48 protein-coding genes and 1 pseudogene are annotated in these 51429 nt (G+C 71.0%); 27 read left to right on the forward strand and 22 right to left on the reverse strand.

Features of this window, described 5'->3' with window-relative positions; genetic code table 11:
- Positions 1 to 91: 91 nt before the first annotated feature.
- From AB0959_RS47545 to AB0959_RS47560, 4 genes and pseudogenes are all read right to left on the reverse strand, one after another.
- Positions 92 to 328 carry a hypothetical protein gene (locus AB0959_RS47545; RefSeq protein ID WP_366833182.1) on the reverse strand — a complete coding sequence of 79 codons (237 nt, stop codon included), beginning with the start codon at positions 326 to 328 and terminating at the stop codon, positions 92 to 94.
- Between the two features lie 388 nt (positions 329 to 716).
- On the reverse strand, positions 717 to 2756 hold the full coding sequence (locus AB0959_RS47550; protein ID WP_366833183.1) for a S8 family serine peptidase: 2040 nt from the start codon (positions 2754 to 2756) through the stop codon (positions 717 to 719).
- Positions 2757 to 3059: 303 nt separating this feature from the next.
- Entirely contained in the window at positions 3060 to 3863 is an 804-nt protein-coding gene (locus AB0959_RS47555) for a class I SAM-dependent methyltransferase (RefSeq protein ID WP_366833184.1), read from the reverse strand.
- Between the two features lie 52 nt (positions 3864 to 3915).
- Positions 3916 to 4202: pseudogene (locus AB0959_RS47560) on the reverse strand (cupin domain-containing protein); the annotation flags it as partial.
- Between the two features lie 150 nt (positions 4203 to 4352).
- On the opposite strand from AB0959_RS47560, the gene AB0959_RS47565 reads away from it, so the two are divergent.
- From AB0959_RS47565 to AB0959_RS47580, 4 genes are all read left to right on the forward strand, one after another.
- The gene (locus AB0959_RS47565) at positions 4353 to 6611 is read left to right on the forward strand and encodes a helix-turn-helix transcriptional regulator (RefSeq protein WP_366833185.1); all 2259 of its coding nucleotides are present in this window, start codon (positions 4353 to 4355) and stop codon (positions 6609 to 6611) included.
- Positions 6612 to 6617: 6 nt separating this feature from the next.
- A complete protein-coding gene (locus tag AB0959_RS47570) occupies positions 6618 to 7175 on the forward strand; it encodes an XRE family transcriptional regulator (RefSeq protein WP_366833186.1) in 558 nt (185 codons plus the stop codon).
- 96 nt (positions 7176 to 7271) lie between these two features.
- On the forward strand, positions 7272 to 7607 hold the full coding sequence (locus AB0959_RS47575) for a metalloregulator ArsR/SmtB family transcription factor (protein ID WP_366833187.1): 336 nt from the start codon (positions 7272 to 7274) through the stop codon (positions 7605 to 7607).
- Positions 7604 to 8371: a cation transporter gene (locus AB0959_RS47580; RefSeq protein ID WP_366833227.1), complete on the forward strand. Its 768-nt coding sequence runs from the start codon at positions 7604 to 7606 to the stop codon at positions 8369 to 8371. Before AB0959_RS47575 ends, AB0959_RS47580 begins: the two co-directional genes overlap by 4 nt.
- Positions 8372 to 8423: 52 nt before the next feature.
- On the opposite strand, the gene AB0959_RS47585 is transcribed toward AB0959_RS47580, so the two are convergent.
- Positions 8424 to 8828 (reverse strand): hypothetical protein, encoded by a 405-nt coding sequence (locus AB0959_RS47585; RefSeq protein ID WP_366833188.1) that lies wholly within the window; start codon positions 8826 to 8828, stop codon positions 8424 to 8426.
- Positions 8829 to 8999: 171 nt separating this feature from the next.
- On the opposite strand from AB0959_RS47585, the gene sigJ reads away from it, so the two are divergent.
- Entirely contained in the window at positions 9000 to 9953 is a 954-nt protein-coding gene (gene sigJ, locus AB0959_RS47590) for an RNA polymerase sigma factor SigJ (protein WP_366833189.1), read from the forward strand.
- Positions 9954 to 10048: 95 nt separating this feature from the next.
- Here the strand turns inward: sigJ and AB0959_RS47595 are convergent, their stop codons facing one another.
- Both AB0959_RS47595 and AB0959_RS47600 read right to left on the reverse strand, forming a co-directional pair.
- On the reverse strand, positions 10049 to 11542 hold the full coding sequence (locus tag AB0959_RS47595; RefSeq protein ID WP_366833190.1) for a hypothetical protein: 1494 nt from the start codon (positions 11540 to 11542) through the stop codon (positions 10049 to 10051).
- Complete coding sequence (locus AB0959_RS47600; protein ID WP_366833191.1) at positions 11542 to 11742, reverse strand: hypothetical protein; 201 nt, start codon at positions 11740 to 11742, stop codon at positions 11542 to 11544. Before AB0959_RS47600 ends, AB0959_RS47595 begins: the two co-directional genes overlap by 1 nt.
- A gap of 173 nt (positions 11743 to 11915) precedes the next feature.
- On the opposite strand from AB0959_RS47600, the gene AB0959_RS47605 reads away from it, so the two are divergent.
- Both AB0959_RS47605 and AB0959_RS47610 read left to right on the forward strand, forming a co-directional pair.
- The gene (locus AB0959_RS47605; protein ID WP_366833192.1) at positions 11916 to 12587 is read left to right on the forward strand and encodes a response regulator transcription factor; all 672 of its coding nucleotides are present in this window, start codon (positions 11916 to 11918) and stop codon (positions 12585 to 12587) included.
- On the forward strand, positions 12584 to 14008 hold the full coding sequence (locus AB0959_RS47610; protein WP_366833193.1) for a HAMP domain-containing sensor histidine kinase: 1425 nt from the start codon (positions 12584 to 12586) through the stop codon (positions 14006 to 14008). The genes AB0959_RS47605 and AB0959_RS47610 overlap by 4 nt, the downstream gene beginning before the upstream one ends.
- Before the next feature lie 65 nt (positions 14009 to 14073).
- Here AB0959_RS47610 and AB0959_RS47615 read toward each other — a convergent pair whose 3' ends face one another.
- Together AB0959_RS47615 and AB0959_RS47620 are read right to left on the reverse strand one after the other, a co-directional pair.
- Complete coding sequence (locus AB0959_RS47615) at positions 14074 to 15234, reverse strand: MFS transporter (protein WP_366833228.1); 1161 nt, start codon at positions 15232 to 15234, stop codon at positions 14074 to 14076.
- A 145-nt stretch (positions 15235 to 15379) separates the two neighbouring features.
- Entirely contained in the window at positions 15380 to 16258 is an 879-nt protein-coding gene (locus AB0959_RS47620; RefSeq protein ID WP_366833194.1) for a helix-turn-helix transcriptional regulator, read from the reverse strand.
- Between the two features lie 157 nt (positions 16259 to 16415).
- Here AB0959_RS47620 and AB0959_RS47625 point away from each other — a divergent pair, with 157 nt between their 5' ends.
- Positions 16416 to 17807: an MFS transporter gene (locus AB0959_RS47625; RefSeq protein ID WP_366833195.1), complete on the forward strand. Its 1392-nt coding sequence runs from the start codon at positions 16416 to 16418 to the stop codon at positions 17805 to 17807.
- 73 nt (positions 17808 to 17880) lie between these two features.
- On the opposite strand, the gene AB0959_RS47630 is transcribed toward AB0959_RS47625, so the two are convergent.
- Positions 17881 to 18957, reverse strand: a complete 1077-nt coding sequence (locus AB0959_RS47630) for a sulfotransferase (protein WP_366833197.1) — start codon at positions 18955 to 18957, stop codon at positions 17881 to 17883.
- A gap of 135 nt (positions 18958 to 19092) precedes the next feature.
- Here AB0959_RS47630 and AB0959_RS47635 point away from each other — a divergent pair, with 135 nt between their 5' ends.
- Together AB0959_RS47635 and AB0959_RS47640 are read left to right on the forward strand one after the other, a co-directional pair.
- Positions 19093 to 19959, forward strand: coding sequence for a helix-turn-helix transcriptional regulator (locus AB0959_RS47635; protein ID WP_366833198.1), 867 nt, complete (start codon positions 19093 to 19095; stop codon positions 19957 to 19959).
- Positions 19960 to 20021: 62 nt separating this feature from the next.
- Complete coding sequence (locus AB0959_RS47640) at positions 20022 to 21044, forward strand: zinc-binding dehydrogenase (RefSeq protein ID WP_366833229.1); 1023 nt, start codon at positions 20022 to 20024, stop codon at positions 21042 to 21044.
- A 156-nt stretch (positions 21045 to 21200) separates the two neighbouring features.
- Here AB0959_RS47640 and AB0959_RS47645 read toward each other — a convergent pair whose 3' ends face one another.
- Positions 21201 to 22304 (reverse strand): NAD(P)-dependent alcohol dehydrogenase, encoded by a 1104-nt coding sequence (locus tag AB0959_RS47645; RefSeq protein WP_366833200.1) that lies wholly within the window; start codon positions 22302 to 22304, stop codon positions 21201 to 21203.
- Between the two features lie 111 nt (positions 22305 to 22415).
- Here AB0959_RS47645 and AB0959_RS47650 point away from each other — a divergent pair, with 111 nt between their 5' ends.
- The 17 genes from AB0959_RS47650 to AB0959_RS47730 all read left to right on the forward strand — a co-directional run bounded on the left by AB0959_RS47650 (position 22416) and on the right by AB0959_RS47730 (position 37604).
- Positions 22416 to 23219, forward strand: coding sequence for an SDR family oxidoreductase (locus AB0959_RS47650; protein ID WP_366833201.1), 804 nt, complete (start codon positions 22416 to 22418; stop codon positions 23217 to 23219).
- Positions 23220 to 23314: 95 nt separating this feature from the next.
- Positions 23315 to 24484 carry an acyl-CoA dehydrogenase family protein gene (locus tag AB0959_RS47655; RefSeq protein ID WP_366833202.1) on the forward strand — a complete coding sequence of 390 codons (1170 nt, stop codon included), beginning with the start codon at positions 23315 to 23317 and terminating at the stop codon, positions 24482 to 24484.
- Positions 24485 to 24594: 110 nt separating this feature from the next.
- Entirely contained in the window at positions 24595 to 25383 is a 789-nt protein-coding gene (locus tag AB0959_RS47660; protein ID WP_366833203.1) for an enoyl-CoA hydratase/isomerase family protein, read from the forward strand.
- The gene (locus AB0959_RS47665) at positions 25368 to 25880 is read left to right on the forward strand and encodes an OB-fold domain-containing protein (protein WP_366833204.1); all 513 of its coding nucleotides are present in this window, start codon (positions 25368 to 25370) and stop codon (positions 25878 to 25880) included. Before AB0959_RS47660 ends, AB0959_RS47665 begins: the two co-directional genes overlap by 16 nt.
- Positions 25881 to 25981: 101 nt before the next feature.
- A complete protein-coding gene (locus tag AB0959_RS47670; protein WP_366833230.1) occupies positions 25982 to 27145 on the forward strand; it encodes a thiolase family protein in 1164 nt (387 codons plus the stop codon).
- 28 nt (positions 27146 to 27173) lie between these two features.
- Positions 27174 to 28430, forward strand: coding sequence for an acyl-CoA dehydrogenase family protein (locus tag AB0959_RS47675; RefSeq protein WP_366833205.1), 1257 nt, complete (start codon positions 27174 to 27176; stop codon positions 28428 to 28430).
- Positions 28427 to 29392 carry a phosphotransferase family protein gene (locus AB0959_RS47680; RefSeq protein ID WP_366833206.1) on the forward strand — a complete coding sequence of 322 codons (966 nt, stop codon included), beginning with the start codon at positions 28427 to 28429 and terminating at the stop codon, positions 29390 to 29392. Before AB0959_RS47675 ends, AB0959_RS47680 begins: the two co-directional genes overlap by 4 nt.
- A gap of 13 nt (positions 29393 to 29405) precedes the next feature.
- Entirely contained in the window at positions 29406 to 30620 is a 1215-nt protein-coding gene (locus AB0959_RS47685; protein WP_366833207.1) for an acyl-CoA dehydrogenase family protein, read from the forward strand.
- Between the two features lie 14 nt (positions 30621 to 30634).
- Complete coding sequence (locus AB0959_RS47690; protein WP_366833231.1) at positions 30635 to 31411, forward strand: SDR family oxidoreductase; 777 nt, start codon at positions 30635 to 30637, stop codon at positions 31409 to 31411.
- A complete protein-coding gene (locus AB0959_RS47695; protein WP_366833208.1) occupies positions 31408 to 32181 on the forward strand; it encodes an SDR family oxidoreductase in 774 nt (257 codons plus the stop codon). Before AB0959_RS47690 ends, AB0959_RS47695 begins: the two co-directional genes overlap by 4 nt.
- Positions 32178 to 32999 carry an enoyl-CoA hydratase/isomerase family protein gene (locus AB0959_RS47700; RefSeq protein ID WP_366833209.1) on the forward strand — a complete coding sequence of 274 codons (822 nt, stop codon included), beginning with the start codon at positions 32178 to 32180 and terminating at the stop codon, positions 32997 to 32999. The genes AB0959_RS47695 and AB0959_RS47700 overlap by 4 nt, the downstream gene beginning before the upstream one ends.
- A gap of 81 nt (positions 33000 to 33080) precedes the next feature.
- Positions 33081 to 33707 (forward strand): TetR/AcrR family transcriptional regulator, encoded by a 627-nt coding sequence (locus AB0959_RS47705; protein WP_366833210.1) that lies wholly within the window; start codon positions 33081 to 33083, stop codon positions 33705 to 33707.
- A 101-nt stretch (positions 33708 to 33808) separates the two neighbouring features.
- Positions 33809 to 34165, forward strand: a complete 357-nt coding sequence (locus AB0959_RS47710) for a nuclear transport factor 2 family protein (RefSeq protein WP_366833211.1) — start codon at positions 33809 to 33811, stop codon at positions 34163 to 34165.
- A gap of 17 nt (positions 34166 to 34182) precedes the next feature.
- On the forward strand, positions 34183 to 34572 hold the full coding sequence (locus AB0959_RS47715) for a hypothetical protein (RefSeq protein WP_366833212.1): 390 nt from the start codon (positions 34183 to 34185) through the stop codon (positions 34570 to 34572).
- A gap of 26 nt (positions 34573 to 34598) precedes the next feature.
- On the forward strand, positions 34599 to 34919 hold the full coding sequence (locus AB0959_RS47720) for an EthD family reductase (RefSeq protein ID WP_366833213.1): 321 nt from the start codon (positions 34599 to 34601) through the stop codon (positions 34917 to 34919).
- Positions 34920 to 34998: 79 nt separating this feature from the next.
- Entirely contained in the window at positions 34999 to 36531 is a 1533-nt protein-coding gene (locus tag AB0959_RS47725; protein ID WP_366833214.1) for a class I adenylate-forming enzyme family protein, read from the forward strand.
- Positions 36528 to 37604 carry an MBL fold metallo-hydrolase gene (locus AB0959_RS47730; RefSeq protein WP_366833215.1) on the forward strand — a complete coding sequence of 359 codons (1077 nt, stop codon included), beginning with the start codon at positions 36528 to 36530 and terminating at the stop codon, positions 37602 to 37604. Before AB0959_RS47725 ends, AB0959_RS47730 begins: the two co-directional genes overlap by 4 nt.
- Positions 37605 to 37634: 30 nt before the next feature.
- Here AB0959_RS47730 and AB0959_RS47735 read toward each other — a convergent pair whose 3' ends face one another.
- From AB0959_RS47735 to AB0959_RS47785, 11 genes are all read right to left on the reverse strand, one after another.
- Positions 37635 to 38387, reverse strand: a complete 753-nt coding sequence (locus tag AB0959_RS47735; protein ID WP_366833216.1) for a glucose 1-dehydrogenase — start codon at positions 38385 to 38387, stop codon at positions 37635 to 37637.
- A complete protein-coding gene (locus AB0959_RS47740) occupies positions 38384 to 39445 on the reverse strand; it encodes a phosphotransferase family protein (RefSeq protein ID WP_366833217.1) in 1062 nt (353 codons plus the stop codon). Before AB0959_RS47740 ends, AB0959_RS47735 begins: the two co-directional genes overlap by 4 nt.
- On the reverse strand, positions 39442 to 40644 hold the full coding sequence (locus AB0959_RS47745) for an acyl-CoA dehydrogenase family protein (RefSeq protein WP_366833218.1): 1203 nt from the start codon (positions 40642 to 40644) through the stop codon (positions 39442 to 39444). The genes AB0959_RS47740 and AB0959_RS47745 overlap by 4 nt, the downstream gene beginning before the upstream one ends.
- Positions 40645 to 40670: 26 nt before the next feature.
- Positions 40671 to 41480 (reverse strand): SDR family oxidoreductase, encoded by an 810-nt coding sequence (locus AB0959_RS47750; protein ID WP_366833219.1) that lies wholly within the window; start codon positions 41478 to 41480, stop codon positions 40671 to 40673.
- A 20-nt stretch (positions 41481 to 41500) separates the two neighbouring features.
- A complete protein-coding gene (locus tag AB0959_RS47755; RefSeq protein ID WP_366833220.1) occupies positions 41501 to 43240 on the reverse strand; it encodes an ABC transporter permease subunit in 1740 nt (579 codons plus the stop codon).
- A gap of 4 nt (positions 43241 to 43244) precedes the next feature.
- Positions 43245 to 44420, reverse strand: coding sequence for an ABC transporter ATP-binding protein (locus tag AB0959_RS47760; RefSeq protein ID WP_366833221.1), 1176 nt, complete (start codon positions 44418 to 44420; stop codon positions 43245 to 43247).
- Positions 44421 to 44561: 141 nt separating this feature from the next.
- The gene (locus tag AB0959_RS47765; protein ID WP_366833222.1) at positions 44562 to 45626 is read right to left on the reverse strand and encodes an extracellular solute-binding protein; all 1065 of its coding nucleotides are present in this window, start codon (positions 45624 to 45626) and stop codon (positions 44562 to 44564) included.
- 380 nt (positions 45627 to 46006) lie between these two features.
- The gene (locus tag AB0959_RS47770; protein ID WP_366833223.1) at positions 46007 to 47086 is read right to left on the reverse strand and encodes an NADP-dependent oxidoreductase; all 1080 of its coding nucleotides are present in this window, start codon (positions 47084 to 47086) and stop codon (positions 46007 to 46009) included.
- The gene (locus AB0959_RS47775; RefSeq protein WP_366833224.1) at positions 47083 to 48459 is read right to left on the reverse strand and encodes an FAD-binding protein; all 1377 of its coding nucleotides are present in this window, start codon (positions 48457 to 48459) and stop codon (positions 47083 to 47085) included. Before AB0959_RS47775 ends, AB0959_RS47770 begins: the two co-directional genes overlap by 4 nt.
- Positions 48460 to 48690: 231 nt before the next feature.
- Positions 48691 to 49152: an arginase family protein gene (locus tag AB0959_RS47780; RefSeq protein ID WP_366833225.1), complete on the reverse strand. Its 462-nt coding sequence runs from the start codon at positions 49150 to 49152 to the stop codon at positions 48691 to 48693.
- A gap of 481 nt (positions 49153 to 49633) precedes the next feature.
- On the reverse strand, positions 49634 to 51358 hold the full coding sequence (locus AB0959_RS47785) for a cellulase family glycosylhydrolase (protein ID WP_366833226.1): 1725 nt from the start codon (positions 51356 to 51358) through the stop codon (positions 49634 to 49636).
- Positions 51359 to 51429: the final 71 nt, after the last annotated feature.

Here is a 51429-nt window from a genome sequence, read left to right on the forward strand (position 1 = left end):
ACGACGAGCACTCACACCTTGCCTAACGACCGCCCACACCAGCCGTCACAAAATCATCCCTAACTACCAACTACTCAGATCAGATGCTCTCTTAGTCGCTGGTGCACTTGGGGTACTTCGAGCCCCGATTGCAGTCGTGGTAGTCGTACTTGCTGACCCGGAACTTCTTCTCCTTACCTGCCTTGGCCGGATCCACGACCAGGTAGAACGTCTTCCCGTCCTTGATCTTTTCAGTGACCTGCCCATCGGGACCCTGGTCGAAGTCCCGCGCACAGCCGGCGAGTGCGAGGGCGGTGACTGCCACCAGGACGGGGGCAAGGCGATGCATGTCGTGCTCCGATCAGCTTGGAAGGAAACCAAAGCCTAGGCACAGCGGCCTGACTGCCTGTCAGTCGGGGTGATCACATTTGCGAATCACCCTCTGCGGGGGAAGGCCTGTGAAGAGCTGTGAGTGTCTCGGCACATCGGCTTCAAGGGCAGCAGGTCGAAGCCACGTCGCGTGTGCGTGGCGGTTCGCCGAACTGCTCTCGGGCAGCTGCGTGAGGTGTAGTGGACGAGGACCTGGCGGCGCCGAGGACCCGGCTCATGGAATCACGCAACCGGATCGCGGCGGCCGCCGGCATCGCCCTCGACGGCACGTGGCGTCCACGGCGCGCATCGGAGTGACCGCACTTGGTCTCCGGCGGAGAGCGAACCGGCTTGTCGACGACAGGACGTCAGGAGACGCGCCAGGCGAAGGCGTACGGCTGCGGGAAGCGGGTGATGCGGTGGGCGCGCACGATGACCGCGACGTCTCCGGCGGGGATGTCGTCCCACTGGACCTGCTCGACGTTGTTGGTGCGGTCGAACCCGGCGGACGTGCCCATGTTTCCGTGGCGCTCACGGCCGTCGGCAGCCTGGACGACGAGGTCGAGGTCGTTCTGCAGGGCCGCGCCGGCCGGGTCCGTCCAGACCAGCGTGACCTTGAACATCGGCACCGGACCGCCGTTCCGCTCCGGGACCCGTATGCGCACAACCTCCTGTTCACCCTGGTCCAGCGGGCCGCCCTCCTGGAACCCCGCACGGTCGTGGTCTCCCGGAAGGACCACCGAGCGGGAGAGGTCGACGCGGCCGAAGCCGGAGTTGTTGTTGGGCGACGGGCCGGCCTCCGACGGGGTGTACTGACCCGGGAGCTCCACCGCGCCGTTGATCAGCATGGCTTTGATGAGCGCCGCGCTCGGCCGGGGGGTGCCGTTCTTCACCAGGGTCTCGCGCAGGACCGCCACGCAACCGGCGACCAGCGGCGTGGCCATGCTGGTGCCGCTGAGGAAGTGGAACCTCGGGTCCGCGGAGGAGCCGAAGGGGTCATCGGGGAGGCTCGCCGCGGAACGTGACAGCGCGGAGAGGATCGAGGTGCCGGGGCCGACGACGTCCGGCTTGATCCGGCCTTCCCGGGTAGGTCCGCGGTTGCTGAAGGCAGCCATTCCGTCCGGGTCGTCCGCCTGCCGGTCGTCACGGATCGGGTTGACCGGATAGTCCCGGCCCCAGAGTTGGCCGTAGGTGGAGGGGATGTCCGGGCGGTGGTTTTCGCTGGCCCCGATGGTGATGCAGTTCTTGGCCGCCCCTTCCGACCCGACGTCCCCCAGGTTGATGCGGCCGTCACGGTCCCGGTCGTTGCCGTCGTTGCCCGCCGCGAAGCAGATCACGAGGTCCTGGTGGTTCCAGACCATGTCGTCGATCTCGAACGCGCTCCTGTCGTACGGCAGCCCCGGCTCGATCGAGCCCCAGGAGTTGGTGTGCACGCGCGCTCCGTCGCTGTCGTAGGGAGCCGTGAAGAGGTCGCGCAGGTCCACGGGGATTCCGCCAAGGTGGCCGCGACGGTCCAGGAGCGACTGCAGCACCAGGGTGGCCCGGGGCGCGGTGCCCTGGACGGCTCCTCCCATCGCGGGCGACGTGTCGTTGCCGAGCACGGAGCCCGCGACGTGGGTGCCGTGCCCTTCGGGGTCGTCCGCCCGGGTGGGCCGGCCGAGGGCGTACAGACGGGCGACCCGGCCCGTGAACGCACTGTGGACATTCGTGGTGGAGCCCAGGTCGAGGCCGGTGTCGGCCACCGCCACGACCTGTCCCTCGCCTTGCTGCGGGGTGCCATTCATGGCGATGTCGGCGTGCAGGATCGGTCGGGCGACGCTGTTGTACAGACCCCGCTCAGGCACCTTTTCGACCTGCCGCACCTCGTCCACGGCCGTGAGCGCGGCCAGGGACTCCTCCGGCACCTCCACGCGCAGTTTGTCGCGGGCGGGACGCAGGTCGTCGGGGTCGAGCCCGACCGCCGCCGCGATCCGCTGCCGCACTTCCTGAGAGCCCGGGTCGACGTCTTCGTGGAGGGCGACGTCGACGACGCGCGTCCCCGGAACCACGGCGTCGGCGGGTGCCCGAAGCACCGAGATGTCCGGCCGCAGCCCTTCCCCGCGCAGCGATGGGGCGATCTTGAAACCCTCGAGATACACGTCGGCCCAGGTCACGAAGGGCAGCGCGCGGACCGCGTCCAGGTCGGACGGCTGGTATCCGCACAGATACGTGTTCTGCGGCACGTATTCGTGGATCACGGCGCCCAGTTGCGCCAGTTGTGTCTTCTCCTCGGGGGAGAGCACGTGGTCGGTCTGGACGAGAACGTAGTTCGACTGGGAGGCGTCCTCGGCGATCAGGGATGCGTGGGCCAACTCGTCTCTCTGGGCCAGCGGGTCGAGCGTCACTCCGTTGATGGTGATGCGAGCCATGCTTGAGCTCCGTATTCCGTAATCTCCGCGATGTGGGAGTTTTCAGGCGGTAGTTGAAGTCCATGACCACGGGACGGTGGTCCGACGCCATGGCTTGTCCCTGCCGACGCCCGGGGGGAACCGCGGCTCGGTGCATCGGGCAGCTCGCTCGCGGCGGCACGCCCACGCTGGGGATTTTCGGCACCGAGGAGTGGGTCCACTGGCCGGTCTCCGGAAGGCGGCTCACCGCGTTGTCGTGCGCGACGGGTGACGTCCGAGGTTTGTGTGCCCCGCCGACCCCGGTCCACGGGCACCTCACAGGTCCTATGAACAGTGTCCGTCCGGCCCGGGGCCGCTGCAACGCGGGAAACGTCCCGTCAGCTTCCCGAGTCGTTCCTCCCTCGGCTCCGGCGCATCGCTCTTCCCGACGGTCCTCAACTCGTCCAGCTCCTCCAGCTCGTCCAGTGGAAGACACGGGTGGAGCGGCCCAGCAGGACCCGCCCCCGGCCGACGCAGCACCAGCACGGCAAGGCCCGCCGCGTCGAACCGCTCGGCCGACTCGAACGCCTCGCACAACACACCGAGTTCGTCCTCGTCCAGGGCGATGTGGCGCCGCTCGGCCGGCGTGTTCTCCGCGAGGGGGGTGATGATGACGAGAGCCCCGCCCGTACGCAGCCGCGAGGCCAGGCGGCGCAGGGTGCTGCAGCGGTGACGGATGAAGGCGACAGCGAGTCGCTTGGTGATGAGGTCGTAGCCGTCCTCGTCCAGATGACCCAGATCGTCATGCTCGACGTCCAGGCACAGCCACCGCACCCCGTCCGTGTCGGCGTTCTCCGAGCGTGCCCGCGTGAGGGCACCCTCGGCGAAGTCGGCACCGTCTACGGCGTAGCCCAACGACGCCAGGAACACGGCCAGGTCACCGGTCCCACAGCAGGCGTCGAGAGCCCGTCCGCCCCCTGGGTGCGCCGGAACCTGCTCGGCGAGCAGTTCCTTCTCCTCGTCTCCCAGTGGTCGGAAACCGCGCCGTCGGTGAAGTGCGCGGACCAGTCGGCCCGGGTGTATCCCACAGAGTGCTCCTCGTACACGGCGTACCGCTCGGGTGCTGCCAGGCCAGACGGCTGTGGTCAACGTCGCTCTGTCTGAGTGAGGGGGGTCCCTCCGGTACTGCGTGGCGCGGCCGTCAGCCGGTCACGGTGACGGTCGCGAGGGCGGCGGCGCACTGCTCGTCGGTGACCGGCTCCAGCCAGGTGGTGACGTCACCGGTTCCGTCACCGACGACCATGGCGATGTGGGCCATGAGGTTGGTGTCGGTGGCGCCGTGCCAGTGCTCCTCACCGGCCGGGCCTTGACGGTCTCACCGGCGCTGACGCGGACGACGCTGCCGTCGCGGGTGCCGACCAGACCGACGCCGTCGGTGAGGTGAAGGACCTGACCCAGGGCGTGGGAGTGCCAGTTGGTGCGGGCACCCCCGGCTGGAGAACCCGCCGTGTTCGTCGCCGGGTCGGAGTTGCTCCGGGGCGAGCGATCCAACGCGCGAATTTACGAGTGAATTGATGAGTGAACTCTCGAGCGATTCAGGGCGCGATGGGGATAGGGTGCACATCGGAGGTGAGCTCTGTGCCCACGGAGAACGAGCTGCTCGGCGCTGTCGATGCGCTGCTGCACCGGGTCGACCAGAACGACCTGCCGCCGCCCGCTGAGCGCAGGCGACTGCGCGAGGCCGCCGATCTGACGCAGGCCGACATCGCGACGGCGCTCGGTACCCGCCGGGAAGCGGTGGGGAACTGGGAGTCGGGCAGGACCGAACCGCGGGCGCCGCAGCGCGCCGCCTACGCCCGGCTGCTCGAAGGCCTGGCCGCGCGCTTCCCCGCCCCCAACGGCGAGGCGGCGGCTTCCGGGCCCGCCAAGCTGGAGGCGTTCACCACGGAGCCCGCCGCGCCGGAGGCCGTCGCTGCCGAGCCCGCCGTGCCGGACGCGTTCCCCACCGAGCCCACCCCGGCTCCATCGGTTCCCGCCGCCGCGGAAGCGCCCGCACGGCCGCGGTCGACCGCCAAGTCGCCGTGGACCGCCAGTTCACCATCGACGTCGCGTCGCCCGGGCGCGAACAAGGCGGCGAAGACGCCCACCGCCTCGACGGCCACAGCCGCCCCGCGCTTCGAGAACGGCCCGCTGGCGGTCGTCGACGTCCACGACGGTGAGGTGTCGGCGTACTGCGTCGGAGGCCTGGTCCTCGACGTGCCCGCCAAGTCCCTCCCCGCGCTGGTGGAGTGGACGCTGTCCGACGCGAAGCTCGGACAGGCCCGCCTGCACCGCAACGGCAAGGACGGCGACCCGGTCCTGGTCCTGACTCCCGCCGCGCTGGAGCGCTACGGCCTGCCGGCCGAGCTGTCGGAGGAGGAGCGGCGCGCGGGCCGGCTCAAGGACAGTCACAAGGTGATCAAGCAGCTCGCCCGTGCCGAATGGCAGCTCACGAAGCGCGGGTTCGGGCCGTGGGCGCGGATCTACCGGCCGGCCGACGGGGCCCAGCGCAACTGCGTGCAACTGTGCATCCCGGCCTGGCACGCGCTGGACGCGCGGGAGTGGGACAGGAAGGACGCCCCGCGACTGCCGGCCATGCACCCGGCGGACCTGGCCCGGTATCTGGGTACGTACGCGGAGCGGGTGATGACGCCGCGCGGCACCACGGCGGTCACCGGCCTGGAGCTGATGACGGCGCTGCGGCCGCCGACCCGGGCGGAGAAGGACGAGGCGACCGGCGAGTTCCGGCGGGCGTTCAACGCGGACGCGCTCACCGCGGTGTACGACGTCGTGGACTGCGAGGTCCCCGACGAGCACCCGAACCTCAAGGGCCGGTTCGCGCGGCACCACCTGCGCACCCCGGCAGAGATCCTGATGGAGGAGCCCTACGACTGGTGCCGGCGGCTGACCGACGAGGAGTGCATGAAGCCGTATCTGGTCGCGATCGACGTCAACATGGCGTTCGCGGCGGCCGCCAACGGACTGACCGTCGGGCTGAACGGCCCCACCCACCTGACCGGCAACCCGCGGTTCGATCCGGCGCTTCCCGGCTCGTGGCTGGTAGATCTGAGCCACGTCGACCTCTCCCGTGTGCGGATCAACGGCCGTACGGTCGACGGTGACCGGCTGCCCAGCCCGTTCACGCCGAAGGGCGACCGGCCCGAGGGCCCGGCCTGGTACGCCACCCCGACCGTGGCGTACGCGGTGGAGCTCGGCTTCGACGTCGCGCCCATCGAGGCGTACGTGCGCACCAAGACCGGTCGCTATCTGGACCCCTGGTACAAGCGGCTGCGGGACGCCTACGTGACGACGATGGCCGATCTCGGCGTCACCACGGCCATGGGCGGGAGCGAGTTCCTTGAGGCGATGGCTCGCTCCAAGGACGTCGACCCGACGATGGCGCTGCTGGTGAACGCGATCAAGTCGACCGCGAAGGGCGGCATCGGCAAGCTGCGCCAGCGCAACCGGGGGCAGATGCCGTACTACGAGCCGTGGCCCGCCCTCGCGAGGGAGACGTGGCGCCCCGACATCCGGGCCGCCGTGCTGTCCAGCGTGAGGGTCGGCATGCACCGCAAGCTGATGAAGACCGCCGCCGCGGTCGGCCTCTACCCCGTCGCGATCGGCACCGACGCCATCGTCTACCCCTCCACCGGCCCGAGCCCGCTCGACGTCCTGCCGTACATGGACGACGGCAAGCCCGTGCCGGGCACGTTCCGGCTGGGCATCTCGCCGGGGATGGTCAAGCACCAGGGCACCCGGACCGTGCTGTGGGCGGAGCAGCAGTTCGAGGAGCACGGTGGCGTGTTCAACCTCGCCAACCTCATCAAGACCGACCAGGCGGCTGGGGAAGGGGAATAGCCGACGATGGTGGACTCGATCGGGGACAGCCTGGACCGTGCGTTGCAGGGAGCGTTCACCCGCCCTGCGCCCAAGTCCGCGCAGGCGCAGATGAAGTATCTGGTCAAGCAGCTCAAGGGGACCAGGAACGTCGCCCAGGCGCTGGGAGTGTCCCAGCGCACCGTGGAGCGGTACGTGGTCGGCAAGCTCAAGCGGCCCCGCCGGGAACTGCGGGAACGCATCGAGCGTGAGGTGAAACGGCGCTGGCAGCCGCAGGTGAGGGCGAAGGCGAAGAAGAAGGCCGTCAGTACCGACGGCATCGTCGTCTCCACCCGGGCCCGCTTCGGGTTCACCGCCGCACCGGGCACCACCGACGACGCCCGCATCCGCGACATCACCCAGGCCCTGCCGCCGCGCTGGGCGGACCGCCTCTTCGAGGCCCGCGACGCCGGCGCCACCGAACAGCAACTCCAGCGCATCGCGGCCGAGGGCCTGGCCGAGATGTACTTCCGCGCCGACAACACCCGCGCCCAAGGCCTGGGTGTGGAGTTCACCGACGTGGAGGAGATCGAGATCGAGCTCTAGCCGCGCCGTCCAGTGTGGTGCGTCGTCAACTTCGGCCCGAGGGCGCCGATCGATTCAGGTTTTCCTGAATTCATGGATCGCTGTACTGTCGTGTTCGTGTTGACCGTCACCCCCGACATCGACGTGCTGTCCCGCTTCGGCCGTGCGCTCGCCGACCCGATTCGCTGCCGGATCCTGCTCGCCCTGCGGCAGGCACCGGCCTATCCGGCCGACCTCGCCGACGCTCTCGACGTCTCCCGCACCCGGCTGTCGAACCACCTGGCGTGCCTGCGGGACTGCGGCCTGGTCATCACCGCACCCGACGGCCGGCGCACCCGCTACGAACTCGCGGACGAACGTCTCGGCCACGCCCTGGACCACCTCCTCGCCGCGGTGGTCGCCGTCGAGGAGGACAAGACCTGCCCCGACGCCGCCACGAAAGGCTGCTGCTGACGGTGTCCGAATCCCTGTCCCTGGGACCGTCACCGTCCCGCCGCGAGGCACTCGCCCGCCGCATACGGCTGCTGGTGACCGCGACCATCACCTACAACGTGATCGAGGCCGTCGTCGCCCTCACCGCGGGCTCCGTGGCGTCGTCGACCGCGCTGATCGGCTTCGGCCTGGACTCGGTCATCGAGGTCTCCTCCGCCGCCGCGGTCGCCTGGCAGTTCTCCGCCCGTGAGCACGCCGTGCGGGAGGCCAGGGAGAGGACCGCCCTGCGCGTCATCGCGTTCTCCTTCTTCGCCCTTGCCACCTACGTCACGGTCGACGCGATCCGCGCCCTGACCGGTACCGGTGAGGCCGACCGCTCGATCACCGGCATCGTGCTGGCCACCCTGTCCCTGGCCGTGATGCCCTTCCTCTCGGCCGCGCAACGCCGCGCCGGCCGTGAACTCGGCTCCGCCAGCGCGGTGGCGGACTCCAAGCAGACCCTGCTGTGTACCTACCTCTCCGCCGTTCTCCTGATCGGCCTGCTCCTCAACGCCACCCTCGGCTGGTCCTGGGCCGACCCGATCGCCGCTCTCGTCATCGCCACCCTCGCGATCAAGGAGGGCCGTGACGCCTGGCAGGGGAAGGGCTGTTGCGCACCGTCGGCCACCATCGAAGTGACAGCGGCCGACGTGACAGCGGCCGACGTGACAGCGGCCGACGTGGCAGCGGTCGACGCGGAGGAGCACGGGTGCGGCTGCCGGCCGGGATGCGCTTGCTGTGCGTGAACAGGACCGTGCGCAGAGCCCTCTCCGGCTGTGCTCACCGCCCGCGCGGCGGCTACGACCGGGTGTCCGAGCGCCCCGACAGGCGGGCGGACAGCACCTGACCCAGCGCCAGCACGCTCAGGCCGAACATCAGGATGCCCAGGGGGACGTGGAGCGACGGCATGTGCGCGATGCCCAGCACCACCTGCACCGAAGCGAGTACGAGGAAACCGGACGCGTACAGGATGGGGCGCGGCGCCCCGCCGCCAGGCCGCCACGCCAGGATCGCGGCGAGCACGTACACCATCGACGCGCCGTACATCACGCGTGCTCCCACGCTGTGGAGTACCTCGCCGTGGGACGAGGACAGCAACAGTCCCGCGGTGACCGCCTGGAAGAAGATGGCCAGGGTCTGCAGGGCTATCGCGACCCGCAGGAACGTGAAGCTGCGGTGTGCTGCCGTCGTCTGTGTGGCCATGGCACGGTCCCCTCTTCTGCCCCGCGGCGGTGGATCGGTAGTGTCCCGGTGGTCCGACGACGTGGGCCCGCGAAACGTGAGGCGAAGCGCCACCCTCACATTCCTGTGCGTTGCTTCGTCGAAGCAGCGAGAGCGGAAACGGACGAGAAGAACCAGGGAGTGGGCGCGGCGATGAGCACCCCAGCAGAACCAGGGCACGACCGGCCCGAGCCGGGCCTGAGCGCGATCGTCGGCGAGCGGCGACATCTGATCAATCTCGCCTACCGGCTGCTCGGTTCGCTGGCCGAGGCCGAGGACGCCGTGCAGGAGACCTATACGCGCTGGTACGCGATGTCGCGAGAACGGCAGGAGGCCATCGAGTCGCCCGGTGCCTGGCTGACGACGGTGGCCACCCGCATCTGCCTGGACATGCTCGGCTCGGCACGGGTCCGGCGCGAGCGCTACGTCGGCGAATGGATCCCCGAGCCGCTGCCCGACCGTACGGAGTGGATTGGCGGGCCGGCGGGCGGCGGCGGGGCCGGGATGGCCGACCCCGCCGACCGGGTCACCCTGGACGAGTCGGTGAACATGGCCTTCCTCGTCGTCCTGGAGTCGATGACGCCGGCCGAACGCGTGGCGTTCATCCTGCACGACGTCTTCCGGTACCCCTTCGCCGAGGTCGCCGACATCGTCGGCCGGACACCGGCGGCCTGCCGGCAACTGGCGTCCTCGGCCCGTCGGCGCATCCGCGCCGCGCGCGCTCCGGTGGTTCCGACGGCCGGGCAGGCCGGCCTGGTGCGGCACTTCAAGGAGGCGTGGGAGGCCCGGGACATCAAGGCCCTCGTCGATCTTCTCGACCCCGACGCCACGATGATCGCCGACGGCGGCGGAATGGTCGGCACCGTCCTCCGTCCGGTCGGGGGCAGCGTTCGCATCGCCCAGTACCTGATCCACATCGCCGACAAAGCGCCTGGGCTGACGCTCCTGGAGCGGACGGTCAACGGCCAGCCCGGCCTCGTCGCCCAGCGCGCCGGCGTCACGGTGACCGTGGCGGCGTTCAGCCTCACCGGCGGCCGCATCACCCGCATCTGGGCGGTCCGCAACCCGGAGAAACTCCGTCCGTGGACCGAGAGGGAACGGGGCTGACCGCGCACCGTGCATATCGATCTCACCGTGCCCAGGTGGCAACCCCTACCAGGAGGCGGCCTTCGCGCGCCACGCCGACGAACAGACCCCGCCTGTCACTTGGGTGGGAGATAGACGCGGTAGCCGCGGTGGACGCGCAGTCCGGGCAGGGGACGGGAGGTCCATTGGCGGGCGTACGCGGGGGGCTTGTGGTGGGGCCGCACCAGAACCGCGACCGGCTCGTGCCGGGTGGTGGTGAGGATCTTCGCGACGGTCGTGTTCTGGTTGTGTCCGGTGAACTGCCCGGAGGCGCAGCGTGCCTGGTACCCGACGGGAGTGGCGAGGCGGCCGGTGACCAGGCAGGGCGGCCGCACCCCGTACGTCCGCAGGTCGGCGGCGATGCGGGCGTAGTCGCCGGCGTCATCGGAGGCCGCACGGACCGCGCGGGTCAGCACCAGGTGCTGGCTGAACAGCTGCACCAGGACGAGCGCGGCGACCAGCGCGATGCCGACGGGCCGCCAGGAGGGCCGTACGGAGCGGGCGGTCGCGGTCAGGGCGTCCGCGACGGGGAGGGACAGCAGCGCATAGGCAGGGAGCAGGAAACGAGGGGCCGCGTAGTCGATGAGCAGCAGATACGGGACTGCTGCGGACAGGCCGCACAGGGCGGGCAGCAGAGCCGTGGCGAGCCGCCTGGCCGAAGCGGACGCCAGGACGCCGCCGATCGTCAGGATCGGAGTGGCGAACCACCAGATCGCGCTCGTGCGATGCCGCCAGGGCACCGTGCAGGGGCGGCAGAGCTCCGGGCCGCCGGCCAGTGTGCGCAGCTGATCGCTGATCGCGACATGCCAGCTGATGCCTCCCTCGATCGCGCCGGCGCGATGCAGTCGCGCGATCACGCCGCCGTACGACACATAGGCCTCGATGATCCACTGCGCGCCGCCGAGTGCGAGACCGGCGACCAGGACCGCGAGGAGTTCCGGCCGCCGGCAGCGGCGCACGAAGAGCCCGGCGATCGCCATCGGCAGGGACAGCCACACCGCGTCCGAGGGACGGAAGAGCGCGGCGGCCGCGAGGGCGAGCCCCAGGCCGATGAGCGCCCGCCGGTCGCCGCGGTCCCCGGCGACCCGCAGGAAACAGCCGACCGCGGCGAGTCCGCTGAGGGCGACCCAGAGGTTCGGCATCGCCTGAGGGCCGTACAGCTGAGTCACCCACAGGCCGGCGAAGAGCAGCCCGGCCAGCGCGAGCACCACCGTCGGCCGCAGCCGCCGCCACACCCGCAGGGCGAGGAAGAGCCCGGCGCCGGACAGGACGGCGAGATACCACCGCAGGGCGAGCGTGGACGAGGTCAGGAGGGTGATCGGGGCGACAAGGACCGGCACACCGCGGGCGCGTGGCGCGCTGAAGTAGGCGGACGGGATGTGCGGGGCGACCTGGCTGACGTACACCGTCTCGTCCCAGCTCGGATTCAGTCCGGGGACCACGAACAGCAATTGGGCCAGGGTGAAGCAGACCGCCACCGCGAGCAGTGGCAGCAGACCTTCGGCCGCGACCTTCGTCCCGGCGGGGCGGGAGCGCGGCCGGGACGGAACGGCGGAAGTGATCGCCGACACTACGCGCCCCCGCGGGGAAGGCCGAGGCTGAGCCCCGCCCGGGCCCACGGCATCTCCGGCAGGGCGCGGCGGCGCCGATACAGCCAACGGACCAGCGCCTGGAGCGCCGGCACGTCCGGGGCGGCGCGCGCCGTCAGGTCTGCGACCGTCGGTGCGGAGTCGAGGGGCTCGCCGGCGAGCAGGGACATGGGGACGTGCATGGTCGTGGTCTCCGTTCACGGCTACGGCCGCCTCCGATGGCGGGCCGGGGCAGTTCCTGCCGTCCGGTGACACACGCTAGGGATGTCGCATTAACAGACCATTAAGCCTTTTTGGCGCGATGCGGGGCCGGACGTCACGCGCCCACCCGCGCCGGGCCGGTTACCCTTCCGACGTGCACTTCCTGGTCGTCGAGGACGAGGTCCGGCTGGCCGGCCTGATCGTCCAGTACCTGAGCGAGTCGGGACACACCGCCGAGGCCCGCCACGACGGGCCCAGCGGGCTTCTCGCGGCCCGCGACCCGCGGGTGGACGCCGTCGTGATGGATGTGATGCTGCCCGGCATGAACGGTGTGACGGTGTGCCGCACCCTGCGCCGGGAGGCCAACGACGTCCCCGTCGTGCTGCTGACCGCCCGCAGCGCGATCGACGAACGCGTCGCGGGACTGGACGCCGGCGCCGACGACTATCTGGTCAAACCCTTCGCCCTGAAGGAGCTGAGCGCCCGCCTGCGCGCCGTCTCCCGCCGCAGGCCCGCCCTCTCCGGCCGTCTCGAGGTCGGTGATCTCGTCCTCGACGCCAGGCAGCGGCGTGCCTGGCGAGCGGGTTTCGAACTGGACCTGTCCCGGCGCGAGTTCGCCGTGCTGGAGATTCTCATGGAGAACGCCGGCTGGGTGGTCAGCCGGAACCGGCTGCTGCAGGAGGCATGGGACGGCGAGCCCGACCTGCACAGCAACTCCGTCGACGTGCACATCTCCAAACTGCGTTCGAAGATCGACAAGCCCTTCGGCCGGGAGAGCATCACCACCCTGCGCGGCACGGGCTACCGCCTGGAAACCCGGACATGACGACGGCCGAGGGTGCGTCCGCGACACCGCGGGTAGGTGCGGCGGAGGCCGGCCGCCGCCCGCGAGGCCCGCGCCGGTGGCACCGGTTGCCCATCGTGCTGCGCCTGGTGCTCGCGGTCGCCGTCACCATGTCCCTCATCCTCGGTGGAGCGGCCGGCCTGGTGTACTGGCGGGTCCAGCACGCCCTGGACGAGCAGCTCGACGCGGACCTGGCCACGTACTACCACGAACTCCGCGTCGACCTGCTCGCAGGCCACAGGCTCGGCGGCCCGGACGGCAGCGCCTACCAGGTCCTCGACACCCGCGGCCGGATCATTCGGGCCAGCGACCTCGTCCGTACCAGGCAGCTGCTCACCGCCTCCGACATCACGTCCGTCACCCACGGCGCCACCGTCCGCCGCGACATCGGAGGGCTGCTGCCCCTCGACCCGCACACCTTGCGGCTGAAGGCCCAGCAGGTACGGCTGCCCGATCACCGCACCGTGATCGCCGTCGCGGCCCTGCGCCGCGGCCACCGCGACGAGGCCCTGCGCGAGCTGCTCGCCCAACTCGCCATCGCCGCCGGCCTCACCCTGCTCGCCGCCTCCTATGTCGGCTACCGCACCGCCCGCGCCGCACTGGATCCGGTGGAACGCTACCGCCGCCGTGCCGCGAGCCTGGCCGGCGGCACCTCGGGTCTGCGGCTGCCCGTGCCCGAGGACCGCGACGACGAACTCACCCGGCTCGGGCACACCCTGAACCAGATGCTCCAACGCCTCGAAGCCGCCGCCGAACGCGAACGCCGGTTCGTCGCGGACGCCAGCCACGAGCTGCGCACCCCCCTCTCCCTGCTGCGCGCCGAACTCGACGTCGCCCTGCACCGCCCGCGCACGGCCGCCGAACTCACCCGGACCCTGCGGTCCGTCGACACCGAGGTCCAACGGCTGATCGACCTGTCCAACGCCCTGCTGGACCTGGAGGAAACCGGCAGCACCCAGCAGGTCGTCCGAGCCCCGGCGGACCTGGCCGATCTCCTCGACGGCGCCGTCTCCCCGCACCGGCGCACCGCCGAGCGCGACGGCCGTTCCCTCACCGTCGACGCCGCCCCCGCGATCGTGCGGGTGGACGTCCGGTGGCTACGGCCGGCCATCGGCAACTTGATCGACAACGCCTTGCGCCATGGACACGGGGACGTCCACCTCGCCGCAGAGGTACGCGAGGGCGTCCTCCGGGTGACCGTCATCGATGACGGGCCCGGTTTCCCGCCCGCGTTCCTGCCCCGCGCGTTCGACCGCTTCGCCCGCGCCGACACCAGCCGCACCACTTCCGGATCCGGGCTGGGTCTGGCCTTCGTCCGAGCGGTCGCCACCGCCCACGGCGGCACCGCGCATGCCGAGAACACCGGTCACGGGGCCGCCGTCATCCTTGACCTGCCCTGCTGACCAGGGCGCCGACAGGGCACCCTCACCCGTGCCGGAGCCGAGGAGCACGACTCAAGACGGTCCGGTCATGTCTTCGCCTCGCCCGCGGGTGCCGCTGCCGCGACACCGCGGTGGGTAACCGTGACCGCCGCCCCCGCCGCCAGGACAACGGCCAGGGCCGCGTAGCCGAAGGTGAGGGTGGTGAGCGTGGCGACGGCGGCGACCAGCAGCGGGCCCCCTGCGTCGCCGAGTTCGCGCCCGAGTTCCGCCGCCCCCATGGTCTGGCCGAGCCGCTCCTGGGAAGTGGAGGCGGCCAGGGCGGCGAAGCCGAGCGGAGTGATCAGCCCGGTTCCCACACCGATGAGGGCGGCCCCGGACAGCACACCGAGCAGGCCTGGCAGCATGGCGCAGCCCAGGCCGGCGGCGGCGACCAGCAGCCCTGTGGTCAACCCCCAACGGGCGGTGAGGCGTCCGGCATCCAGGGCCCGCCCGGCCCTGGGCTGGACCAGGGCGGCGCAGGCGGCGAGAACCGAGACCGCGGCACCAGTGGCCACCGTGCCAAGACCCGCGGCCCGCCCGGAGACGGGCAGAAAACCCACCCCCACCGACAGCGCCGCGGTCGCCGCGGCCAGCGCCGCGGTCGGGACGAGGAACGCCGGGTCGGCCAGTCGCCGGGCCAGGTCGAGCACCGTCTGACGAGCCCTGGACAGCGGCGGTACGACGGGTACGGCGAGCGCGGCCCAGACGGCGACCGCCGCACCGAGCACCGCGAGCACACCGAACAGCAGCCGCAGACCCCCGGCCCACACCACCACACCGCCGAGCAGCGGGCCGAGGGTGTAGCCGATCGACTTGTAGAAGCCGTAACTGCCAAAGGCCCGCCCGTGCCGTGCGGCCGGATTGAGCCGGGCGACCAGAGCGGAAGCCGAGGGGGAGAAGGCCGAGGCAGCGGCCCCCTGGCCAAGACGCGCCGCCCACAGCCAGCCCGGGCTGTCCACCACCGTGTACAGCGCCGAGGCGGCGCAGAACGCCACGAGCCCCCCGAGGAGCACCGGCTTGGCACCGACGCGGTCCGCCAGCGTGCCGAACACGGGCTTGAGGAGCACCTCGGCTCCGTCGTACAGGGCGAGCAGCCCGCCGAGTACCAGCAGCGAGGTAACGGCGTCTTCCGAGAAACCGCCGAGATTGGCCGCGATGCCGTGCGCGCCGAACGCAGTGGTGAACCCCGCCGCGTACAGCGGCCACATCGTCCGCCGGGACGCGCCGGCGCCTGACCGTAGGCTCACGTTCTCTTCCCCTCACCCTGGCGCAGCACGGAGAAGATCAGCTGTTGTCCTCGCGGAGACAGCGACGCGCATGAGGTGCCGGAACCCGGACTCGACCGGATCCCAGTCAAGCACGTTCCTGCCCGGCTCCCCGAACAGGGTGGCCGTCCTGAAGGCGAAGGAACGCGTGGGCGTGAGGCGCCGTGGGGGCGAGGGTGTAGGTGACGATGGTCAGTCCGGGGTCGGCCGGGATCTCGAGGGCGTCGTAGTCGAGGTCGAGGTCGCCGACGGAGGGGTGGTGGAAGCGCTGTTGTCCGCTGCGGTAGTACTCGACGTCGTGCGCGTCCCACCGCGTCGCGAACTCGGCGCTGTGGGCGGCGAGTTCGTCGATGAGGTCGGCGAGGTCGGTGTGACCGGGCGTGCGGGCGGCCTCGGTGCGCAGGCTGCCGACGGCGTCGTGGGCGATGCCGTTCCAGTCGCGGTAGAAGCGGCGTGCACGCGGGTCGAGGAAGACGAAGCGCGCCAGGTTGGGCGGCTGTTCGGCGGTGTCGAGTGCCGCTTCGTACAAGGCGCGGGCGAGCTGGTTGGTGGCGAGCACGTCGAGGTGGGCGTTGCGGACGAAGGCGGCGGCGCCGGTCATGGCGTCGAGGATCTGCTGGAGGCTGTCGCGTACGTGCGAGGCGCCGCCGTCACGGTCGGTGACACGGCAGGGGGCGTTGGCGGCGCGGACGAGGGCGTTCAGGTGGGCGCGTTCGACGTCGTCGAGCCGGAGGGCGGTGGCGAGGCTGTCGAGGATCTCCTCGGAGACGCCACCGACATGGCCGCGCTCCAAGCGGGTGTAGTACTCGACGCTGATCGCGGCGAGCTGCGCGACTTCTGAGCGCCGCAGCCCGCTGACCTGGCGTCGCCCGCCGAAGTCGGGCAGGCCGGCTTCCCGCGGGGTGAGACGGGCACGACGGCTGGTCAGGAAGTTGCGGATGTCCTCGCGGACACTGTCGGTCGGCACCGCTTCAGCGTAGGACACACCCTGGTGCGGAGGGTCCCTGCCAGTACCCCTCCCATCAAGGACTCCCAGGTCAGAGGGGATGCGTGGTTGCGTGGACGCGTGACCGGGCCCAGTGAGCCCGCTACTCGCACCCTCCACGGAAGGATCACTTGCTGTCATGCCCCTCACCGTTTCCTCGCACCGGTCGTCGGAGACGGGCGCGCCCGGGACGAGCCGGCACCCCACGGCGACGCTGGCGGCCGCCGTCCTCGGCTTTTTCATGATCACCCTGGACGCGACGATCGTGAACGTCGCCCTGCCGTCGATCCGTGACGCGCTGGGCGGCGGGATCACCGGCCTGGAGTGGGTGGTCGACGCCTACACGTTGATGTTCGCCGCGCTCCTGCTGTCCGCCGGCTCTCTCTCGGACCGTATCGGTGCTCGCCGCGCGTTCGCGGGCGGCCTGATCCTGTTCGTCGCCGCCTCGGTGGTGTGCGGGCTTGCCCCGTCGCTGCCGGTGCTCATCGCCGCGCGCCTGGTGCAGGGCATCGGCGCGGCCGTGACCATGCCGACCTCGATGGCGCTGGTGCGCCAGGCGTTCCCCGACCCGGCCCGCCGGGCCCGCGCGGTGGGGGTGTGGGCGATGGGCGGCGCCGTGGCGGCTGCCGCGGGCCCGGTACTCGGCGGTGTTCTGACCCTGGTCTCCTGGCGGATGATCTTCTGGATCAACCTGCCGGTCGGCGTCATCACCCTGCTGCTCCTGGCTCGTACGCCGCACTCGCCGACCCGTCCGTCCCCGTTCGACTGGATCGGGCAGAGCACCGCCATTCTCGCGATGGGCGGCCTCACCTTCGGGACGATCGAGGCCGGCGACGCCGGGTTCACCTCTCCTCAGGTAGTGGTCTCGCTCGGAATCGGGGTCGTCGCGCTGGCCGCGTTCGTGACGGCTCAGACGAAAGTGAGCCACCCGATGGTTCCGCTCGCCCTCTTCCGCTCCACGGTCGTGGTCGTCGCCACCGGCATCGGGTTCGCGTTCATGGTCGGCTTCTACGGGTTGCCGTTCCTGTTCTCCCTGTACTTCCAGCAACAGCACGGCCTGTCCGCGCTGGGCGCCGGGATCGCGTTCCTGCCGATGATGCTGGTCAGCGCCTGCCTGACCCCGTTCTCGGCCCGGATCGCCGAGCGAACGGGGCCCGTGGTGCCGGTCATCGCGGGGCTGGTCCTGATCGCGGCCGGGTCGATCGCCCTGGCCGCGGTACCCGCCTCGGTGCCGGTGTGGGCGAGCGCGCTGCTGCTGGTCCCCGTCGGCCTGGCCGGGCCGCTGGTGATGCCCCCGACCACCGCCCTGCTTCTCGAGCACGTGCCGGCCGAGCAGACCGGGACCGCCGGCGGGGTGTTCAACACCAGCCGCCAGGTCGGCGGCGCCCTGGCCGTGGCTGTCTTCGGCGCGTTGATCTCCACCCCCGCCGGCTTCCAGCAGGGCCTGCGCATCAGTCTGGCCCTGGCCGCCGGCATCGCGCTGCTGGCCGCCCTGGCAGCCCCGCGCATGGCCGCCCGTCCCAGTGAGTGATTCTTTCGTGCGGCCATGAGGGCCGCCTGCCGCGGTTGAGGGCCCCTCAGAGACACCACTTCATCCTGCGCCTTCAGTCAGCCGGTGAGCCCGTGAGCCTGCGGTCCGAGAAGTCGTCACCGGCCCGATCGCCCTCCAAGACACGGGTGCCCGGGGCGCAGCTCTCCCTCAACTCGTCGAGTTCGGCGGCCGACAGCCTCCGGGCGGAACCGCGTCGACTGTGGTCGAGTAGCGCGGATGCGGTGAGCAACCACTGCTGGAGGGGAGCGACGCCGATGAACTCGGCCAGGCGGGTCAGCTCCTCGGCGGGATGGTCGAGGAGGTCCTCGTAGGCGAGTGTGGTGCGCTGGTCCGCAGGCAGTTGGCTGAGGAACTCCGTGCCTTCGGCGACGAGTTCTGACCACAGGGCGCCGAACGTCCGCAGGGGGAGGTCCCGGTCGCGCACGAGGGCAGCGTCGAAGCACTCGTCGAGCAGGGGTGACAGGTCCGCGGGCAGCGAACGCACATGCTCGTCGGTCAGATCGGCGAGACTGTCGACACCGGCTCGTGACTTGATCTCGCGCAGCAGGGCGATCGTGCGGTACCCCGGATGACGGCTCATGGACAGGGCGCAGTCCGGCCCCTCTCTGAACATGTGCACGAACCGCGCGTGCGGGAACGCGGCCCGTAGCCCTGGGGCCCAGCCTGTCGAGTAACCGGAGCGCTCCACGACGGCGGTCCGTCCGAACCGCGTGCAGAGCAGGTCGAACAGCGCTCGGTGGTGTTCGGCGGCGGTGCGCTCGGGCCACAGGATCACTGCTGCGCCGAGCTCGTCGAGGAGCCCGTCCGGGTCGTCGGTGAGGTGAGGCAACACCATCAGGGAGAGCGCCGGGATACCGGTGGTCTGCGCCGAATACCTCCCGGGGCGGCGCGTGTAGAGGAACTCCGGCAGCGGCAGCCCGCTACGGATCATCCGCTCGAAGTGCGGAGCCGGCCGGAAGAGTAACTGCCAGAACTCTTCACCGGACACCTTCCCTTCGGGAAAGGCGACGTCGCCCACGGAGGCCATGAACTCGTTGAGACTCAGCACGTCCGGGTGGGCGTTGAGGATGCGTGACAGCGCGGTCGAGCCGCTACGCCCCGTACCAATGACGAAGGTCAAGGAACGCATAGTCACCCTCCGCGGCATCGCGACATTCAGGACCAGGCCTCAGGTTCCAGCTACCTCAGCACTATCCATGACAGCAACGCCTCCAAACCGGCTGGCCCTCGTAGTCGTGTGAGGGCGCTGCTTAAGGTTGGCCCCATGGCCAGTGCTCATTCACCCCTGTCTCATGGTGACCGCCGCACCGAGTTGCGGGAGTTTCTGCGCAGTCGCCGAGCCCGGGTCTCGCCGGAGGACGTCGGCATGCCGGGCGGTGGCCGACGGCGCACGCCGGGCCTGCGGCGCGAGGAGGTCGCGGTGCTGGCCGGTGTTGGAGTGTCCTGGTACACGTGGCTGGAGCAGGGTCGCGACATCAAGGTGTCCGAGCAGGTCCTAGACGCGATCGCCCGGGCGCTGCTGTTGCGTTCCGCCGAGCGCGCCCATCTGTACCGCCTGGCCGGGCTCAATCCACCGCAGGCTCCTGCCGTGCCTTCGGCGGCACCCTCGCCCGAGGTGCAGAGGCTGTTGGCTGCCTGGTCGCCCCGGCCCGGCTACATTCGCGACCGCCACTGGAACTTCACCGCCGTCAACGACGCGGCGCGCGTGGTGTTCGGCTACCACGAAAGCGACCACAACTGCCTGGTCTCGTTCTTCACCAACGTCCGCTACCGGGTGATGCACCGGCACTGGGCCGAGACCGCGCCCGATGTGGCCGCTGCCTTCCGGGCCGACGCGGCGCGTTACCCGGACGATCCGGAGTTCGACCGCATCGCCACTGACCTGGCCGCGGTCAGCCCCGAGTTCGCCGAGCTGTGGGCGAGTCACGATGCGGCCGAGCACACGAGCGCGGTGAAGGCGGTCGATCATCCCGAGGCCGGACTGATGATCTTCGATGCCACGCTGCTGCCGCTGCCCGAACTCCCCGGGCACCACCTGATCCTGCACAACCCGCGCCCCGGCACCGACACCCAGGAGCGGTTGGAAACGCTGATGCGGCAGCACAGCCTGGTGGTGCCACACCCAGGATGAAGGGGCACTGCCCACTGTGCCGCCACACCCGCAGGATCGGTGACATGAGCAACAGCACGCAGATGAGCAACAGCAGTACGCAGATGAAGGCAGTGACCATCCCCGAGTTCGGCGAAGCCGAGGTGCTCCGCATCGCCACCATGCCGATCCCCGAGCCCGGGCCGGGCCAGGTCGCCATAGACGTGGTGTACGCGGGCGCCAACTTCGCGGAGGTCCTCTACCGGCGCGGTGTGGTCGACGTTCCGTTGCCCTTCGTACCCGGTATCGAGGTGGCGGGGCGGATCCGAGCCGTCGGCGAAGGCGTCGAGGACCTGACCGTCGGGCAGCGAGTGGCCGCGCTCACGATCGTTGACAGTGGTGGCTACGCCGAGGTGGTGGTCACCTCCGCGGACCTGGTCGTGCCGTTGGACGGCTTCGATATCGGGATGGACGTTGCCGCGGCGCTGCCGTCCAACAGCACCACCGCGTTTCTCGTGCTCGACCGGGTGGCCAGGATCGAGCCCGGAGAGAGCGTTCTGGTCCATGCGGCGGCCGGCGGCGTGGGAAGCCAGCTCGGCCAGGCCGCTCACCTGCTGGGCGCGGGCCGCGTGGTGGGCACCGTCGGCAGTGAAGCCAAGATCGAGACCGCCAAGCGCTTCGGCTACGACGAGGTGATCCTGCGGGATCGGATCGCCGACGCAGGCGAGTCGACGGGCGGGTTCGACGTCGTGGTCGACATGGTCGGCGGCTCGGCCCGCCGCGACGGCCTGGACCGGCTGGCCCCGATGGGACGTCTGGTGGTGATGGGCAACGCCTCGGGTGCCGAGGACGTCGGTGTCCCGGCCAACGAACTGTGGTTCAGCAACAAGACCGTCTCCGGCTTCAACCTGGCCGCCTTCTCCGCCGCCTTCCCCCAGGACGCGCGCCGGGCGCTGCGTCGCGCGGTGGCGGCCGTGGCGAAGGGGGAACTGCGGGTGCAGGTCGAGACCCTGCCGCTGGAGCAGGCCGCCGAGGCCCACCGCCACATCGAGTCGGGCACGACGACGGGCAAGCTCGTGCTCGACGTCGCAACGTTGCGAGCCTCCTCGGTTGTCGTGGAGGGCTGATCGCGCTGTCGAGTGTGGGTGCGTGGGCGTGGGCCCGGACGGCTCGGATGAAGCTCTCCACCCACGCGGTGAACGCCCCCTTCGGACGTTCACATCGTCGTCGTTGACAACCTCCGAGGATGCCGCCTGGTGGACGATACCTGAGTTCAGTTCGCATCAGGTGAAGTCCGGGACCAGGACCGCGCGTCCACGCACCTTGCCGGACCGGAGCGTGTCGATGGCCTCCCGGGCGCGGGACAGCGGGAATTGCTCGGTCGCGACCCTGACGGCGCCCGAGCGTGCCAGCGCCACGACCTGTTCCAGGTCCGGTCGTGTGCCCCAGAACGGCAGCGAGATCCGCAGTCCCGGAGGGAGGGCTCCCGGCTTGCGGACCGTCAGTTCGCCCCCGGCGCTGCCGACGAGGGAGAGGGTTCCGCCCGGTCGCAGGACGCTCACGCCCAGGCGGAGCGTGGCGGAGGTGCCGACGAAGTCGAGTACCGCGTCCACCCCCGTGCCGCCGGTGCGCTTCCGCAGGACTTCCGCGGTGTCCTTCCGCGCGATCGTGCCGAAGTGCGCGCCGCACTCACCGGCGAGGGCGATCGCCTCGTCCCGTACGTCCACCGCGAGCACCTCGGCGGAAGTGGTGGCGCGGAGGATCTGGACCGCCAGATGTCCCAGGCCGCCGATCCCGATGACGGCCACATGCGCGCCGCTGCCGACACCTCTCTCGGCGCCTCCTTCGGTGCCTTCCTCGGTGTCGCCGAGCGTCGGCCGGATCCCGGCGACGGCGTGATACGAGGTGAGCCCGGCGTCGGACAGCGGGGCCGCCTGGGTGGGGGCGAGGTCGCCGACCGGGAGCAGAAGGCGCCCGGACGGTACGAGCAGGAAGTCGGCCAGGCCGCCGTCGCGCCCGAGCCCCACTCCGGTGCCCACGCGCGCCGCGTCCAGTTCGGCACGCCGGTCGCAGTAGTTCTCCGCCCCTGCCGCACAACGCCCGCACCGCCCGCAGCCCCAGGGGCCGTAGACCACCACGTGCTCTCCGGCCCGTGGCCCGGTGGCCCGCGGGCCGCGCTCCGTCACCCGGCCGGCGACCTCGTGCCCGAGGGTGAACGGAGTCCGGTAGGGGAGGGCGCCGGGCTCCGCGGCCATGACATGCAGGTCGGAACCGCACAGCCCGGCGGCCTCGACCCGCACGAGGACCTCCTCGCCCCGCGGCACGGGCCGCTCCACTTCGGCGACCACCGGTGGGCCGCCCCAGCGCGTCAGTCTGACCGCTCGCATCCCGCCCCCCCGGGCGCCGCCTGTTGACATGGTGGCCACCATAGCAAAAATGAAGTCAGTTCAGTATCTGTCCGTGTCCGATTGAGGTGGTGGCTCGCATGGGTGGCTCGCATGGGTGACAGGGGCACGGAGTACGGCCGTTTCGCCGGGCGGGTCGCGCTCGTCACCGGCGCCGGCTCCGGAATCGGCGCGGCGGTCGCCCGCGGGCTGGCCGCGCAGGGCGCCGAGGTCGTCGTCGCGGCGGACATCGACGGCCCGGCGGCCGAAGCGGTGGCGAAAGAGCTGGCCGGAGGTCGTGCGGCGACTCTGGACGTGGCGGATGCCGGGCAGGTCGATCGGGCATTCGAGGAGGCGGTGCGGGTGTGCGGCCGGCTGGATGTGGTGGTGCACGCGGCGGGGGTCGACGACCCCACAGTGAAACAGTGGCTGGCCGACGCCGTGCTCGACGGCCGGCCACCCGATGTGACCACCCGCCTCGGTGTCGAGGCATGGCGACGCGTCCTGCGGATCAACCTGGACGGAACCTTCCACGTCCTGCGCGCCGCCCTGCGGGCGATGACGCCGAAACGGTCGGGAGCCGTCGTCACCGTCGGCTCCTCCGCGGCCTTCGACGCGCTCACCGGATATCCGCACTACGCCGCCTCGAAGGCCGGCGCCCAGGCGCTGAGCCAGTCCGTCGCGAAGGAGGCCATCGCGTTCGGGGTGCGCGTGAACACGGTGGCCCCCGGCCCGACGGAGACCGCCATGGCCGCCAAGACGCCCGAGGCGCTGCGCAAGGGCCTCGCCGACCCTCGCGTGCGCCCGTACGCCACCCCCGAGGAGATCGCCGACATCGCGCTGTTCCTGGCGAGTGACGAGGCGGCGAACCTCGTCGGCGCGGTGCTGCTCGCCAACGGCGGCCGGTTCACGGCGTAGCGAGCGGCTGTCACGGCCCCGTGCGGAGACGAGTGCCGCACGGCGGGCGGGGCGACCCTGCCCGCAGGGCGGACCGGGCGGCGGGGGATCACACCATGACTGCGATGCGGGAGGCCCATATGTTCCGGATGTTCCGGCTCGATGTCGATCCGACGCTGCTGCGGGAGACGGACGAACAGCGGCAGTTGCGCGAGGTGCTGCGGGAGTTCCTGGCTGAGTGCTGCGGGCCCGAGGAAGTCCGCGAGCAGACTGCCGGCCCGCGCGGCTACGACCGGCTGCTGTGGGACCGGCTGGCCGGTGAGATCGGGGTGCACGGTCTCGCGCTGCCAGAGGAGTACGGGGGGGCCGGCTACTCCTTCCACGAGCTCGCCGTGGCACTGGAGGAGACCGGGCGCGCCCTGTGTCCCGCGCCGCTGCTCCCGACCGTCGTGCTCGCCGCACACACCCTGCTGGCCAGCGGCGACCAGGAGGCGTGTACGCGATGGCTGCCGGGTATCGCCGCGGGCGCCCTCACCGCGACCGTCGCCGGCTTCGCGCACCCCGCCGAGGTCACCGCCGAACGCGGTCCGGACGGCTGGCTGCTGCGCGGCGACGCGGACTTCGTGCTCGACGGCGAGGGTGCCGATCTGGTCCTGGTGGCCGCCCGGGCGCCGGACGGTCCCCGGCTGTTCGCCTGCGAGCCGGACCTCGGTGGCTGCGACCGTGTCCCGCGCCGCGTGCTGGACCTCACCCGCCGTCAGGCGCTGGTCCGCTTCCGCGGGGCGCGCGCCGAACCGGTCGGGGGCGCGGGACAGGCTCCCGGGATCGTCGACGCCGTGCTGGACGCCGGACGGACGGCACTGGCCGCCGAGCAGGTCGGTGGCTGCGCCCACGTCCTGGAGGCCGTCACCGGATACGTGTCACACCGAACTCAGTTCGGGCGTTCGATCGGGTCCTTCCAGGCGGTCAAGCACCGCCTCGCTGACCTGCTCGTCGAGATCGAGGCGGCCAGGTCGGCGTCCCGGTACGCGACCGCCTGTCTCGCGGACCCGGCGGTCGGGGATCCGCGAGTCGCGGCGAGTGCCGCCGCGGTGGCGTGCTGCACCGCCTACCGGCGGGCAGTGGCGGAATATGTGCAGCTCCATGGCGGGATCGGCTTCACCTGGGAGCATCCCGCCCATCTCTGGCTGCGCAGGGCGCGGGCGGACGAGGTGGTGTTCGGGACGGCGGACGACCACCGTGTCCGGCTGGCCGGGATCCTGGGCCTCGCCGGGCGTCCCGGCTGAGTTCGCGGCGCGGATCCGGCGCCGGCGGCTGGGCGCGGCGTGAGTGGTTGACAGGGCAGCCCGCACCCCCGAATATTAAGTGAATTCAGTTCAGTCTGAAGGAGAGACGGATGGCTGTCGAAGACGAGATCCAGTTCGAGCGAGACGGCCATGTGGCCCGCGTCTGGCTCAACCGACCGCACAAGAAGAACTGCGTGACCGTGCCGATCCTGAACCGGCTGGACGAGATCATCACCGAGGTCGACGCCGATCCCGAACTGCGCGTACTGGTCCTGCGCGGCCGCGGCAACACTTTCTGCTCCGGCTTCGACCTGGACAGCCTCAAGGCCGACTTCATCGGCAGCTCCACCGCCATCGACGTCGCCGTGCTGTCGGCGAAGGTGTGCGACCGGCTGTACTCGATGAAGACTCCGTCGATCGCGGTGCTCGAAGGGCACGTGACGGCGGGCGGCTTCGAGCTGATGATCTCCTGCGACTTCGCGATCGCCGCGGACGACGCCCTGATCGGTGACTTCCACATCCGCCGCGCACTGTTCGGCGGCGCGGGCCCGATCTACCGGGTGCCCCGGATGATCGGTGTCCGCAAGACCAAGGAGCTCATGCTCACCGGCAAGCTCCTGACCGGCGTCGAGGCCGCCGAGTTCGGCCTCATCAACAGCTCGGCACCGGCGGACAAGCTGGACGCGACGGTGGACGAGTTCGCCGGTCAGCTCACCGACAAGAGCCCGTTCACGATGTGGATCACCAAGATGACCATCGACCGGAGCCTGGACGCGGACATCCAGTCCCTGATGGTCATGGAGCACCTCGCGGTCGGCGTCATGCTCAACTCCGAGGACGCGGCCGAGGGCGTCTCCGCGTTCCTGGAGAAGCGCGAACCGCAGTGGAAGGGGCGCTGACGGCCGTGCCCGGCGCCGACCCGGCCCGGGGCACCCTGCTTCCGGCCGCCGAAGGGTCCGCGCCCCTCGTCGCGCGCCCTGCGGACACCGCGTCGACCGAAGCCCTGCCGTCAGCCGGACCGCTGACCGGAGCCGTGTCCGGTCGTGAGCTGCGCGGGTCCCGGTGCGCGCGGTGCGCCGTGACCGTCTATCCGGCGGATACCGCCTGCCCGCGGTGCGGAGGGCCGGCCGTACCGGTCGTCCTGTCCGGTGCGGGCACGCTGTGGACGTGGACCGTGCAGCGGTACGCGCCCAAGTCACCGCCGTACGAGGCGCCCGGCGAGGGGTTCCAGCCGTTCGCGGTCGGTTACGTCGAACTGCCCGAAGGCGTACGGATCCTGGCCGTCCTGCACGGCATGAGCCCCGAGGACCTGAGGATCGGCATTCCCGTCACGATCACGGCAGGCGACGGTGTGCCGCGCGCCCGCCCCGCAGGCCCGGCCGGGGTGACGACGTGAGCGCCGCGCGCGACGTCAGCGACGCGAGCCCCGGGTACGGCGCGGCGGCCGGAGACGAGAACGGGCCCGACAGTGGAAGCGGAGGGGCAGGGAGCCGCCCCGTGCGGTACGGCGGCGCCGCTGACGTCCTGATCTGCGGCGTCGGCATCACCCCCTTCGGCAGGTCGGAGGCCACCGGGATGCGGCTCGCGGCGGAAGCCGTGAACGCCGCACTGGCCGATGCCGGACTGCCGTGGTCCCGGGTGCGGGCCGCGTTCGGCGGCAGTGACGCGGCAGGGAACGCCGACACCCTGGTCACCCGGCTCGGCCTGACCGGAGTGCCGTTCGTCAACGTGCGCAACGGCTGCGCCACGGGCGGCAGCGCCCTGGTGTCCGCGGTCAACGCGATCCGCGCCGGAGCGGCGGACGTCGCACTCGCCGTCGGCTTCGACAAGCATCCGCGCGGAGCGTTCGACCCGCGCCCCGCCGACTGGGGACTGGACGAGGCGTACGGCCGCGAGGGCCTCATGGTGACCACGCAGTTCTTCGCCATGAAGATCCAGCGGTACATGCAGGATCACGGCGTCACCTCGCGCACCCTCGCCCTGGTCGCCGAGAAGGCGTACGCGAACGGGGCCCGCAACCCGTACGCCTGGCGCCGCGAGCCGCTGGACGCGGACGAGATCCTGGCCTCGGGCATGGTCAACGACCCTTTGACCCGCTACATGTTCTGCTCACCCGGGCAGGGCGCGGTCGCCCTGGTGCTGTGCGACCGCGCGGTGGCCCGCGAGCTGGGCGAGGCAGCCATCCCGGTCGCCCTGCGCGCGGCGGTGGTACGCACCCGGCGGTTCGGCTCCTTCGAGGTGTTCAGCCCCTGGGCGCCCGGCGGCACGCCGACCAGCGTCAGTACGGACGCCGCGAAGGCCGCCTTCGAGGAGGCAGGCATCGGTCCGGACGACATCGACGTGTGCCAGCTCCAGGACACCGAGAGCGGTGCCGAGGTGATGCACATGGCCGAGTGCGGGTTCTGCGAGCACGGCGAGCAGGAGCGGTTGATCGTGTCGGGCGCGACCGCGATCGGCGGCGCGCTGCCCGTGAACACGGACGGCGGCTGCATCGCCAACGGAGAGCCCATCGGAGCCTCCGGGCTGCGCCAGGTGCACGAGATCGTCCAGCAGTTGCGCGGCACCGCCGGCGAGCGCCAGGTGCCGGGCGAACCGCGCACCGGCTTCACCCATGTCTACGGAGCACCGGGCGTCAGCGCGTGCACCGTGCTGACGCGCTGACGCGCTGAACGGAAGGGAGGGGAAGGCGGTGACCCGTACGAATGCGGCACCGGTACCGGCCCCCGAGGATTTCCGCACCGAGGCCCGCCGCTGGCTGTCGGACGTCGCGGACCACCGGGGCACACGGGGACAGGAGTGGGGCAGCGGAGACGACTCCGTCGCCGTGTTCGAGAACTGGACCGAGGACGAGGAACGCGCGCACACCGAACGCATCCGTGCCTGGGAGCGCACCCGTTACGACCAGGGCTGGGGCGCCCTCGGCTGGCCCGAGGAGTACGGCGGCCGCGAACTGCCCGCTTACTACGAGCAGTTGTACCGCGCCGAGGAGGCCGCCTTCGACGTGCCCCGGCGCACCGAGATCTTCCCCGTCACCCAGCAGCTCGTGGCACCGGCGATCCGCATCTGGGGCACCGAGGAGCAGAGGCGGCGCTGGCTGCGCCCCATGCTCCGTACCGACGAACTCGCCTGCCAGCTCTTCTCGGAGACCGAGGCCGGGTCCGACCTCGCCGCCGTCCGTACCCGAGCGGTCCGCGACGCGGACGGCGACGGCTGGGTGCTGCGCGGCCACAAGGTCTGGACGTCCGGTGCCCGGGTCGCGACCTGGGGAGTGGCCGTCTGCCGCACCGACCCGGACGCGCCCAAACACGCCGGCATCACGGTGTTCCTGGTGCGGATGGACGCCCCCGGTGTCACGGTGCGACCCATCCGGCAGATGACCGGCGGCTCCAGCTTCAACGAGGTCTACCTGGACGACGTCCGGGTCCCCGACACCGACCGGCTCGGCCCTGTCGGCGAGGGGTGGCGGGTGACGCTCACCGTCCTCGCCGCCGAGCGGCTGGACTCCGGCACGCTCGGCCTGGACAACGCGGACCGAGCCCTCGACCTCGCCCGCAACCTGCCCCGGCCGCTCACCGGCGGCGAACAGCAGCAGGCGGGCGACCTGTTCGTCCGTACCCTCGTCCAGCGACTGATCGGCCTGCGCGTCACCGCGGCCCTGGTCGCCGGCCAGGAGCCGGGCGCCGAGGCATCCGTCGGCAAGCTCTACGCCACCGCGACCATGCGCGCCACCACCGACCTCGTGCACCAACTGCTCGGGCCGCGCCTCGCCGCCGACACGGGGGAGTGGGGCACCTTCGCCTGGACCGAGCATCTGCTCGGCGCCCCCGGCTACAGCATCGCGGGCGGCAGCGACGAGATCCAGCGCAACATCCTCGCCGAGCGGGTGCTGGGCCTGCCCAAGGACCCCAAGCCCACGCCCAAGCAGACGGAGGAGGGGGCGCGTTGAGCACGCTCACCGAGGTGACCCGACTGGCCGGGCGCGTACGCGAACGCCTCGCCGAACTCCATCCCGGCGCACCCCTGGGGGAGCTGGAGACACTGCCCGGCGGCCACTCGGGCCTCACCTTCTCCATCACCGCGGGCCCCGCCGCGTACGTGGTGAAGGCCGTGCCTCCCGGGCGGCGGCCCGTCGGCCGGAACGACGTCCTGCGCCAGGCCCGCGTACTGCGCGGGCTCGCCGGTCTGCTGCCCGTGCCGGGAGTCGTCGTCGTGGACGAACACGAACCCGCCTGGTTCGCCATGGAGTTCGTGCGCGGCGAGGCGATCGAGCCCGTCCTGGACGACCACCGGCTCGACCCGGGCCTGTGCCGCCGCCGGATGGTGGCGCTCGCGGGCCTCCTGCGCGGCCTGCACCTGTCCGGGCCGCCCGCCCTGGAGGACTCGGTCCCCCTCGACCCGGCCGCCGAACTCGACCGGTGGAGCCGCACCATGCGCGCCGTGCCCCCCGAACTCCGGGAGGGCGGCGAGGAGTTGCTGGAACGGCTCGCTCTGAGCGCACCCGCGGGTCTGCCGCCGGTGCTGACCCACGGCGACTTCCGGCTGGGCAATGTGCTGTGTGTGGGTGAGCGGCCCGCTGCCGTAGTCGACTGGGAGATCTGGGGGTACGGTGACCCGCGCCCCGACCTCGCGTGGTTCCTGCTCTTCGCCGACCACCGCAACTTTCCCCGGCTGGGCCGGGAGATCCCGGGGCTGGCCGGCGAGGAGGAGCTGCTGGCCGCCTACCTCGACGGTGCCCCTGCCCCGCCCGACTTCGACTGGTTCCGCGCCCTGGCCCGCACCAAGATGGCCGCGATCATGGGCCACAACCTGCGCCGTCATCGTGAGGGCACACACCACGACCCGGACCAGGAGCGGCTGCCGCCGACCATCGCGGCGATGATCCGCACGGCCCGGGACATCCTCGGCTGAAGGAGCGACACCCATGGATTTCGAGCTCTCCCCGAGGGCGCGGGACCTGCACGCGAGCATGGCCGCGTTCATGGAGGAGTACGTCCTCCCGGCCGAGGCCGTCTACGACCGTCAGCTCGCCGAGTCGGGGAACCCGCATCAACAGCCTTCCATCATGCGGGAGTTGCAGGAGAAGGCCCGTGCCGAGGGTCTGTGGAACCTGTTCCTCGCGCACGGCGACTGGGGCGCCGGCCTGACCAACCTCGAATACGCCCCGCTCGCCGAGCTGGCCGGGCGATCCGTCATGGGCCCCGAGGTGTTCAACTGCTCCGCGCCCGACACCGGCAACATGGAGCTGCTCGCCCTCTACGGCACACCGGAGCAGCGGGACCGCTGGCTGCGGCCCCTGCTGGCGGCCGGCATCCGGTCCTGCTTCGCCATGACCGAGCCCGAGGTCGCCAGCTCCGACGCGCGAAACATCCGTACCCGGATCACCCGCGACGGCGACTCCTACGTGGTCAACGGCCACAAGTGGTACACCTCCGGGATCCTCGACCCCGACTGCGCCCTGATCATCCTCATGGGCGTGACCGACCCGGACGCGGAACCGTACCGCCGGCAGAGCATGCTCCTGATCCCGCGCGACACCCCCGGAATCACCGTCCTGCGCGACCTGCCCATGTTCGGCTACACCGACCGCTGCGGTCATGGCGATGTGCTCTTCGAGGACGTACGCGTACCGGTCGGCAACATCCTCGGCGGCGAAGGGGAGGGATTCGCCCTCGCCCAGGGGCGGCTCGGCCCCGGGCGGATGCACTACGCCATGCGCGCCGTCGGCTTCGCCGAGCGGGCGCTGGACCTGATGTGCCGCCGGACCTTGAACCGGACCGCCTTCGGTGGACCCCTCTCCGACCAGGGCGTCGTGCGCGAATGGATCGCCCGCAGCCGCATCGAGATCGAACAGCTCCGGCTGCTGGTCCTCAAGTCGGCCTGGTTGATGGACACCCAGGGGAACGCCGCCGCCCGTACCGAGGTCGCCGCGATCAAGGTGGCCGCGCTGGAGGTCGCGCACCGGGTCGTGGACCGGGCGGTGCAGGCCCACGGTGCGGCGGGCGTCAGTGACGACACCGTGCTGGCCCGCCTGTACGCGATCACCAGGGCGCTGCGTATCGCGGACGGACCGGACGAGGTCCATCTGCGCACAGTGGCCCGGCGGGAGCTGGCCAAGTACCCGAAGGAGCAGGTGTGAACGGACCCTCACCCATGGCGGCGCAGCCCCTGCACGGCCGGGTCGCCGTGATCACGGGTGGCTCGCGCGGGATCGGCCTGGGCATCGCCAGCGCGTACCGCGAGGCGGGCGCCCACGTGGTGATCGCCGCCCGCAAACCGGACGGGCTCGCCGCAGCTCGTGCGGATCTGTTGCGCGTCAAGGGCGACGGCGATGTCCACGAGGTCGTCGCCAACGCCGGGGAGCCGGAACAGGCCGAGCGGTGCGTCGAGGAGACCATGGCCCGGTTCGGCCGCCTCGACATCCTGGTCAACAATGCCGCCACCAACCCCTACATGGGCGACCTGCTCGATCTGGATCCGCCGCGCGCGGAGAAGACCGTACGGGTCAACCAGTACGGGATGATCGCCTGGACGCGGTACGCATGGCGGGCGTGGATGGCCGAGCACGGGGGAACGGTGGTCAACATCGCCTCCGTCGGCGGTCTGATCGTCGACCCCCACATCGGCTGGTACAACGCCACCAAAGCGGCGATGCTCCACATGACCCGGCAGCTCGCCTACGAACTCGGCCCGAAGGCGCGGGTGAACGCGATCGCGCCAGGCCTGATCAAGACCGAACTGGCCAGGGCCGTATGGGAGCCGAGGGAGCCGATCCTCACCGCCAGGCTGCCGCTGCGCAGACTGGGCACGGTCGAGGACGTGGCGCACGCGGCGCTGTTCCTGGCGTCCGACGCGTCGTCCTGGATGACCGGCCAGACGCTGGTGCTGGACGGCGGCGCCACGGTGCTGCCGATCGGGGTGGACGAGTGAACGCGGCGACTGGTCCGCTGCCCCTGCACGGCCGGACGGTGGTGGTCACGGGCGCGTCCTCGGGCCTCGGCGCACGCTTCACCGCCGTACTCGCCGGAGCGGGCGCCACCGTCTTCGCGGCGGCCCGGAGACTGGACCGGCTGAAGCAGTTGGCCGACGCCGATCCCCGTATCCACCCGGTCGGCTGCGACGTCGCGCGCGACGAGGACCGTCTGCGGCTGGCCGAGACCGTGCTCACCGCCACCGGACGGTTCGACGTCCTGGTCAACAACGCGGGCGCGCCCGGGGCCGTACGGGCCGAGGACGAGAGCGCCGACGACTTCGCGGCGGTACTCGCGGTCAACCTGGTCGCGCCCTTCCACCTCGCCCGGCTGCTGGCCGAGGCCGGGGCCGGGGCTCCGGTCGGCCGCACCAGATCGGTGGTGAACGTCTCGTCCGTGCTGGGGCTCGTCTCCGGAGCGCCGCTGGGAGGCGCGTCCTACGCCGCCTCCAAGGCGGGTCTGATCGGGCTCACCCGCGAACTCGCCGGCCAGTGGGGCCCGGCGGGGATCCGGGTCAACGCCCTCGCCCCGGGCTGGTTCCGCTCGGAGATGACCGAGGACCTGTTCGCGGACGACCGTTCCCGCCGCTGGGTCGAAAGGGGGACCATGCTGGGCCGGGCCGGCGCACCGGACGAACTGGACGGTGCGCTGCTCTTCCTCGCCTCGGACGCCTCCTCGTACTGCACCGGTCAGGTGCTCACCGTGGACGGCGGGTGGACGGCACGATGAGCGTCACGGTCGGCATCGACGAGGACGGTGTGGCGCACGTCGAGATGTGCCGTGAGAAGGCGGGCAACGCCATTGATCTGGCCCTGGCCACGGGGTTGCTGGAGGCCGCCAGGACGTGCGAGGGCGCCGACGGTGTACGGGCGGTGCTGCTCACCGGACGGGGGCGGTCCTTCTGCGTCGGGGGCGACCTGCGGGAGTTCGCCGCGCTGTCCGGCGACCGGCTGGCCGCGCACCTCGGCGAGGTCACGGACGCGCTGCACGGCGCGCTGAGGGTGTTCGCCGGGCTGGACGCGCCGCTGGTGGCGGCCGTACAGGGTGCCGCCGCGGGCGCCGGTCTCGGGCTGGCGGCGGCGGCCGACCTGACACTCGCCGCGCCCGACACCACCTTCGTCGCCGCCTACACCGGCATCGGATACTCACCGGACGCCGGTGTCAGCTGGTCGCTGCCACGGCTCGTCGGTCCCAAGCGGGCCCTGGACCTGCTGTTGACCAACCGGAGGATCACGGCGCCCGAGGCGGCGGAGATGGGACTGGTCAGCAGGGTCGTCGCCGCCGGCCGACTGGTGGCGGACGCCGAGGCCGTCGCGGCGGCTCTGGCCCGGGGAGCCACCGGCGCGTTCGGCGTCACCCGCAGGCTCGTCGCGGCGGGACTCTCCGCGAGCCTCGACGCCCACCTCGACGCGGAGGCCCGTCACCTGGCCGCCGCCGCGGTCTCGGCCGAGGGCCGTGAGGGCGTGGCCGCGTTCCTCGCCAGGCGTGGACCGGACTACGCCGTGGCCCGACGCGGGCCGGGCCATGGCGTTTCCCGCACCACCTGAATTCGTAACCGAGTTCAAGTAGGTCTACCCTCGGACAACCGATCGGCGGCAGGCGCCGGTCGCGGAGCGCAGGGAGAGGCAATGGCGAGGGCGCGCATCGTGGATCCGGACGAAGGGCCCAGGTCCAAGCGGGCGGCCATTCTGGAGGCCGCGGTCGAGTACTTCGGCGAGACCGGATACGAGACCACCAAATGGTCGGACGTGGCCGACCGGGTCGGTATCGGGCAGACCGCGCTCTACCACTACTTCGAGTCCAAGGCGCACTGCCTGCTCACCATCATGCGGCTGGAACTGCAGCGCTCACACGACATGTTCACCGAGGCGGCAGCCGACGAGTCCGATCCCGTCGAGGCGCTGAGGGCCGGAGTCCGCGCGGCCTTCGCGGTGTCGGAGCAGGAGATCCGGCAGATGCGCGTGCTTCAGGCCAACATGTCGCTGCTCGCCACGCCGCGGAAGTCCAAGCGCGAGGAGACCGAGCGGATCGCCGCCCGTCAGCTGGTGCAGATGGTGGAGCGGGACTGGACGAACCTGCTGGTCCGCGGCATGGCGAAGGGCGCGTTCCCGGTGCGGGACGCCCACATGCTCGGGCTGTCCGTACTGGGCATGATCGTGAGCGTGTGGCGGTGGTACCGCCCGAGCGGGGCGATCCCGCTGTCGGAGATCAGCGACCTGATCGAGGGATGCGTGGTGCGCATGGTCGGGGAGTAGGGACGCAGGCCGGGGTTCGCTCCGCCTCTTGTGGGGGCGGGGCACCCACATTATCCTCAAACTGAACTGAACTCAGGTTGAAGTTCGGTAGGAGAGGGGCGATGACCATGGTGCTTCGCGAGTACATGGCCAGGATGGACGGGCAGGACCCGGAGAAGGCGCTGGAGCTCCTGGAGCCAGGGTTCCGCTTCCTCATCGCCCTTCCGAGCGGTGAGCGGACCGGTGACTCGAAGGCCGACTTCGCCGCGTACATCGCCGGGCGGAACGCCGTGGACCGGGTGCACGAGATCGTCCGGTACTCGGTGGACCAGGACCTCGAAACGGCCTACGGCTTCGTGGTGGATGAGGGCACACCGACCGGCGCCTTCCTGTCGGCCGCCGTCGTCTCGCCCACCGGTCTGATGGCCCGTTACCAGTCCTTCTTCACCCCGGCCTTCCACCTGGTCGACCGGCCCTGACTGGAGGCACACCGCAGATGCCCGGTACACAGACACCGACAACGCCGTCGGCGCCGTTCCTGAGCGAATGGTTCGCGCTGCTGGACAGCGACGACGCGTCCCGGATCCTCGACCTGATCAGCGACGACTTCTCGTTCTCCATCCTCTTCTCCACCGGCGGAGACGGCGCCACCGACTTCCACGGCGGCCGCGCCGAGATGGAGGGCTACCTCGCACAGCGCGAGCAGGGCACACGGACCCATCACCTGCTGACCGCCAGTGCCGCCGGTCTCGACGAACTCTTCCTCGGCGAGGTCCGCCGGTCCGGCGAGCCGGAGGCCAGCTTCGTGGCCTCGGCGCGGCTGGACGAGACGGGCAGGGTCCGCCGGCTGCTCATCGGCCGATCGCCCGCCGTGCGCTTCGAGTGACCCACCCGATCCCCCTGGGAGGTGCCGTGTACAACCTCGTCCTGCTGGCCTCGCGCCCGCCCGACTGGACCCATGAGCGCTTCATCGACTGGTGGCGGGGCGAACACGCCGAACTGACCCGCCGGCTACCCGGGTTGCGCTCCTGGCGGCACACCGACATCGACGCGGCCCTGGAACCGCGCTCCGAGGGATGGGACGGGGTCTCGATCCTCGGATTCGACACCGCCGAGGATCTGCGTGGCGCCCTGGACAGCCCGGAGTGGGCGGCGGCCGTCGCCCAGGTCGGGGACATGAGGGGCCGTCGGATAGCCGTCATGGGCGGCGAGCAGGAGATGTACGCGGGCTGACGCACACGAGGACCTTTTCCACGACGAGGGTTCGCACGACGAGGGTTCGCACGACGAGGCGAGAAGGCGGGAAGCCGGGATGCGAGAGACAGTGCGGGAGTTCCAGCAGCGGGCGGACGAGGGCGACTTCACCGCTGTCATCGACGACACCGGCCGTCACACCGCGCGGGACCTCCTCGACCGCGCCGTCACCCTGGCGGAGGCGATGACCCCGGACGGAACGCCCGGCGGCACGCTCATGGTGCAGGCCGACAACTCCTGGCACACGGTCGTGGCCACCCTGGCCGCGGGGATGACCGGCGGCGTACTCGCCGTGGTCAACCGGCACACCACGGCGGCCGAGTTCCAGGCGGCCCTGGACGACATCCGGCCCGACGTCGTCGTCGCCGAGCCGTCCGCGCTGAGGGAATGGCACGGGCCGGGCATGCCGGCGGACTGGAAGGCGGAGGCACTGGGCGGCTGGACCGTCCTGTCCGCCCGGGGGCCGAGGGACGTCACCCGATGGAAGGGTGGCTCCGTCATCGGCTTCACCTCCGGCTCCACCGGGCGCCCCAAGGGCGTCGTCCAGTCCGAGGCGGCCCTGCGCTACGCCTGCGCCCGCACCCGCGAGATCAACGGCCTGCGCCCGGGCGACGCGGTGGCCGCCGTCGTCCCGCTCTCCTCCACCGCCGCGTACTGCTTCGGGGTCTGCATGTCCCTCATGCTCGCCGGGCCGCTGGTGCTGACGGGCAGGTGGGATCCCGGAGTCGCCGTCGAGCGGATGGCCGAGCACCGCGCCCGGTGGACCATGTGCGTCCCGACGATGGCCCTGCAGATGGGCTCGGCGGCCGCCGGATCGCAGGCGCTGGAAGGAGTCCGTTCGATCACGGTCGGCGGCGGTCCCATGGACCGGGGCGCACTCGCCCGCGCCGAGCGTTCGCTCGGGACGAGAATCCTGCGGGTCTTCGGCATGTCCGAATGCCTCGGTCACACCTCGCCGCGCCCCGACGACCCCGAGGAGATCAGACTCGGCCGGGACGGCCGCCCCTTTCCGGGGACCGAACTGAGGGCCGTCGACGCCGACGGAACCGTCCTCGGCCCGGGTGAGACGGGGCGCGCACAGGTGCGGGGCCCCTCCCTCTTCCTCGGCTACGCCCGCGCCGGCGCGGTGGAGCCGCCCGCCCTCACCCCCGACGGCTTCCTGCCCACCGGAGACCTGATCACGACCGACCACGACGGCACCGTCACCGTCATGGGCCGGGAGAAGGACGTCATCATCCGGGGCGGCCGCAACCTCGACATCACCGAGATCGAGCGCGCCGTCGCCAGCCACCCGCAAGTGGCCCGGGTCTGCGTAGCCCCCGTCCCCGACCCCCTCCTCGGCGAACGCCCGGCCGTGCTCGTCGTCCCCGAGGACGACAGCGGCGACCTCCGCCTCGACGAGATCACCGCCCATCTGGAACGCTCCGGCCTGTCCAAGGCGAAGTGGCCCGAGTTCGCCTTCACCGTGAGCGAACTGCCGCAGACCAGGGTCGGCAAGCTCGACCGCGCCGGCGCCGGGGAACTCGTACGTGCGTTGCACGCGCGGCTCTCCGACGCGCACCCCGAACACCATGAACTGGGAGACGTATGACGACCCGTTTCGACCGAGGACAGTGGGCACAGGGCGGAGCCCAGACCGTACGGCCCGGGGTGCACCGCGTACCGCTCCCGCTGCCGGAGGACGGGCTGCGCGCCGTCAACGTGTACGTACTGGAGGAGGACGACGGCCTGGTCCTGATCGACGGCGGATGGTCCATCCCCGAGTCCCGGAAGGCGCTGGAGGACGCTCTCGCGGGACTCGGCCACGACCTCGCCGAGATCACCCACGTCCTGGTCACCCACATCCACCGCGACCACTACACCCAGGCCGTGGAACTGCGCCGTCTGCTCGGCTCCCGCGTCTACCTCGGCTGCGGCGAACGGCGCGGCCTGGAACTGCTCGGCGAGCTGCGCACCGACCAGCCCGTGGGATCGCTGCGGACGCTGCGCCTGGCAGGTGCCCACGAACTGGCCGACCGTATCGAGGCGATGGACCACGGCGGCTTCGACCCCGCCGTGTGGGAGGCACCCGACCGCTGGCTGGAGGCGGAGGAACTGCGGTTCGCAGACCGTACGCTGCGCGTCGTCCCGACCCCCGGCCACACCCGGGGCCACGTGGTCTACCTCGACGAGGCACGGGGACTGCTGTTCTCGGGGGACCATGTGCTGCCGCACATCACCCCGTCCATCGGCTTCGAACTCGGCGACGGCCCCGGGCTCCCGCTGGGCGACTACCTCGCCTCACTCCGCCTCATGACCACGCTCGCCGACGCCACACTGCTGCCCGCGCACGGTCCCGTCGGTGACAGCGTCCACCGCAGGGCCGCGGAGCTGCTGGCCCACCACGACGACCGGCTCGACGAGACACTCACCGTCCTCGGCGGGCGCACCCTCGACGCCCACGCCGTGGCCCGTGAACTGGGCTGGACCAGGCGCAAGGTGTCCTTCGAGGACCTCAACCCCTTCAACCAGATGCTGGCCGTCAACGAGACGGCGGCACACCTGGACGTGCTCGTGGCCCGTGGCCGGGCCGGCCGCACCTCGGTGGACGACGTACACGTGTACGCGCGGTGCGACGCCGGAGCCGGCGCCGACGACCGGGTGACGGTCCCGGCGTCGGCGTAGCCCATCGCAGGCAGGCAGGCAGGCAGGTGCTCAGCGAGCGGTCCAACCGCCGTCGACGTAGAGCTCCGAGCCGGTCATGAAGCCCGCGTCGTCCGAGGCGAGGAACGCCACGGCCGCCGCCACCTCCTCGGTCGTGCCCAGCCGGCCGAGTGGGGTGCCCTCGATCATCGAGGTCAGCCGCGGCGTGCCTTTCCACAGCTCCCGGGACAGGGGCGTCTCGATGAAACCGGGATGCAGCGAATTGACCCGCACACCGCGCGCGGCCCAGTGAAGGGCTGCGTTCTTGGTCATCAGCCGTACGGCTCCCTTGGCCGCGTGGTACGAGAACTGGGCGCCGAAGCCGCCGACCGTACCGAAGATCGAGGCGATGTTGACGATGGAGCCGCCGCCGGAGCGCTCGATGGCGGGGCCGCCGTGCTTCATGCCGAGCCACACGCCGGTCTGCGTCACCCCGATCACCCGGTCCCAGGTCTCCTGGGTCTCGGTCTCCACTGTGTTCATCGTGGCGATCCCCGCGTTGTTGACCAGCACCGACAGACCGCCGAGACGGGCGGTCACTTCGGCGACGAGCGTCTCCCAGGCCGTCTCGTCGGTGACGTCCAGACGCAACCCCAGCGCGCCGCCGGGCAGCTCCCCGGCGAGCTTCTCGCACCGGTCGCCGTCGAGATCGGTGACCACGACGGTCGCGCCCTCGTCGGCCAGCCGTCGCGCGATCGCCTCGCCGATGCCTCCGGTGGCCCCCGTCACGAGGGCCGCCCTTCCCGAGAGCCGGGACTCCCTCACAACTCCTCACATCCCTTCCCAGTGGGCCGGACATCGATGGACAGGCCGGAGCGCAGCAACGCGGGCACCGCCGAGCCGACCCGGTCGAAGCCCGGGCCGACGGTGCGTCCGGCGAGATGGCGGGCGTGGACGCCCTCCGCGACGACCGCCAGCTTGAAGTAGCCGAGGGCCCGGTGGAAGGCCAGTGCGGAGACGTCGCGGCCGGACCGTACCGCGTACCGTTCCGCCAGCTGCCGCGCGGAGAGGAAGCCCGGGTTGGCGGCCGGAACGTGCCCTTGGCCGAGGACCGGCTCGCACACCGGGTCCCAGTAGACGAGGAGCAGGCCGAGATCGGCGAGCGGATCACCCAGCGCGGCCATCTCCCAGTCGACGATCGCGGCGATCCTCCCCGGATCGCCGGCGCTCAGGATGAGGTTGTCGAGCCGGTAGTCCCCGTGCAGCACCGCCGGCGCGGCACCGTCGTCCCGCACCCCGGGCAGCGCGCGCTCCAGTTTCCAGTGCAGCACGTCCAGTTCGGGCAGTTCGCGGGTGGCGACCCGGTCCCACTGGCCACGCCACCGCCGCACCTGCCGCTCCAGATACCCGGCCGGGCGCCCGAACCCGCCCAGCCCGACCTCGTACGGATCAAGGGCGTGCAGCGTGGCCAGCTGGTCGACCAGGGCCTCGGAGCACCGCCGCGCGTCCCCGGCGGACAGCTCGGCCGCCCGTTCGCCGTCCCGCAGGACGACGCCCTCGACGAAGGAGACGACGGTGAAGGGCGCCCCGATCACCGACTCGTCGGCGCACGACACGACGGTCCTCGGCACCGGCACGTCGGTCGAGGCGAGCGCGGCCATGACGCGGTACTCGCGGTCCATGTCGTGCGCGGTGGGGGTGAGCGTGCCCAGGGGCGGCCTGCGCAGTACCCAGCGGTGGGTGCCGTCGGTCACGAGATACGTGAGATTGGACCGCCCGCCGAACAGCGGCCGGACCTCCAGGGGGCCGGCGCACCCCGGAACCTCGCGCTCGAAGAAGCGCCGGAGCGCGGGAATATCGACCCCTGCCACTGCGGCCGTCACGCCGCGCCCCCTCGGTGCCGCGCGGCCCGGACCGCGCGCCTGGCGATGGCCCACCGGTGGGTCTCCGACGGCCCGTCATAGACACGGAAGGGCCGGACCTCGCGGTAGAGGGCGGACAGCGGCGCGTCCTCCGAGATACCGAGCGCCCCACAGATCTGGACAGCGCGGTCCACGACCCGTCCCACGGCCTCGGACACGAAGGTCTTCGCGATCGAGGTGAGTTGGGCACCGGTCCTGCCCTGGTCGAGTTCCCAGCAGGCCCGCCACAGCACGGCCCGGCTGGTCTCGATGTCGATCTCCGAGTCGGCCAACTGCTGCTGCACCATGCCGAGTTCGGCCAAAGGCCCGCCGAAGGCCCGGCGTCCGACGGCCCGGTCCAGGGCGATGTCCTGCGCCCGGCGGGCCACCCCGAGCCAGCGCATGCAGTGGGTCAGCCGGGCGGGACCGAGCCGCACCTGCGCGTGGTGGAAGCCCTGGTCGACCTCGCCGAGCACCGCGTCGTCGGTCACCTCGCAGTCCTCGAAGAGGAGTTCGCTGTGACCGGCGAACAGGGACCGGTCGAGGGTGCCGATGTTCCGGACGATCTTCATGCCGGGGTTGCCGGAGTCGATCAGGAACATGGTCGCCCCTCCCGGGTCGCCGGGTTCGCCGCTCGTGCGCGCCATGCAGATCGTGAACGCGGCGCCGTCCGCTCCGGTGATGAACCACTTGCGGCCGTTGATCCGCCATCCGCCCGGGACCCGGACCGCCGTCGTGGCCAGCGCCCGCGGGTCGGAGCCGGCGCCGGGGGAGGGCTCGGTCATCGCGAAGCACGACCGCGTCTCGCCGGCCGCCAGCGGAGCGAGGAACCGCGCCTTCTGTTCCTCGGTGGCGACCACATCGAGGAGATGCGTGTTGCCCTCGTCGGGCGCGGCGCAGTTCAGGGCCAGCGGGCCCAGCAGCGAGTACCCGGCCGCCTCGAAGACGACCGCCTGGCCGCGCAGGTCCAGACCGAGTCCTCCCCACCGGGGCGCGACGTGCGGCGCGAACACTCCCGCCGCACGGGCCGCCGCCTGGAGCCCGCGCCGCAGCGGCTCCGGACCCGCGTGTACGTCACCGTGGCACTCCTCCTCCGCGGGCAGCACGGTGTCCTGGACGAACGTGACGGTCCGCCGCGCGAGGTCGGCGACCTCCTGGTCGATGTCGAACTCGATGGCCATACGGCCCCTCTCCGGTCAGTCGCGTCTCAAGCCCTGACCCCGCGCCACGCCAGCGCGCCGCCGTCGATGACGTACGAGGCGCCGGTGATGAACGCCGCGTCGTCGGAGGCCAGGAAACAGGCGAGCTTCGCCACCTCCTGCGGCCGTCCGAGCCGCCGGACGAGCTGCGGCGCGGTCAACTCGCTCTCCATGGCGTCGCCTTTGCCGGACGCCTCGAAGAAGTCCCGCGCCAGGGGCGTTTCGATGACGCCGGGGCAGAAGCAGTTGCAGCGCACGGGCGCCAGATCGACGGCGGTGACCTTGGTGAGGTGGATGACGGCCGCCTTGGTCGTACCGTAGATCGGTGCCAGGGGGCGGCCGGTGAGCCCGGCCACCGAGGCCGTGTTGACGATCGCGGGTCCACGGGTGGAGCGCCGCAGATGGGGCGCGGCGAACTTCGTCGTCAGCCAGACAGCCTTGAGGTTGACCTCGTAGACCGCGTTCCAGACCTCCTCGGGGAGCGTGTCGACCGCGCGGTCCGCCGGACGGTCCACGAACGCCGACTCGATCACCCCCGCGTTGTTGACGAGGACGTCGAGCCCGCCGAACCGTTCCACCGTGCGGGCCACCATGGCCTCGATGTGGTCGCGGTCGCGCAGGTCGCACACGATCGCCTCGGCCTCGGCTCCGGCGTTCCGTACGAGGTCGGCGGTCCGTTGCGCGGTCGTGCCGTTCAGGTCGGCGACCGCGACCGCAGCCGCTCCCTGTCGCGCCGTCTCCACGGCGATCGCCCGTCCGATGCCCTGCCCCGCGCCGGTCACGAGAACCGTCCTGCCGTCGAGTGAGCCGATGCCCATGCCTCTCCTCAGCCCCCTGTTCACAGCTTCTCGAAGATGTCGGAACCCCCGACCGACATGGCCACGAAGACGCCCGCCGACGTCACCAGCGTCATGACGAGTGCGATGGCCGCGACCAGCGGATAGGAGCCGTTGGACCAGTAGTCGAACAGGACGGTGCCCATGACCTGTGTCGTGGGTGCCCGTACCAGCAAAGAGGCGGTGAACTCGTGGGTGAGCAGCACGAACATCAGTGCCGCGGCACCCGCGAGTGTGGGGCGCAGCAGCGGCAGCACGATCTCGGTGTTGGTCCGCAGCGCGCCCGCACCGCTGGTCCGCGACGCCTCCAGATACGTGTCGCCGAGTGACACCATTCCGGACAGCTGCATTCTGGTGGCATAGGGCAGCATCAGCGTCACGTAGACGAGGACGATCACCGTGCGGGTGCCGTACAGGATGAACGGCTCGCGGCTGTACGTCAGCAGGAAGCCGGCGCCGAAGACCACCGCGGGGATCCCGAGCGGCATCGCCACGATGAAGTCGACGGCGGCCCGGATGACGCGGAACCGGCGCCCCTTGAGCAGCAGCGAGGCGGCGACGAAGCCGAGCGGGAGCGCGATGGCAACGGAGATGACCGAGATGGTGAGACTGTTGACGATCGCGTCGGTGATCCCCGACTCCTGGAACACGCGCCGGAAGTTGCCCAGCGTGAACCCGCTCGGTTCGATCTTCCCGCTCCAGTAGGGGGAGAGCGACACCACCGCGAGCGCGCCCAACGGCAGTGCGAGCGCCACCAGGGCGTAGAGCACGATGCCGGTGACCGCCACCCAGGACGGCCGCCCACCGGACCGGAAGGCCTTGCCGCCGTGGGTGACGAAGCGGCTGTGGTCGCCGAGGAGGACCTTCTGGAAGAGGACGACGGCGACACCGAAGAGAAGCAGAGGCGAGCCGATCGCGGCGGCCTTGCCGTAGTCGACCGGGCTCTGCGAGACGGCTGCGTACATGTCGGTGGTGAGGACGTCGATGCCGCTGGTCCTGCCGAGCAGCAGCGGGCCCGTGAACTGGCCGAGTCCCAGCAGCAGCGCGACGAAACCGCCGTACACCAGGGTCGGGCGCAGCAGCGGCAGCGTCACCCGGAAGAACACCCCGGCGGCCGACGAGCCGTTGACCTGTGCCGCCTCGATCAGCTCCGCGTTGATGTTGCCGAACCCGGCGCTGACGAACAGGTAGACGAAGGCGGTCAGGCCGAAGCCGGTGATGAGCACGATCCACGGCAGTGTGTAGATGTCGACGGGGCCCTCGTCGAGATGCTGCCACCAGGGCAGGTGGCGCAGAGCCGCGTTGAGGTAGCCGGGGCGGGGCGAGAACAGGAACGCCCAGCCGGTCACCGCCGCGACGGCCGGGATCACGATGGGCAGGACGGGCAGGACGCGCAGCAGCCGAAGGCGGGGCGGCAGGCGGGTCGCAGCCCAGGCCAGGAACGTGCCGAGGACGAGGGCGATGGTGAGTGAGCCCAGTGCGAGAGCGGCCGTCGTCCACAGCGTCTTCGCCATGTCCGGGTCGTCGAAGGCGGCGCTGTAGCCACGGGCGTCGTCCTCGAAGGCCAGCCGCTGCAGGCCCACCAGCGGTGCGATCACCAGGTAGCCGATGCCGGCCAGGAAGACGAGTGCGCCGAGCCGCGGCAGGTGGCGTCGCGCAAGGGTCAGCGCTGTCGTGCGGGGAGAGGCCGGGGGCGGCGGTGCCGTCGTGGGGGAGGGGGCGGGTACGGCGGGTGCGGTCATGACGTCACGCCCCCACCGCGGCGGCGGGGGCGTGTTTGGCTGTCCGGACCCCGTCGGCGTCGTAGTAGAGGGCCGCGTCCCTGGCGAACCACGCGGTCACCAACTGTCCGCGCGACAACCCCCGCGCCCATGGCTTGCCGGTCAGGGGTGCCCGGGCATGCAGGCGGCTGTCCGCGATCGCCACGACCACGTCCATGTGACGCCCGCCGAACTGCGCGTCGACGACCTCTGCCGCGAGACCGACGCCGTGGGCCGGCGGTTTCTCGTCGGCCGGACAGAGCTCGAGGTCGTCGGGGCGCAACCGGGCGTTGATCTCGCTGTACGAGCGGGGCACCCGGAGCTCGCCCACCACTGCCGGGCCCGACGAACCCGCTTGGCCGTCGGCGCCCGGTGCGCCCGCGAGGGACCACCCGTCGCCCGCGCGTCGGAGCGGAAGCCGGTTCGACATGCCGATGAAGCCGGCGACGTACTCGGTGGCCGGTTCCTCGAAGACCCGCTCGGGTGAGTCGAGTTGCTCGATCCGTCCCGCTTTCATGATCGCCAGTCGGTCGCCGAGCGCCAGCGCCTCGCTCTGGTCGTGGGTGACGAATACGGCGGTGAAGCCCAGTCGCGCGTGCAGCTCGTGGAGCTGGGCGCGCACCTGGTCGCGCAGCCGGGCGTCGAGGTTGCTCAGCGGCTCGTCGAAGAGCACCAGGTCGGGCTGGGCGGCCAGGCCGCGGGCCAGGGCGACCCGCTGCTGCTGGCCGCCGCTGAGCTGTGCCGGATAGCGGTCGAGCAGGGCGGCGCAGTCGACGAGCTCCGCCGCCTCCTCGATCCGCCTGCGCGCCTGCTCACGGGCCACCCGCCGGGTCTTCAGCGGGTATCCGATGTTGCGGCGCACGGTCATGTGCGGCCACAGCGCGTACGACTGGAACACCATCCCGATGTTCCGCTTGTTCGGAGGGAGGTTGGCCTTCCCCTGTACGTCCAGCACGGTCTGGTCGCCCAGCGAGATGTGTCCCTCGTCGGGCGTCTCCAGACCGGCCAGACAGCGCAGGGTCGTGGTCTTCCCACAGCCGCTCGGGCCGAGCAGAACGACGAATTCGCCCGGCTCGATCTCCAGCGACAGGTCGTCCACGGCGACCGCGGGCGGCTTGCCGGCGAACCTTTTCGTCAGACCCTCGATGCGCACGTGGGACACGGGGACTCCTTACATCCAAGATCATGTGAGTGGGCACCCGGACCCGCACCCGTCGGCGTGGGTGCGGGTCCGGGTGCGGGTTGCGGGCGCGGGTGCCCACGCTGCTGTGGCATCGGTCCTGGCGGATGCCTCCCACCGCCCCTACTGGAAGAGGGACTTCCACTTCTTCTGGTACGCGGCCACGGCATCCGGCGTGAGCTTGGCGGGATCCTGAATCCGCACCTTGTCGTTGGTGATCACCGTCCCGGGGACCTTGGGCAGCACCGAGCCGGCCGACGGCGTGATCAGTTCCTGTCCCTTGGCGGTCACCATGAAGTTGGCGAACAACTGAGCGGCGTTGGGGTGCGGAGCGGTCTGCAGCACCATGCCGTAGTACCGGGCACCCCACGCGCCGTTCGGCGGCATGCGGTAGTCGACCGGCGCGCCCTTCTTCTTGGCGGGATCGAGCGTGATCGGCGCCACGAAGCTGCCGGCGGCGATCTCGCCGGACTGCAGCGCCTCGCCCATGGGCAGGGCACTGGGATAGATCCGCGGCTTCTGGGCGGCCAGCTTCTTCACGAAGTCGGCGCCGTACTTCTCCTCCAGCCACAGGTAGAAGTCCACGATCGAGGGCGCCGTCGGCTCGATGACGCCGATCTTTCCGCCGGAGAGCTTCGGGTCCAGAAGGCCCGTGTAGTCGGTCAGCCCCTTGGGGTAGAGCTTGGTGTTCCAACCGAAGGTGAGCACCGCGGAGTTGGTCTCGAAGTAGTTGCCCTTGTGGACGTATTTCTTGGCGTCGTAGTCGCCCTTGCCGGTCAGCTCGGGACCGGTCGGCGCGAGGAACCGTCCGGCCTTGGCCTGCGGCTCCACCCAGGACAGGCTCGCGCTGACATACATGTCGGCGATGCCCTTGCCGGAGTTGAACTCCGTCTCGACCTTCACTCCGAGGTCACCGTCGACGCCCCGGACGGTCTTGACGTCGATCCCCGGGTACTTGGCTTCGAAGGCCTTCGCGAGGTTGTTGAGGGCGGTCAGGTCCTGGGCCGAGTAGACGGTGACCTGTCCTTCCTTCTTCGCTGCGGCGACCAGTTCGTCCATGCCCGCCGACGCGGGTACGACCTTGGACTCGGCGTTGTTGTCTTTGCCGCCGCCACACGCGGCGAGCAGCAGTGCGGTGATCGACAGCAGGATGAGCAAAGCCCCGCGCCGTCGCGGATCGGATCTCATTCTCGGCTCCCTTGCCTGAACCCGGCTCCCGTCCGAACCGGCTCACCACCGAGCGGCTTCGCGCTCGGTGGTGGACCGGACGGCCGAGAATGCAGGGAAATTACCAAACTGAACTAAGTTAGGCAATAGGGTGCGCAGGCTCTGTGTGCAGGTCCTGCGGTGGAGGCGGCGTGGCGGGGCGATCGAGCGAAAGGGGTGCCCGCCCTACGGTTACGGTGCAGGTGGGAGGGCAGATGGTCGGCGGTTGGTGGCCGGTCCAGGAGTGGAGTGTGGTGGAGGTGGGGTGGCGTGGTCGACCTTGCGTCCATCATTGAACTCATGTCAGTTCAATGATGGGTCGCATCAAGGGTAAGAGGCCCGGAGGTGGCGCCACCTGTTGTTCATCCTCTGTGGCGGGCGGCGCCGAGGGCGTTCTCACGATGCGGGACCTCATCGATCCGCACAAGTGTCTTACCTGTGTTGTCGCCCCGGAGCAGTGCCGCCAGCGCCACCGGCGCCTGCGCCAGCCCGTCGATGACCGTTTCACGGCAGCGGAGTCGGCCGTCCCGGAGCCATGCGCCCATCTGCCGTCGCATCTCGGGCAGCAAGTGGGCGTGGTCGCTGCCGCGGAAGCCGCGAATCGTCAGGCCCTTCGTCACCGCCAGCATGAGGTTTCCAGGCCCCTGCGGCGGTTCCTCCGCCGTGTACTCCGAGATCATGCCGCAGATCGCGACACGGCCCGCCCTCCGCAGCGCCCCGAGGGCGGCCTCGAGATGGTCGCCCCCGACGTTGTCGAAGTACACGTCCACGCCGTCCGGAGCCGCCTCGCGCAGCAGGTCGGGGAGGGGGCCCGCCCTGTAGTTGAACGCCGCGTCCAGGCCGAGTTCCTCCCGGAGGTGGCGCACCTTTTCGTCGGATCCCGCACTGCCGATGACGCGATGCCCGCGGATCTTCGCCATCTGTGCGACGAGACTGCCCACAGCGCCGGCCGCGGCGGAGACCCAGACCACGTCGCCGACGCGCAGGCCGGCGACATGGAAGAGGCCGGCATAGGCGGTGAGTCCATTGCCGCCGAGCACGCCGAGATGGGCCTGTGGGGGTGCGAGGCGCAGGTCGAGCCTGGTGAGCGTACCGACACCGCCTAGCGCCTGCCTTCCCGCCTCGACGACCGCGTAGTCGCGCCATCCCGAGGCGTGCCACACCGTGTCACCGGGGGCGAACCCGTCGGCGCGGGACTCGAGGACCTCCCCGACGGTCATGATCCCGTCCATCGGCTCATCGAGGGGGAAGGCCGGGAAGTACCCCGGAGGCGCCTCCTCGCGGAGCCGCAGCCGAAGAGCGGCGTCGACGGACGTCCACGTGTTCCGGACCAGTACCTCGCCCGGCCGCGGCTCGCGGACCCCGGCCTCGACGACGCGGAAGTCCGACGCCCGGACCTCGCCGCGGGGATACGTGATCGGCCGTACCTCGCGGCCGATCACAGCGGGGCCTCCCCGGGCCGCGTGGCTCTCGTGGCTCTCACGGCGCGAACCGTCGCGCTCCCCGCGGCCGTGAGCCCGAACACGAGGGCTGACGCGATACCGCCGGCGTACGCCCGGTACCACAGGCCTCCGGTGTCCGAACCGGCGGCGAGGAGCCCCTCCACGGGCTGCCCGTCCTCGCCCAGCACCCGGGCCCGGTCGTCGATGCGGACTCCGTGGAAGGGAAAGGTGATGGCGGGCACCGTCTCGATGACGTAGTAGGGCGGCTCGTCGAGCGGCATCCGGTCGAGTCGGCGGCCCGGCACCGGTTCCTCACCCGCCGCCGCCCGGGCGTTGAACCGCTCGACGGCCGCGCGGACGGATGGCCCGTCGTAACCCCATTCCTCGGGGAGGTGGTCGAGTTCGTCGAGGCTCTCGGCGAAACCGGTCCGGCCACCCCGCTTGTCGGCCAGCGCGAACTTGTCGACGGCGACCGCCCCGCGCACGTACGAGCCCACCACCCAGTCGCGGAAGACGCGCGCGTCGGCGATGAGCAGCCCTCGGTTCTCGGGCTGTTCCATCAGCGCCATCGCCGTCAGGTGGTCACCCAGCGTCTCGTCGGTGAACCGCTCACCCAGCAGGTTGAACAGCAGCGCGTGCTCGCTGTAGTAAAGGGACAGATCGACGAAGTCCGACGGGTCCGCGAACGGGATGCCGCTCGGGATCAGATGCCCGTAGAAGCCGGCCTCGGCCCTCCCGGTCGCTGCCCCGGCGGCGGTCGCCAGGCGGTGACCGGCCCCACGGCTGTGAGGGTTGGAACGCAGCTCCATGCGGTCGGCGTGGGGGTGGACGAACTGGTTGCGGAGGTCCGTGTCCCCCTGGAAGCCGCCGGTGGCGAGGAGTGTCGAGGTGGCGCGCACCTTCCGTCGCGCGCCGTCGGCCGTGACGAGTTCCGCTCCGGTCACGGTCCCGCCCTCCAGGAGGAGCCGCGCGGTATCGGTGGTGAGCAGCAGTGTGCCACCCGCCTCGACGATGATGCGGCGGCAGGTGTCGACGTAGTGATGGGTGTCGAACTGGTGCCCCTGGCCGAAGCTGAGGATGGGCTGGGCGTCCTTGACCTCGACTCCCGTGCTCCGAATCCATGCGATGCCTTCCGCGAACCGGTCCACGAGGGCGCGCTTGAGCGAGGCCTCTCCGCCCGGGTTGTGCCGCTCCATCACCTCGTGGCTCGGGGCGGTCCAGGCGTAACCGGCGTAGCGCGCGGAGCCCCCGACGTCCTCGCCGATCTCGACGACCGTGACGGACAACCCGTTGCGTACGGCTCTCGCGCCCGCGGTCAGGCCTGCCATCCCCGCTCCGACGACGAGCAGGTCGACCGACTGGTGATCCTGCATGAGCACTCGCCCCTCCTTGACGTTCGTCGCGTCCGCCGGTTCCCTCCAGGCCTACGGCCCGGTGCGGTGCGCCGGACAGAGGTCGAGCCGGAACCTCCAGACTCCCATCACTTGAACTGACTTCATTTTCGTATGCACCGCCCTCGTGTCAACAGGCTTGAGGAGCTCCTGTGGCAGCGGATTCCCGACTCGCACTGCATCCTTCTTCAAAGTGAACTCATTGAGAAGGGACTATGGCTGTTGCCCGGGCGGAGAGCCCGAGACCGTCGGGTCCAGGTAGGCCGGGCCCGGGAGACCCCTGCGGCGCATGGCGATTCCGGTCAGCGCCTCGAAGATGGCCCGGCGGGCGTTCATGGTGGTGGTGCAACCGGGATCGAGATGGGGTGCGACCTCGACGACGTCCATGCCCACGACGGGCGTCTCGTGACAGATCCGGCGGATGGCCGGCAGTAGCTCGCGGTTGGTCAGGCCGGGCGGCTCAGGCGTGCCTGTGCCGGGCGCGAAGGCCGGATCCAGCACGTCGATGTCCAGCGAGAGAACAGATGGTCCGGCCCGCCCGTTGTCGTGCATCCAGGCGAACAGTTCGTCGTCGGGCGTGATCGCACTGCGCAGACCGATCTGGACGAAGTTGCGCCCAGGGATGTGTTCATGGCCTGGTAGAAGGAGTTGTCCGGCGAGGGGATCGTGCCCCACAGCGGAGTGACCGCCGTGTAGCTGCCTCCCCTGCCCGGGACACCGTCGACCGTCCGGGGCCGTTCGGCCGGGTAGGTGAGGAAGCCGGGGTCGGTCGCGATGTCGGCGCCGCCGGCCACCGGCGCGATGTCCGGCCTGACGGAGCTGTCGGGCACGTACGCGGGGAGCGCGGCCTTGAGTCCTCTTCTTGTGCCGGCTCCGCCGGTGCTCCGCTCACCGCCGCCGCAGGCGGACAGCAGGGGCGCCATCGCGGCGGTACCGGCCACGGGCCGCGGCCGTGCCGAGCAGGGTTCTGCGGTTCATGTGGGTGGTCATGTGTGGGCTGCTTTCACGGGTGAGTTCTCAGAACGGGCCCGGGCGCCGCGCGGCCGTAAGCCGGTCGTTGGTCGGCCGCGCGGCGGTGATGCGAAGGGGGCGCGTGGGTGTCGAGGCGCTTCAACGACGGCCCCGCCGAGCTGTTCGAGTCCTGGCACTGTCGGCGTCAGGCCGTCGTGCCGGTCACCGTGCTACCTGTCCGGGTGACGTGGTAGGTCACCGAGGAGCCGCTCCAGAAGTGGAAGGTGAGCGTGGCTCGGGAGCCTTCCCTGAGCGAGTTGGCGAAGTCGGGGGTCAGCTTGATGGAGTCGCCGGTGTACGCCGAGAACGCGGTGTCCCACTGCTGGTACGAAGTCCAGCTCGCCGGGCCCGCGTTGCTTCCGTCGTCGTACTTGGCCTCCATGGTCGCCAGCATGTCGCCCCGGAACCGGGTGGGGATCGTCAGGCCGCTGGTGGTCCCGGAGGCGTCGGAAAGGACCGGGGTGTCGTACGTGACCACGTCGATCCGCCACGGGACGCCGCGGGAGAACCTGGCCTCCAGCGTCGCGTTCACCCCGTAACTCCGGTCACCGGCCAACTCGGTGAGCGCCGCGGACGTCAACGTGAGCCCGCTGCCGGAGACGGTGTAGTCCCTGCCCTTCACCAGGTTGCGGGAGCCGTGCCGCAGCCCCTGGAAGTCGGTGCCGTTCGGGTTGAGCGTCAGCGTCCGGCTCGGGATCGCACCTGTTTTCGGGAGGAACACCAGGTCGCTGGAGGCGGTGCCGGAACGGGTGGTCCAGCTCGACTTGATCTGGGCGAACAGTTCCGGGTCCCGCCACTGGAGGGTGTTGCGGTTCAGGAACTGGCCGGCGTCCCACAGCATGGTGGTGAGGTTGCGTTGGCGGGCGTAGTTGCCCAGGAACTCGAAGTACTTGCGCACCTCGCCCCGCTCGATGATGCCCGGGCGGTTGTGGTCGTAGGCGAGCAGGGCGTACTCGCCGATGATCACCGGGATGCCGTGCGCGACGAAGGTGTTGTACACGCGGTCGAAGGTCTCGGTGAGGTCCTTCTCCGAGGTGGCGTCGAACCGGGTGTACCCGGCGATGTTCACGCTGAACGGCCACCATCCGTAGAAGTGGACGGTCGTGACCACCATGGGATCGCGCAGGGCGGTGAGGTTGCCGGCCAGCGCGTCGAGCCGCCCCTGGTCGGCGTTGGTGTACAGGGTGGGCAGGACGAGCAGCCGGTCGGTGTTGCGCCCGCCGGACGCCCGGACGATGCGGTGGAAGACGGTGTTGAGCTCGTCCAGCAGCCGGTAGTTCTGGTCGTCGCCCGAAGTGCCGCTGAACGTCGGCTCGTTGACGCTTTCGAACACCAGCCGGGACGGCTCGTCGCGGAACTCCGCCGCGATCTGGTTCCAGGTGGCGGTGTAGCGGGCGAGGACGGTGTCGTGGTCCGTGGAGAGGTTGTTGACCCACATCCACGAGTCGTGGTGCATGTTGAGCATCACGTACAGGTCTTCGTCCAGCGCCCAGTCGACGACCTGCCGCACCTTCGCCATCCAGGCCGGGTCGATCGTGTAAGCGGGCGCGGCGCCCTGGTGACCGCCCCACGTGACGGGAAGGCGGATGCTCCTGAAGCCCTGCGACTTGACCTTCCTCAGGAGCTCCCTGGTCACGGGCGGGTTGCCCCAGGAGGTCTCGTCGGGGAGGGCGTCGTAGGTGTTGCCCAGGTTCCAGCCGGGCTGCATGGCCGCCACCGCGCTGCGGGCGGCAGGGGCGCTGGGCGGCGGCGGGTCGGCGGCCTGGGCGGTGGCGGGCACCAGCGGGAGCAGGGCGATCGCCAGCAGGAGTGCCGCCAGTCTCGGCGCGGGGCGGGACGGCCCCCGCCCGCGGCGGACGAAGCTATCCAATCACCACGTGAGATAGGAAGAGCGACGGGTAGGGAAAGAGAGTACAGGGTCAGGAGTAGAACTCGGTGCTC

The organism is Streptomyces sp. NPDC046862 (genome assembly GCF_040704615.1).
Lineage (GTDB): Bacteria > Actinomycetota > Actinomycetes > Streptomycetales > Streptomycetaceae > Streptomyces.

Bases quoted from the DNA above. Each gene is read 5' to 3' on its own strand.
- AB0959_RS47600 (WP_366833191.1), bottom strand. From the start codon at position 11,742: ATGCACGTCCCCATGTCCCTGCTCGCCGGCGAGCCCCTCGACTCCGCA.
- AB0959_RS47705 (WP_366833210.1), top strand. From the start codon at position 33,081: ATGGCGAGGGCGCGCATCGTGGATCCGGACGAAGGGCCCAGGTCCAAG.
- AB0959_RS47615 (WP_366833228.1), bottom strand. From the start codon at position 15,234: ATGTGGCCGCTGTACGCGGCGGGGTTCACCACTGCGTTCGGCGCGCAC.
- AB0959_RS47690 (WP_366833231.1), top strand. From the start codon at position 30,635: ATGGCGGCGCAGCCCCTGCACGGCCGGGTCGCCGTGATCACGGGTGGC.
- AB0959_RS47650 (WP_366833201.1), top strand. From the start codon at position 22,416: ATGGGTGACAGGGGCACGGAGTACGGCCGTTTCGCCGGGCGGGTCGCG.
- AB0959_RS47610 (WP_366833193.1), top strand. From the start codon at position 12,584: ATGACGACGGCCGAGGGTGCGTCCGCGACACCGCGGGTAGGTGCGGCG.
- AB0959_RS47655 (WP_366833202.1), top strand. From the start codon at position 23,315: ATGACTGCGATGCGGGAGGCCCATATGTTCCGGATGTTCCGGCTCGAT.
- AB0959_RS47710 (WP_366833211.1), top strand. From the start codon at position 33,809: ATGACCATGGTGCTTCGCGAGTACATGGCCAGGATGGACGGGCAGGAC.
- AB0959_RS47545 (WP_366833182.1), bottom strand. From the start codon at position 328: ATGCATCGCCTTGCCCCCGTCCTGGTGGCAGTCACCGCCCTCGCACTC.
- AB0959_RS47700 (WP_366833209.1), top strand. From the start codon at position 32,178: ATGAGCGTCACGGTCGGCATCGACGAGGACGGTGTGGCGCACGTCGAG.
- AB0959_RS47750 (WP_366833219.1), bottom strand. From the start codon at position 41,480: ATGGGCATCGGCTCACTCGACGGCAGGACGGTTCTCGTGACCGGCGCG.
- AB0959_RS47635 (WP_366833198.1), top strand. From the start codon at position 19,093: ATGGCCAGTGCTCATTCACCCCTGTCTCATGGTGACCGCCGCACCGAG.
- AB0959_RS47640 (WP_366833229.1), top strand. From the start codon at position 20,022: ATGAGCAACAGCAGTACGCAGATGAAGGCAGTGACCATCCCCGAGTTC.
- AB0959_RS47660 (WP_366833203.1), top strand. From the start codon at position 24,595: ATGGCTGTCGAAGACGAGATCCAGTTCGAGCGAGACGGCCATGTGGCC.
- AB0959_RS47585 (WP_366833188.1), bottom strand. From the start codon at position 8,828: ATGGCCACACAGACGACGGCAGCACACCGCAGCTTCACGTTCCTGCGG.
- AB0959_RS47550 (WP_366833183.1), bottom strand. From the start codon at position 2,756: ATGGCTCGCATCACCATCAACGGAGTGACGCTCGACCCGCTGGCCCAG.
- AB0959_RS47715 (WP_366833212.1), top strand. From the start codon at position 34,183: ATGCCCGGTACACAGACACCGACAACGCCGTCGGCGCCGTTCCTGAGC.
- AB0959_RS47765 (WP_366833222.1), bottom strand. From the start codon at position 45,626: ATGAGATCCGATCCGCGACGGCGCGGGGCTTTGCTCATCCTGCTGTCG.
- AB0959_RS47645 (WP_366833200.1), bottom strand. From the start codon at position 22,304: ATGCGAGCGGTCAGACTGACGCGCTGGGGCGGCCCACCGGTGGTCGCC.
- AB0959_RS47725 (WP_366833214.1), top strand. From the start codon at position 34,999: ATGCGAGAGACAGTGCGGGAGTTCCAGCAGCGGGCGGACGAGGGCGAC.
- sigJ (WP_366833189.1), top strand. From the start codon at position 9,000: ATGAGCACCCCAGCAGAACCAGGGCACGACCGGCCCGAGCCGGGCCTG.
- AB0959_RS47685 (WP_366833207.1), top strand. From the start codon at position 29,406: ATGGATTTCGAGCTCTCCCCGAGGGCGCGGGACCTGCACGCGAGCATG.
- AB0959_RS47775 (WP_366833224.1), bottom strand. From the start codon at position 48,459: ATGCAGGATCACCAGTCGGTCGACCTGCTCGTCGTCGGAGCGGGGATG.
- AB0959_RS47745 (WP_366833218.1), bottom strand. From the start codon at position 40,644: ATGGCCATCGAGTTCGACATCGACCAGGAGGTCGCCGACCTCGCGCGG.
- AB0959_RS47625 (WP_366833195.1), top strand. From the start codon at position 16,416: ATGCCCCTCACCGTTTCCTCGCACCGGTCGTCGGAGACGGGCGCGCCC.
- AB0959_RS47755 (WP_366833220.1), bottom strand. From the start codon at position 43,240: ATGACCGCACCCGCCGTACCCGCCCCCTCCCCCACGACGGCACCGCCG.
- AB0959_RS47630 (WP_366833197.1), bottom strand. From the start codon at position 18,957: ATGCGTTCCTTGACCTTCGTCATTGGTACGGGGCGTAGCGGCTCGACC.
- AB0959_RS47730 (WP_366833215.1), top strand. From the start codon at position 36,528: ATGACGACCCGTTTCGACCGAGGACAGTGGGCACAGGGCGGAGCCCAG.
- AB0959_RS47570 (WP_366833186.1), top strand. From the start codon at position 6,618: ATGGTGGACTCGATCGGGGACAGCCTGGACCGTGCGTTGCAGGGAGCG.